Here is a 55,128-nt window from a genome sequence, read left to right as displayed (position 1 = left end):
TGGTATTCAAACAGATGATTCATGGCGTCAGAACCGGACAGACGCACGGGGATTAGGGCGGATGGATCGTTGATTTGTGGGATGGCTGGGCTGTGGATGGAGAGGGTGCGGGTGGGATGCGGCATGGGAGGTTCCTGTAATAGCGAAGACGTGAATAGTTAAAATAACATAAGATTATTTTTTTATAAATATAAAAAAATATGTAATTAACCATCAAAACTTCTTCACTCTGATAAATGTCGCCGAACGCTACCCAAAAAAAATTTGGTACTTAATTGCACCGGATCGTTTATTTATCGCAATCTATTCTAATTTATTGCACAACCTCATCCTCAACAATCACCTCCTGCTCGCCCGTTTCTTTCGGCACGATCCAAAGCGACATCACCACCACTGGGATCGCTGAAACCAATACCCACAAGAAGAAATGTTGATAGCCAATCTTGACTTGAATGTCGCCGCTGATGGTTTTGAATACGCTGTAACCCAAGGCCATAAAACCGGTGCCGAAGGCGTAATGGGCGGTGCGGTATTTGCCTACTGAGACGACTTGCATCATGAATAAAATTACGCCCACGAAGCCGAAACCGAAGCCGAAATTTTCTACTACGATGGCGGCGCCAATCACGGCAAAATTGGTCGGCATCGCGGCGCTTAGGAAGTAAAACGCTAAGTTAGGCAAATTCATTCCTAATACCAAAAACAGCATCGCGCGGCGCAAGCCCAACCATGCGGCAAAATAGCCACCAACCACGCTTCCACCGATAAAGGCAATGGTTCCGACTGCGCCGTACAATGCGCCGGTTTCTGCGGTGGTTAATCCCAATCCGCCCGCTTCGCGCGCGTCACGCAAGAATAATTGCGCGATGGTGGAGACTTGCGCGTCACCAGCGCGGAATAAGAAGATGAATAAAATCATCATCCAAATGCCGGGCTTTTTGAAAAAATCAACGATCACATCTTTTAAGGTCATGAACGCACCGGACAAGGAGTTATCGGTACGCACTGCATTGCGCGCCGTTGGCAATGACCACGAATGGTAAGCCGCTAACAAAATCATGAGCGCGCCCAATACGCCAAAGATAATCGTCCATGCTTGCGCGGGTGCCATTTGCACTTCGAGGTAACCGGCCAAAATCACCAGCGGACCAACGGCAACGAATTTGGCGGTGTTATAAAAGCCGCCCTGCCAGCCGGCATAAATCGTTCGTTGATGGCCGGTTAAGCTCGAAATATATAAACCATCAGCGGCAATATCGTGCGTAGCGGACGCGAGCGCGACGACACCTAGCAGCGCAATGCTGATTAGAAAATAGCCAGGCAAATGCAAACTCGCGGCTAACATTAACAAGGCCGCGCCGCCGATTAATTGAAACAGCAGCACCATCGATTTTTTGCTCGGAGCGGCTTCCAGCAACGGGCTCCAAAGCGGCTTAAACACCCACGCAAAGGTGAGCAAACCGGTCCAACGGGCGATTTGATCGTTCGGCACGCCCATGCTTTTGTACATTAAGCCAGCCATCATGCCGACCAGATAATTCGGCAAACCTTCGGCGAAATACAGCGTGGGTACCCATGTCATTGGATGGCGGCGGGCGGTGGCGTCGTGTTTTGTTTCTTGGCTATCTTGCTGATCCATGCGATGGCTTTCTGACGTGGTCTCGTTATACGCCGCTCATTTTTCGTGCTTGAGAAAATGGGCGCGTTTCGTTTTTATTGAGTCGTTCATCAGCACGGGACAACCGTTTTGCAGGAAAACTTGGCTACCAATGCCGCGACAACTGGTTTTAGATAAATAGAACCACTAAGATACCAATTATTCTTTTTTGTTGCTACAAGAAATTACCTTGCTACGTCATTTAGCGACAAATTTTCTTAAAAACAGAGAATAACCACTCTGATTGTTATGCAAAAAATAATGCCGTGCATCCTTAAAAATGCACGGCATTAAGTTCAGTACGAAGCTAGACGCAACTTAGACTAAACCAAGATCGCGTCCTTTGACTCCGGCAAACACGTAATCGAGTTGCTTTGGCGATAAACCGTAAATCCGCGCAAACAGACCGCCCAACGTAGCACGGTATTCATTGAGCACGGGGAAATCGCGATTTTGGAACAAGGTTTTTTGTTCCACCGCGACTTGCTCACCCACGACTTGGCCGCCGTGGATGCCGCCGCCCAAAATCCAATATACCGAGCCGTGACCGTGATCGGTGCCGCGGTTGCCGTTTTCACGGAAAGTGCGACCGAATTCGCTCACGACCACGACAGTGGTGTTATTCCATGCGTCGCCCATTTCATCGGCAAAAGCGGCTAAGCCTTTGCCGAGTTCACTGAATTTGGTGGCGAGCTGACCGTTGGCGTTTCCTTGGTTGACGTGCGTATCCCAACCGCCGACATCGACAAAACCGAGCGCATATTTGGTTTGCATTAATTTACCGATGCGACGCGCTTCTAAACCAAAACCTTTGGTGCTAATCGCATTGCGGTTGGCTTCGTTCATTTCACGCGATTTGTCTTCGGCTTGCATCGCGTTCATCTGGTTGTTGACTTCATCGCGCGTGGCAAAGCCTTCATCGACTTGCTTTGCCAGTGGCTTACCTTGATACATGCTGGCAATGAGCTGACTTTGGCGACTATCTACTGCAGGTTTGCCGACGTTTTTAACGGCAGTATTTGGAATTTGCAAACTGCCTTGCATGATGATGGGCAGTTGATCGGTAAACGACATAGCGGCGATATTGCGGCTGTCTTTATTCAACACCGTTGCTAGGCGATTGAGAAAGCCATTGCCCAAATCACGGTGCCCTTGCAGCGGTTGGCCGAGTTCGATGCTGTCTTGCGTTTCAAAATGGCTTCGGCTCAAATCGTCAGTGCCAGCAAACGGAATAAAAGCGGCTTGCCCTTTGGTGTAGAGAGGATAAATCGAATCACGTAAAGCTGGATGCAAACCCCAATCGGTCGATAAACCGATCACCGAATTCGCATCGTTGCCAGAGCGCGCTAATCCGATGTTTGGCCGCACTTCGCTGTAAAACGAACTCGACGTTGGCACCAACAAACTGGCTGCATCGTAGCCACCGCGCAAAAATACGAACAACAAACGCGGTTGCGTTTGCAGCGTCGCATCCGACGCCGCAAATAAGCGACCGCTAATGAGCGGCAAAGAACTCGCTGCCATGGCTTGTAAAAATTGACGTCGTTTCATATCTCGTCCTTGCTGACTAAGAGAATAAGGTGGGTTATCGATTCATCATCTCGGGCGAAGCTAACAGCAGCGTATTCCACTCTTGCGGGCTGTTGGCTTGGTCCAAAGTTTTTAAGGTATTGGCGCTGAGACTTTTTTGCCAATAGTCGAAGTACAAGGCATTGCTTAATTTGGGGAATCCGGCTACTTCGTTGCCGCTATCTGACTTAAACAAACCCGCGCTGCCGTTGCCGATGGTTTTGGCAATTTCAAAGCGTGTGGTCATTTGGCCGGGGCTATCCCACGCGCTCGAGCTTAATGAGTAACCGTCTGGAGTCAATTTGCCATAACGCGGTTGGCCTAAGCGCGAGAGCCAATTAATGACCGGGCCGGTATTCAAAATCGCTCTGTCGTCGTAGGCCAAGCGCAACGATGAGAACACATAATGCTGCGGATCTTTGAATTGATGACCGAGTGATTTGGCAAATTCGTCCGAATTAAACATGGTCAACAAGATCGCTTTAATGTCGCCATTCGTCGCCAAATAGGTCTGCGCCATGCTGTCCACCAAAGCGGTTGATGGCGTGTCGCTGACAAAGAACATCGCCAATTTTTTGCTCACAAAATGCGCGGTCGATGGGTGCGTCGCCAAAATATCTAGGGCTTCGTTTAGTTCACCCAAACCGCGGCCTTTTATGGTGTGGCCTAAAAATACCTTGGTACCGTAGTCGTGCCGACGCGGATTAAATTCAAACAAACCACGGCGCACATATTGGTCTTGAAATTGACCTAATTTAGGCGGCCCGTCGTTCTTCATATTAAAGCCAACGCCGGTCAAAATTCGCGCTAATTCTTGCACATCGCGCTGGGTATAGCCGCCATCAACGCCCATGCTGTGCAATTCCATGATCTCGCGCGCATAGTTTTCGTTGGGGTGATTGATCGCATTTTGCTCGTTATCCAAATAGCGCAACATCGCTGGGTGATGCGACGTGGCGTCGAGTAATTCGCGGAAGTGGCCCAGCGCATGCGGACGAATGGCTTTGTCTTCATAGTCGCCCAACATGGCTCGGATATTGGCCTTACCTTGGAATACATTGAAGTGGTTAAACCAGAACCAGCACATTTGTTCTTGCAATTGCTGCGGCGAGTAGATGGCGCGCAAAATGGCGCGACTTTGCGATTCTTTATCGAGGCGGTTAAGTTGCTCCCGGTAGGCTTTGCGGGATTCTTCTTTGGCGTTAGCGTCATCATTGGCTTGACGCATTTGCTCTAATTCCATGGCAATCGTGACCATGTCTTTTTGACTAATTTGCATCGCCGCGATTTGATCTTGGATTGCTTTCGGCATGCCAGGACCCGTCATTGGAGCCAGTTGCAGTTGCTGCTGGACATACGCCGCGGGGCCGATTGCTTTCAAAACCTGCGCGCTGCTTGGATTAATCCCCCAACTTAAACGCTGCATTAACAATTCGGGCTGCGCGATAACGCTTGGATTCACCAAAGCAGAGGTCGATGAATAGCCGTTTTGCGTGCTAGTCGGAGCAGCTGGCGCGGGCTTGTTTGCGGTTGGTGCAGTGCTGCAGGCGACTAAACTAGTTAATAAAATCCCGCTGCATAGCAGCAGCGCCAACTGCGTTGGCTTATATATTGGATGGCTCATAAGTTGAGGAAACGGCATGATTTCTTTCACATAGGCGAGCGTTAATTATGTAGTGGCGACCTTTGCAGGCGCCCTGTTTATGTTGTGCGGCAGCTCATTTTGAAATGCCCATCGGCCCTATTCAAGACTGAGCAGTGCTGTACTAACGTCTCGAATTCAGACCCGTTGACAGATAAAACAAATGTCAAAAACTCTTACTTTTAACCGTATTTTGTTACGTGCGATTGACACGATCAGGGCGCAATCACTTTCATAAAATGTCATGTGACTGCGCATTAATCATACTTTATGGACGTAATTTTTCTTACTAAAATCCTCTCCACATCACCATTCATCACGGAGAGCAACATGAACCTAACAGATCAACAACACTTGGCTTCGGTCCGCACTGACGCTGAATGGTTGGACGCGCATTGGATGCCTTACACCGGTAACCGCGACTTCAAAGCCAACCCACGCATGATAGTCGGCGCCAAAGGAAATTACTATTACGACGCGCACGGCAAAAAGATACTCGATGGCTTATCTGGTTTATGGTGCTGCGGCTTGGGTCATGGTCGCACTGAAATCACAGAAGCTGTTAGCCGCCAAATGGCAACGTTAGATTATTCACCAGCGTTTCAATTCGGTCATCCCTTGTCGTTTGAACTGGCCAACCGCATTAAAGAAATCACGCCAGCCGGTTTAGATTATGTGTTCTTCACCGGCTCCGGTTCCGAATCGGCTGACACCTCGTTAAAAATGGCTCGCGCTTACTGGCGCGCCAAAGGCCAAGCAAGCAAAACATTGCTGATCGGTCGCGAAAAAGGCTATCACGGCGTCAACTTCGGCGGCATTTCTGTCGGAGGTATTGCCGCTAACCGTAAAGTGTTTGGTCAAGCTGTCGGTGCTGATCATTTGCCACACACGATGTTGGCAAAAAATGCCTTCTCGCGCGGATTGCCAGAAGACGGCGTGGAATTAGCTAACGAATTATTAAACATCATTGCCCTGCACGACGCGTCCAATATCGCGGCGGTGATTGTTGAACCATTCTCCGGTTCGGCAGGTGTAATCGTCCCACCAAAAGGCTATTTAAAACGTCTGCGCGAAATCTGCGATCAACACAATATCTTGTTGATTTTTGATGAAGTCATCACCGCTTTCGGTCGCGTTGGTGCCTACACCGCCGCAGAAAAATTCGGCGTCACCCCGGATATTTTGAACTTCGCTAAACAAATCACCAACGGCACGCAACCATTAGGCGGCGTGGTCGTGAAAAAAGAAATCTACGATTTGTTCATGCAACAAGGTGGCCCAGATTACATGCTGGAATTCCCACACGGGTATACCTATTCCGCGCACCCAGTTACCTGCGCGGTCGGTATCGCCACGCTCAAATTATTAGAGCAAGACAACGTGATGGAACGCGTCAATGAATTGGCACCGTATTTTGAAAACGCTGTGCATACCTTAAAAGGCAGCAAACACTTAACCGACATCCGCAACTGCGGTTTGGCCGCCGGTTTAACCTTTGCTGCGGTGCCGGGCGAACCAGCTAAGCGTCCATACGAAATCGCAATGCAGATGTTGAAAAAAGGTTTCTACGTGCGTTACGGCGGCGACACCATTCAACTCGCACCACCTTTCACCATCGAGAAATCCGAAATCGACAGCATCGTAAACGCGCTGGGCGAATCGATTAACGCAACGGCCTAAGTCTAAAAATTAAAAGGAATAACCATGTCATCCACTATCGTTGGTCACCTCATTCACGGTGAAATTGTCACCACCGGCAAACGCTCGCAAGCGGTGTATAACCCTGCAACCGGCGAAGCCACCAAACAAGTTATGTTGGCCGATCAATCCACAATGGAAGCCGCATTGACTTCGGCGCAAGCCGCTTTCCCTTCGTGGCGTAATACACCGGCGTTGAAACGCGCTCAGGTTATGAGCCGTTTGAAAGTATTGTTGGAGCAGAACGCCGATAAAATCTGTCGCTTAATTACTGACGAACACGGCAAAGTACTTAACGACGCGCAAGGTGAATTGCAGCGTGGGATTGAAAACGTCGAATACGCCAGCTACGCGCCAGAATTGCTTAAAGGCGAACACAGTAAAAACGTCGGTCCATCGATCGATAGCTGGAGCGAATTCCAACCAATCGGTATCACTGCTGGTATCACGCCATTTAACTTCCCCGCCATGGTTCCACTGTGGATGTGGCCTATGGCGGTGGCGTGCGGTAACTGCTTTATTTTGAAACCATCGGAGCGCGATCCATCATCGACTTTGTTGATCGCACAATTAGCCTTAGAAGCTGGCTTACCAAAAGGCGTGTTGAATGTGGTCAATGGCGACAAAGAAGCAGTTGACGCCTTGCTGACCGACCCACGTGTTGCGGCTATTAGTTTTGTTGGCTCAACCCCGATTGCTGAATACATTTACAGCACCGGCTGCGCTAACGGCAAACGCGTACAAGCATTAGGCGGCGCAAAAAATCATTCCATCGTGATGCCTGACGCTGATATCGGCAACGCTGTATCGGCATTGATGGGCGCAGCATATGGTTCGTGCGGTGAACGTTGCATGGCGATTCCTTTGGTTGTTGCCGTGGGTGACGCAACCGCCGATGCCTTGATCGCTGGTTTGAAAACCGAAATCGCCAAGATGAAAGTTGGTCCAGGTACTGACGTTTCTAACGACATGGGCCCATTAGTCACCAAGCCGCATTTCGACAAAGTTTCTGAATACGTCGCCATCGGTGTAGCCGAAGGCGCGGATTTAATCGTCGATGGTCGCGGTATCAAAGTCGCCGGTCATGAACAAGGATATTTCTTGGGCGCCTGTTTGTTCGATAACGTCAAACCCGGCATGCGTATATATCAAGAAGAAATTTTTGGCCCGGTCTTAGGCGTGGTGCGTGTGGCAACGTTGCAAGATGCGATGGATTTAATCAACGCGCATGAATACGGCAATGGCACTTGCATCTTCACCCGCGATGGCGAAGCTGCACGTTATTTCAGTGACCATATTCAAGTCGGCATGGTAGGTATCAACGTGGCCTTGCCAGTGCCAGTGGCCTACCACTCATTCGGCGGCTGGAAGCGTTCCTTGTTTGGTGATCTGCACGCCTACGGCCCGGATGCTGTGCGCTTCTACACCAAGCGCAAAACCATTACCCAACGCTGGCCAAGTGCTGGCGTGCGTGAAGGCGCAACGTTTAGCTTCCCGACGAATAAGTAATTGCAGTTTGTGGGTGTAGGGCAAAAACAGGCTTGGTGACAAGCCTGTTTTTTTTATGTCTCTTGAGCGGCAATGAATCGTTTAACTAAAGATCCAATAATTTACGGGCCATGATTGACGTTCGTTATTGCACATCAATTCTCTATTACCGCAGCGGTATTGTTAATCTAGTTCGAAGTGACAAGTCAGATTAGAACGATGAACAGGCTGTAGGCTGACTGCTAGCATTGAGTAGTTTGCACCCCTTACTGCCGGAAGATTTTTCCGAACCAGACATGCATTTAATTTAGGTGGGCTGGAATTTAATCCAAGCCTACCGCGCTGTTTTTGTGACTATCGTCAAGCAAAGACATCACGCAAATGGGCACTGTATCGCGCAATATGTTCGTCAGTATTCGGATCCTTAATGACGTCATTACATAGGAAAGTCGGCAGGCTTGTCATCCCCAAAAATTGATTGGCTTTATGAAAAGGAAAATACACCGCATCGATGCCTTTTCCTTCAAAAAATTGATCTGGTTCGTCGAACGCTTCTTTAGGCGCGTTCCATGTTAATGACAACATGTATTGTTTACCCTGCAGCAAACCACCAGAGCCGTATTTTTTTGATGCATCCGACCGACTTCGTCCGTCATTGGCATAAAGGCGCCCATGACCGTAGGTAAAAACCTCGTCTAAGTATTTCTTCAACGTCCACGGCGCGCCCATCCACCACGCCGGCATTTGATAAATAATGACGTCCGCCCAGAGATAATTCTCTACTTCCATTTCCAAGTCGTAACCATCCTCTAAAACCGTCTCACGCACTTGGTAACCCAAGCCAATTAGGTTTTCGACGGCCAAATTGTGCAGAGTTTCGTTTAAGCGACCTTCTGAATGGGCGAACTTTTTCTTGCTGTTGATGAGTAAAATTTTTTGCATAACGCTTGCCAAGTAAATAAATGAACAATAAATCTAATTAAATTAATAACTAGTCTCTGCATGTTGAGCGTATTCGACCAATTTCAATTTGTTTTTTGTAATTCGATAATTTAAATAGCAAACATCACACAAATATCCGCAATTTCAGTCAAGACAAGTGCAACTCGACTGGCTATAGTTTGGGCTGTTCAACTGGGAGCAAAAGCGATGTCAAAAGCGGGAGAGTATGCGGCTAAATTTAATCGGGTATTCGATTACATCGATCAAAATTTGCATGGCGATTTGTCGTTGGACAGCTTGAGCCAAGTCGCGCATTTTTCTAAATTTCACTTCTCGCGTCAGTTTTCTGGCTACACCGGAGTAAGCGTTTTTGGGTATGTGCAATTAATGCGGCTCAAACGTGCGTCATACCGTTTGGCGTTTAATCAGGCCGACAAAATTATTGATATTGCGTTGGATGCGGGTTTTGAAAATCCAGAATCGTTTTCACGTGCATTTAAAAATACCTTCGGACAAACCCCCACAGAATTCCGCCTGCAGCCAGCTTGGCAGCCGTGGAATGAGCAATATCAATTTCCCAAAAGAGAAAGGAACACAAGCATGGACGTTAGGATTATCCAGTTTGAAGAAACCAAGATCGCCTCATTCCAGCATCGCGGAGCACCCGATTTAGTCAACGATTCGGTCGCCCAATTTATCGCATGGCGCAAGCAAAGTGGACTCTCACCGATCAAGCAAAGCAGCACTTTCGGCATCGTGCACGATAATCCTGATACGACCGAACCGGACAAATTCCGCTTTGATATTTGCGGCTCTGTTCATGAGCCGATACCTGACAATGTCCACGGAGTGATTAACGGCACTATCCCAGCGGGGCGTTGCGCGGTCGTTCGACATAAGGGTTCGCATGATCGAATTGGGGAAAGTATCTACCCCATGTATCGCGATTGGCTGCCTAGCAGCGGCGAAAGCTTACGTGACTTTCCGCTGTTTTTTCATTATTTGAATTTGCTGCCAGAGACGCCGGAGCTTGAATTAGAGACGGATATTTATTTGCCGTTGAGGTAGAGGAAGTTCGTCAACTGTTGCAATGGTTTTTGGTTTCAACTTAAGCCACCGATCTTTGGGGATTTCAAACAACTCAACAACGACGATCTCAGCAGCAATCTAATTCGCACCAATAAAAGTGATTTTAGTTTTGACTTCCCCCCTTCTGCCGCTGCCGCTTAACAAGGTGAAAAATGGATCCGAAAAAACGCGCTGTTTGAGGTGTAACAAGGAATGCGATCAGCATGCTCATCGCTTGCGCAACGGTGTTCGCATGTAGGCGAATACTCCCTCCCTTTAGGGATACGGGGACACGGGGGCTGTGCCCGACAATCGATGAGGCCTTAATCCAACAAACCCTCTTACTCCTCGACATCCAACGCCAAGGTCTCCTTAATCTCCTCCATCACCACATAACTCTTAGACTGCGCCGCTCCGGGTAGCTGCAACAAAATATCCCCCAACAATTTGCGATATTCCGTCATCTCATGAATCCGCGCCTTGATGATGTAGTCGAAATCCCCCGACACCAAGTGGCATTCCAGCACTTGCGGGATACGTAGCACTTCGCGGCGGAATTGATCGAACATTTCGCCCGACTTATTACTGAGCGTGATTTGCACAAACATCAACAAGGACGCGCCCAACGCGTTCGGATTAAGCCGCGCATAATAGCCGCTGATAATTCCGTCGCGCTCCATGCGTTTTACTCGCTCAATGCACGGGGTAATGGACAAGCCAACTTGCTCGCCTAAATCCTTCATCGACAGGCGTCCGTCCTTTTGCAGCAGGGTCAAGATGCGGCGATCTAGTTTATCCAGAGCGCGCACTGTATTTTTTTGAATTCGCATGAATTTCGCCTAAAAATTCGATTATTTTCAATAACTAAAACTAGCTTTCAAGCACTAATATAGCGGAAATTAGCTGTAAATTCTATCCTGGGGGCAATATGCGTGTAGTTATTCTTGGTAGCGGAGTCATTGGTGTAACCAGTGCTTATTATTTGGCGTTGGCGGGGCATGAAGTGACGGTGTTAGATCGTCAAGCTGGCCCGGCGCTAGAGACTAGTTTTGGTAACGCGGGGCAGATTTCTCCCGGCTATGCGGCACCTTGGGCAGCGCCCGGCGTTCCGCTTAAAGCACTCAAATGGATGTTGCAAGAACACGCGCCGCTGTCGATTTCGCCCGACGGAACCTTGTTCCAATTGCAGTGGATGTGGCAAATGCTAATCAATTGCAGCACAGCGCGTTATGCGGTCAACAAGCAGCGCATGGTGCATTTGGCCGAATACAGTCGCGACTGTTTTAAAGATTTGCGCGCCGCGACCAATATCCAATACGAAGGGCGTCAACAAGGTACCTTGCAATTATTCCGCAACGACGAGCAATACGATTCGGCGCAAAAAGATATCGCCGTATTAAAGCAAGCGGGCGTGCCGTATGAATTGTTGTCCACCGATGAATTAGCCGCCGTAGAGCCCGCCTTGGCAGCAGTTAAACATAAACTCAAAGGCGGCTTGCGTTTGCCAAATGACGAAACCGGCGACTGCCAATTGTTCACCACCACGTTGGCTGCAATGGCCGAAAAATTAGGCGTTCAATTTCGCTATGGCGTCAGCATTGATGCGTTGACGATGGAAGGCGGCAAAATCGCGGGCGTTAAATCCGGCAACCAAACCATTAGCGCGGATGCGTATGTCGTTGCGCTCGGCTCCTACACTACTAATTTCCTGCGCGGCATTTTGGATATTCCCGTGTATCCGGTCAAAGGTTACTCGATCACCGTGCCTATCGTGGATGCCGCCAAAGCACCGGTTTCGACTATTTTGGACGAGACCTATAAGATCGCAATCACCCGTTTTGACGATCGGATTCGCGTCGGCGGTATGGCGGAATTAGTTGGTTTTAACACCAACTTAAAAGCTAAACGCCAAGAAACGTTGGAAATGGTATTGAATGATTTATTCCCCGGCGCCGGCGACTTAGAACACGACAGTTTCTGGACTGGCTTACGTCCAATGACACCCGACGGCACACCTTTGGTCGGCGCGACCAAAGTGCCGAATTTGTTTTTGAATACCGGCCACGGCACCTTGGGTTGGACCATGTCCTGCGGTTCAGGCAGCGTGTTAGCCGATATTATTTCTGGCAAAACGCCGGCCATTGATGCGAGCGAATTGAACTTAACGCGCTATGCTTAATTAGGCTTTTCTGCCTAAATCAAGGTAAAAAAATCCCTTGCTGTTTGTCGCAGCAAGGGATTTTTTATGCCAAAAAGAGTTATTTATTTTCAAGCTCGCTCTTAGTACCAATACTGATAAACCGCCCCGGTCCGCCGAGCTGAATATTAAACACAATCGCCAGCCCGCGTAGGCAAAACGCCGCTAAACAAGCGATCGTCTCGGCTGCTGATTCTGGCAAGAACATTTGAACCAGTAAAACATAAATCAACGAACCAAATAGCGCCACCGTGGCATACATTTCGCCACACAAAATCATCGGCTGATTCTGCGTCAATAAATCCCGAATTACGCCACCGCCCGTGGCAGTCACCATACCCATAATCACCGCAATAATTAACGGCGAACCCTGCTGCAAAGCGATGTGCGCACCAACCACACTAAAGGCCGCCAGCCCTAGCGCATCAGACCAAACCATCGCCTTATTGGGAATGGTTTCGTAATGCACAAAGATGTAGGTCGCCAAGGCGGCAAACATGCACAGTACCAACTCGGTCGGATCGTGCGTCCAAGCAATCGGACGCCCCAGTAATAAATCACGCACCGTTCCGCCACCGATTCCGGTCACGGAGCCGATTAAAACAAATCCGATAATATCCAGCCGATAACGCGCGGCACTCAGTGCGCCGCTGATGGAGAAAACGATGTCGCCGAAATAGACGACGTAGAGGATGTTTTTGCTTAAGGGAGCGATGGGGATGAAAGTCGAGGAAAGCATAATTGGGGGTTTTAGTTAGTTCTGTTTATTTGGCGGTTGAGAATTTTATCTGCGCTTTGGATTGATACACAAATCATTAGGCTGTTGTTTTTAATTAGCGCTTAACTTGTCAGCGAACAGGGGCCGGGCTGCGGCCGACCCATTAAACCTAACTACACTACATCGGCAATGCCGAATCAACCCGCCAATCAACCATCGACTACTGCTACACGTTGGCCGACCATTTCGCCAGCCAAAAAATCAAATAACCTTCAACTCAATCTTCCCCAAACCCTCAATCCCCGCCACCACCATATCGCCCCGAACCACCGCCCCAACTCCCTCGGGCGTGCCGGTCATAATAATATCTCCCGGCTTCAGGGTAAAAAACGTCGATAAATGGCAAATAATCTCGTTCACCGACCAAGTCATCTGGTCGATATTGCTATGCTGCTTTTGCTGCCCGTTCACGCTTAAGGTCAATGCTGCTTTGGTCAACAAGCCAATCTCAGAAACCGGATAAACCGTCCCGACTGGCGCGGAATAATCGAAGGCTTTACCGATTTCCCAAGGCCGACCTTTATCCTTCATCTGGCCCTGCAAATCACGCCTTGTCATGTCCAAACCAACTGCAAAGCCATAGACGTATTCGTGCGCTTGTTCTGACGAGATTTGGTGACCGGTTTTGCCGATCGCGACCACTAATTCAATCTCGTGATGATAATTGGACGTTAAGCTTGGGTAGGGCAAATCGGCGACCTTTCCCGGCAACACTGGTATCACCGCATCGGCTGGCTTGCAAAAGAAAAATGGCGATTCGCGGCTTGGGTCGGAGCCCATTTCACGGGCGTGCGCAGCGTAATTGCGGCCAACGCAGTACACCCGACGCACGGCAAACTGGTCGTCGCTGCCGTGAACTGGTAACAGTGTAGGAGCTTCTGGGGGAAAAACGGTGCTCATGAGGTTTCCTTTTGATCTGGCAAATAAAGTCACGCACAACAAGAAAGATAGGTTTTCGGCATTTTATGCCAAGCCAAATAAAAGCACTTAGTTAATTTACTAACCGCTGTTAGGTTTCTTTCAACGCGCGGCGATAACTAATCGCCTCGGCAATGTGCTTACGTTGAATTTGTTCAACTTGGGCGAGGTCGGCGATACTGCGCGCCACCTTTAGAACGCGATGGTAGGATCTGGCCGACCAATTAAGTCGATTCATGGCTTGCTGTAAAAGCTGCTTGCCGCCTTCATCGGGATCACAAAACTGCTCGATCTCATTGGTGTTGAGCATATTGTTGGATTTACCTTGGCGCGCAAACTGCAAGGCGTAGGCTTGCTCGACCCTGGCTTGAATGGCGGCGCTTTCTTCGCCATCGGCTTGCTTCATTAAATCCGCATGCGGTAACGATCCGACTTGAATCTGCATATCGATTCGGTCGAGCAAAGGGCCAGAAATCTTGCCTTGGTAACGTGCCACGCTGTCAGGGCTGCAATGGCATTTGCCATTTTCGTGGCCTAAATAACCGCAAGGGCAGGGATTCATGGCCGCGATTAATTGGAATTGGGCTGGGAAATCGGCTTGGCGCGCCGCTCTTGAAATCGTGATTTTTCCGGATTCCAATGGTTCACGCAGCACTTCTAATACGCGCCGATCAAATTCAGGCAGTTCGTCTAGAAAAAGGACACCGCGATGCGCGAGCGAAATCTCACCCGGACGCGGAGTTCCGCCACCGCCCACCAAGGCCACCGCCGACGCGGTGTGATGAGGATTGCGAAAAGGTCTGACCTTCCAAGCATCCAATGAAAACCCTTTCGTCAGCGATTGCACCGCCGCAGCTTCCAATGCTTCGTCATCACTCATGCTGGGCAAAATTCCGGGGAAACGGCTGGCCAACATTGATTTACCAGTTCCTGGAGGGCCGATCAATAAAACCGAATGCAAGCCGCAGGCGGCTACTTCTAAGGCGCGCTTGGCCTGCAATTGGCCTTTGACTTCGGCAAAGTTGGGGTACTTGGGTGGGCGTAATTGATGCGTCGGACGATGACGAGCGAGCCGCGCTTCGGTGTTGTTCGCCGCAAAATGCGCGGCGACTTCCAGCAACGAATCGGCTGGATAGATTTGCGCGTCGGGCACCAAGGCAGCTTCTTCGGCATTGGTGCTCGGTAGAATAAAGGCGACTGGTTTAGTGTTTTTTACGTTGGCAAGGCTAGCTTTACACATCGCAAACGTCATTGCCAACGCACCGCGAATCGGCCGCAATTCACCCGAGAGCGATAACTCTCCGGCAAATTCGTACTGGCCTAATTCATCCCCGGGGATTTGTTCTGATGCGGCAAGAATGCCGAGCGCAATCGGCAAATCAAAGCGCCCGGATTCCTTGGGCAAATCGGCGGGCGCTAAGTTGACGGTGATGCGTCGATTGGGGAATTCAAAACGGGCATTTTGCAAGGCTGCCCGCACGCGATCTTTGGCTTCTTTGACTTCGGCTTCGGGCAAACCGACGATGGCAAATCCGGGCAAGCCATTCGCTAGATGCACTTCCACGGTCACTTCTGGCGCGTCCATGCCGGCGAGCGCTCGGCTTTTTAATACGGCCAAACTCACCGCGTCGCCCTTTTCACCATCGAGCTCAATGCGAGCGAGCTGGCCGACGCCAAATCCCAATGGGCGCTTATTTGTTGAACAATGTGCTGCATCGTGGGCTACCTTTTACCTTGTTCGTATTCGAAGGTAAGGGTTGACCATGAGGTCAGCATTGAATTCCGTGGCTGGACGAATAGTTATGAACGAAAAAATATGAATGGCGCGGGTTCAGTGGAGGAGCTAACTATTTTCTCGCAATTGAACTGTTCTACTCCTGCGCCCGTAAATCGGCTTATTCGCTTTTTAAGCTGGCTTCTAACGCAGCCACGCGGGCTTCCAAGGCTTCTAGCTTGGCGCGGGTTTTGGCTAACACTTGCGCTTGGATATCAAACTCTTCGCGCGTGACCAAATCGAGCTTGGCAAATCCTTGGCTCATCATGGCTTTGACGTTTTTCTCAAGATCTTTGGCAGGAGAATTTTCTAGCGCTTCGTTAATTTTGGATTGGATATCGGTAAAAATTTGGTTCATCGTAAGCTCCTTAATAGAGGATTCGTGTTCGCTAGCGCAAATTGAACATCGCGTTTAAATTGAATTCCGCAATCTTAACGCATTGTTCGCAGTAGCACTGCAATGCCGCACAGATACGACTGCGCGTTATTCGCAGCAGAACAAAGTGGTATTACTGCAAAAGCCGATCCAAGGCTTGCCCAAGCGCTTACAAAACCTGCCAATCAAGTTGATTTAATCATTTTAAAAACAGTGATTTATCAATCCGCATGACATTTATGACCAAATCAGTCCTTCATTAAATCTTTAACACTGGTATTTCACATTTTTGCTTCAAAGCGCTGATTTTTAAATGCCTAGACAAATTATTTGCACGAAGTTAGTGCATTAATATTGTGTAAGTTGGTTTCGTGCATTGAAATGGTGCAAGAGCGGAATTTTTATGCGCTGCAACATCTTTTGCCGTATGGCATGGGTTTTGCTGTAGTTGACTCAGACTTTTTTACTTTGCACTACTAACCGGAGAAACCTATGTTGAAAAAATCAGTTCATTTTAGCGCAGCGGTACTACTGGCTGTGTTGGCTCAAAACGTTTTGGCGCAAGAAGCGGCAGAAGCCCCAAAACCTGACAATGAAGTTTCATTCAATCTAGGTGCGACAACTGACTATCGCTATCGCGGGATCAGCCAATCGAACTTGAAACCTGCCTTACAGGGCGGTGCGGATTACACCAACAATCCAACGGGTCTATATGCAGGAACATGGCTGTCCACCATCAAATGGATTACGGATGTGGGCGGTAAAGGCGACGTCGAATGGGACGTGTATGCAGGTAAGCGCGGCGAGATCGTGCCTGATTTGTCGTATGACGTCGGCGTGCTGAGCTATATCTACGCAAACAACAAACTGGGCGATATTACTGGCTTCGTTGATGCCAATACAACCGAACTGTATGGTCAACTGACATACAAGTTAGCCAACATCAAATACTCACAATCCGTGACAAATTTGTTTGGCGTACCAAACAGCAAAAACAGCGGTTACGTGGATTTGTGGACCAGCATTCCATTGACTGACAAGCTGGCATTAGGCTTGCATGCAGGTCATCAGTCGATACAAAACAATTCACAATTGTCTTATACCGATTGGAAAGTGGGCTTATCGCAAGACTTTTTCGATGTGTCGTTCACACTTGGCGTCGTTGGCACTAACGCGAGCAAAACATTGTATGTCACCCCAGACGGAAAATTTACAGGGAAAACAAGTTTGGTGCTTTCCGCATCAAAAACATTTTAAGACGGAGACGGTATGAAACTCATTACAGCAGTCATCAAACCATTTAAGTTGGACGAAGTGCGTGAAGCACTTTCGGTCATCGGTGTGCAAGGTATCACTGTCACCGAAGTCAAAGGCTTTGGTCGTCAAAAAGGACATACCGAGCTGTATCGCGGCGCAGAATACGTGGTCGATTTTTTACCGAAGACCAAGATCGAAGCGGCCGTTGATGATGCCATCGTCGATCGCGTGATCGAGGCAATTGAAAACTCAGCACGCACCGGCAAAATTGGTGATGGCAAAATTTTTGTCAGCCCATTGGAACAAGTGGTACGGATTCGTACCGGTGAAACTGGCAACGATGCACTATAAGGAAAATAAAATGACAAATCTCTATAAGTTGTTCTCTGTGCGTCTTTTCATGACGCTATGTCTGAGCCTGCTGGCTGCTCTGTGCTTGTTCGGTCAAGCCAGCGCGGACGATAAAGTCGCTCCTGCTGCAACTAGCTCTGCTCCTGCCGCAGCCGTCGTTGCGCCAGCGACTAGCTCGGCTGCCGTTGCTGCACCAGTTGCTGCTGCTTCGGCCCCTGCTGCTGCTCCAGCTGCCGCTGCCCCTGCTGCTGCAGCTCCTGCCGAAGCTGCGCCACCAACGCCAAACAAGGGCGACACCGCTTGGATGATGGTGTCCACGTTGTTGGTGATTCTGATGACGATTCCTGGCTTGGCCTTGTTCTACGGCGGCTTAGTTCGCTCGAAAAACATGTTGTCGATCTTGATTCAAGTCTTCATGATTTTTGCCTTAATCATTGTCTTGTGGTGTGTTTATGGTTACTCGTTAGCATTCACTGAAGGTAACGCGTTCATCGGCTCATTGACTGGCCCTGATAGCCGTACATTCTTGAATAATATTTTTGATCCAGTTAAAGCCAGTTTCTCGACCGCTGCTACCTTTAGCAAAGGCGTTGTTATTCCTGAGTTTGTGTATGTTGCTTTCCAAGGTACGTTTGCAGCGATCACTTGCGGTTTGATCATTGGTGCTTTCGCAGAACGCGCTAAGTTCTCTGCTGTGTTGGCCTTCATCGTGTTGTGGTTCACTTTCTCTTACCTGCCAATCGCTCATATGGTGTGGTTCTGGACTGGTCCTGATGCAATCAAAGATGCGGCAACGGCGGCGGTGGAATTGGTTAAAGGCGGCTGGTTGCAACAAAAAGGCGCGCTTGATTTTGCCGGTGGTACCGTTGTTCATATCAATGCCGCGGTCGCTGGTTTGGTTGGTGCATTCATGATCGGTCGTCGTGTTGGTTACGGCAAAGAATCGATGGCTCCACATTCCTTAACAATGACAATGATCGGGTCTTCCTTGTTATGGGTCGGCTGGTTTGGTTTCAATGCCGGTTCTGCGTTAGAAGCTGGCGACATCGCTGCCTTAGCCTTCATCAATACCTTGTTAGCGACTGCTGCAGCGGCTGTTTCTTGGGTTGGTGGCGAGTGGATTACTAAAGGCAAACCATCGATGTTGGGTGGCGCATCTGGTGCGGTAGCTGGTTTGGTTGCGATTACTCCAGCATGCGGCTTTGTTGGTCCAATGGGTGCTTTGATCATCGGTTTGTTGGCTGGCGTAGTGTGCTTGTGGGGTGTCAATGGTCTGAAACGCTTAATCGGCGCAGACGATTCCTTAGACGTGTTTGGTGTGCATGGTGTCGGTGGTATCTTGGGTGCGTTGTTGACTGGTGTGTTTGCTTCACCAGCACTGGGCGGCCAAGGCATCATGGACTATGTCATTAACAAAACATCGACTGATCCATACAGCATCATTTCGCAAGTTACGATTCAAGGCGAAGCTGTGTTGACAACGATTGTTTGGTCTGGCGTGGTTTCGTTAGTCGCCTTTAAATTAGTGGATTTGGTTATCGGCTTACGTGTTCCTGAAGAAGAAGAACGCGAAGGTTTGGATATCTCTAGCCACGGTGAACAGGCTTATCACAATTAATTTGAAGTAGTTTTATGTAGTGTGTTTGATGGGGTGTAGTTTTTTAGCGCTTCCTTCGGGAAGCGCTTTTTTTATTGCCGGAAAGATAAATTTACAGGTATTATTTTCACGTTTTGAATTCTGATGGCGAGGCCAAAAAATGAAACGTAAATTCCAACAGCTAGCACGTAAAAATGGCCAAGAGGCAACCATCAAAGCCCGACGAGTGGCGGTCATATTGAGTTTGAAACCGACCAGTGAATATGGTCAGCGTTGGCTGATGGCGGAGGCCTTGCGGGTATCCAAAGTGGTTGAATACCACCTGCGCCAAGCCAATTTAATTGGACAATTAATTGAACGGATGGACGAAGAAATTAAGCTTAAAAATAACTATCCAGATCGCACCTTTGTTGTTTAAACGCCGATGCGATTGCAAATCCTTGTTAAATTACGATGCGCCATCCGCGTAGCGCCATGATCTTTAGAATCACCGCAAATACCGACGTGAAGCCAATCGAAAACATCATCGACGCAAATTCTGGGCTCACCGATGTAGCAAATAATGGCGCGACACCGCGTTGATAAATCACTTCGAACAAGCCCGTCCCGTACAAAATACAAATCCCAATCCACGAACCCGCATACGCAGCAATCGCGTTAATACCAAAGCTTCTACCAATGGCCGGCCAATTTTTTTGGTCAATCAAATAGTGCATGAGGCACAGTGCCAAGATACCAAACCCGCCCGTCCACAACACGAACGAAGACGTCCACAGTTGTTTATTGAGCGGCATATCTAACGACCACAATCCACCCAACGCAATCGCCACAACGCCCGCGATAAGCAACTGGCGTAACTGACCTCGACGCAGCCATTCACCAGCACGCACGCCCAATAACACGGTGGCTATCGATGGCAAGGTACTCAGTATTCCTTCGGGATCGTGCGCGAGTTTGGTGGCGGGATCAAATTGATAAGCAAGCTTGCCGAGCAGAGCGGTATCGACTTTGTCAGCTAAATTGAGCTCCGGCACATACACTCCGCGCAGCAAGGCCCAATAGCCGATCAATATCGCGGCGATTATTCCCCACTGAATACGCGCACTCTGAAACGTTAAATGCACCAACCCCACGACTGAAAAGCAAATCCCAATTCGCTGCAATACGCCAAATAAGCGAAAAGCTCGACCATCGATGAGCAACATCGCGATCACATGCAAGGCAATGCCCAGCAAAATTATGCGCCCACCGCGCAACACGACCGATTTTTTCGCCTTAGCTAAATCAATCACCGCACCGGGCTTTGGCGCCGTGATCGAACTCAGCGCTAAGCTGAGCGAAACGCCGACGATCAATAGAAAAAACGGGAAGATGAAATCGGCTGGATGGCATCCATTCCATTCAGCATGCTCCAACCAAGGATAAACGTGATCCCAGTCGCCCGCGTTATTTACCAATAACATCGCCGCGACAGTCAAACCGCGCAGAGCATCTATAGAAGAGTATCGAGCCATAGTTTTGGATGTGGAAAAAGGTTGGTATTTTTTTGTTCAAGCCAGTCGCTAAGACAGGCCAAAATCCAGCGTTAGCGAATGTGACTAACAAGAATTGAATTTAATAAAAAGCCAGCGTCATTTCACTGACGCTGGCAAAACACACTACGCATGAACTGGTATGGTTGACCAGGCTTGCTGATCAACGGCGAATTCGCTTTAGCTACGCTTAGTTAAGCCGAGTTAGCCTTAGTTAGTCTTAGTTAGTCTTAGTCACTTTACTCAAATGACGTGGCTTATCTGGATTCAAGCCACGCGCTAACGACAACTTTGCCGCCATCACGTAGAACGCCTGAATCGCAACGATAGGATCCAAATCCGGCGTAGCCGCGACAGGAATAGTCAAATTACGTTCGCTAATATCAGCAGGCGCCGCCAACAATACCCGCGCACCGCGACCACGCATTTCTTCAGCTAATTTAATCAAACCGGCTTGCGTTGGGCCACGCGTTGCAAAGATCATTAATGGGTAACCATCATCGATCAAGGCCATTGGGCCATGTTTGATTTCCGCACCGCTAAACGCTTCTGCTTGGATGGCTGAGGTTTCTTTAAACTTTAACGCTGATTCCAGCGCGATCGGGAAACTGATACCGCGACCGACCACCATGATGTTATTCGCCGGCGTTAACACGTCGATCGCTTCAGACCAATCAATGTCAGTGGCGGCGGCCAGTGAAGCAGGTAAATCTGCCAATGCAGCCAAAAATTCGGGATCGTTTTGCCAATGGCCGGCGAGCTGTGCAGCAGCGACTAAACTCGTTATAAAACTCTTGGTCGCCGCAACACTTAATTCGGCACCCGCATGCAAGGGCATGCACCATTGAGCGCTGGTTGCTAACGGTGAATTGGCATCGTTGACCAAAGCCACGGTAGTCGCACCACCTTCGCGGAAATAACGAATCGGCTCAATTACGTCCGGGCTTTGGCCGGATTGTGAAATCGCAATTGCCAAGGCATTTTTTGCTTGTAACGGTGCATTGAGCAATGTCACCAACGACATCGGCAATGAGGCAACAATTTTACCTAACCGCGACATGATCAAATACGCCGCATAAGCAGCGGCATGATCAGAACTACCGCGCGCAATCGTCAGCACGGAAGTCGGTGGATTGGAGCGCAGTGCATTACCTAATTCGGCAAAGCGGGCACCTTCTTGCGTTAATTGTTTGGCGACAAATTCAGCGGAAGAACAGGCTTCCTTATGCATTAACGAGGTCAATTTTTTCTCCTTCAACATAGACGGCTATTAAATTTAGATCGCGGTCCAACACCACGAAATCGGCATACGCTTGCGCTTGCAAACGTCCACGTTCTGTTACACCTAAATAGTCGGCCGCAAAGGTAGAAACTCGTTTTGATGCGTCGGCCAAATCGAGGCCGATACTGACTAAATTACGTAAAGCTTGATCCATGGTTAATGTGCTGCCCGCCAATGTTCCATCGGCTAACCGCACCCCACCTTGGCATTTATGAACTTGTTGCCGCCCCAGCATATATTGGCCATCAGGCATGCCAGAAGCCGCGGTCGAATCGGTCACGCAATATAGGTGCGGAATAGCGCGCATAGCAGCTTTAATCGCACCTGGATGCACATGCAACAAATCAGGAATAATTTCGGAATAATTGGCGTGCGCCAAGGCTGCACCAACCATGCCCGGCGCACGATGATCCAAGCGCGTCATGGCATTAAATAAATGGGTAAATCCGGCCGCGCCGTTTTCGAGCGCAGCAACGCCTTCTTCGTAGGTACCGAGCGTGTGACCCAATTGCACCTTCATGCCAATTGCGGTGAGTTGCTTTACCAACTCTAAATGACCTTCGATTTCTGGCGCTACGGTAATGAGTTTAATCGGCGCAATCGCGTCCAATTTTTGTACATCGCTTAGCGTCGCTTTTTGAGCGTAATCCGGTTGCGCGCCTAGCTTGCCGGGATTGATGTACGGGCCTTCTAAATGCACACCCAAAATCCGCGCCATGCCGGGTTGATGCTGCGTAATCGCACGGTTTATGCCTTGCAAGGCCTGCTCTAAATCGGATAACGGCGCTGTCATAGTGGTGGCGAGCAAACTGGTGGTGCCGTGCTGGGCATGCATGCGCGCAATGACTTGGGTTGCGTCGCCCGCTTCCATGGTGTCTTTGCCACCCGCGCCATGCACATGCAAATCGATGAAGCCGGGCAGAATATAATGCTGCGTATTCGATGCCGGATCAACCGATGCGCCCTCAATCGCATTGATGCGTTGATTGAACGTCACCGCGCCCAACACCCAGCCCTGCGGTGTCAAAATATTGCCGCTTAATTGGGATGCGATTTGATCGGCCTTGGTGACTAACGTGGCGTGTTGCACGGCTTGATTTTTTCCACTCATCTAAACAACTCCGCCACAAAGTCATAGTAATCACTGCGGCAATACGAATGCGTGAGTTCGATTGCGGTGCCGTTAGCGTGATAGCCAACGCGGGTAATAAACAGCATCGCGGCACCTTGCTTAATGCCGGCTAATTTGGCTTGCTCGGCGGTAGCATTTACAGCGCGAATATGTTGCAGTGCGCGTGTCGGCGCAGCGCCATTGGCGTCCAGATAGTTGTACAAACTATCGGTGACTAATTTTGGGTTCGGTAAATATTGCGAAGGAATCGTGCTGCTTTCAATCGCCATCACTACATTGTCTGCCGTGCGCAACCGTTTCAGACGCGATACCACCGTATTGGGTGACAAACCTAAAGACAAAATTTCTTCCGGTGCCGCGACACCGGTTTCACGCGACAACCATTGCGAACCCGGCAAAAAACCGCGTTGGCGTAATTCTTCACTGAAGTTCGTCAGGCGCGATAAAGGTTGTTCTAACTTTGGTGTGATGAAAGTGCCTGAACCTTGTTTGCGTGTAAGCAGTCCGCGCTCGCATAACATGTCTATCGCTTTACGCGCTGTTACGCGTGAAATCGACAATTGATCCGACAACGTGCGTTCGGACGGCAAGGCTTCGTCTGGCTGCCAAATACCGCCATGAATAGCAGTCGCTAATTTATTGGCTAATTGCAGATAAAGCGGTGTCGCGCTGTCGCTGTCTGGCTTGAAATCAGTTAACGGACTTAACATGTGTGCCTTCTTTAATTTTTTTTATCAGCAACAATGCACCTGATGCCGAATCTCCATGAGGGGGAACCACCCGACTTAATAAGTCTGCCGGCAGATATTTTTCCAATGGTTTTGCTAAGCCACCGCATAACGCAATCGGTAATGAATTGGTCTTATCCAACGCGAGCGCAATTTTAGCAATTTCCCGCCCGGCTTCCTGCATAATTTGCTCGACCACCGCATTTTTTTCTTGATTGGCAAACTTAATCACGATAGGCGCTAACTGCGCGTAACTGCCTTGATTGGCGTTGGCGAGCCAGTTAAACACCGCGTCTTTATGCCCTCCGCAATGTTCAATCACCGCCGCCGAAAACGCGCTGGCCTCTGCCCTGCCGTCAATTACTTGCTGAATATGGTTGATAGCACGCATGCCAATCCAAGCGCCACCGGCTTCATCGCCACAAGGAAAACCCCAGCCGCCGACCTCAAGGTGATTACCATCGGGCAGTAATGCTTCACCCACGCTACCGGTTCCAATGGCTACGATTCCGCCCGGCTTGCCCTGATGCGCACCCATGACGGTGGTATAGGCATCGGTGGCTAGTTGAAACAAACCAAAGCCAGGGTTTTTATCGGCAAACTGCGCCGCCCATTGCTTGTTATGCACACCCGCCAAACCCAAGCCAATACCAACGTTGGACAAATCTGGGCGCACTAAATGGACGCTAGCAAACGCATCGTTAATCGCATTGAGAATGGAAACCCACGCAGCATCCGCACCATTAATCAAGCCTGATGGACCGGCGATTCCGCGCGCAAATTCAACTCCATTGGCATCCGCCACAGCCACCCGCGTACCCGTTCCACCGCCATCAACACCGATTAAATGCGTAATTTGATTTGTCATACAAAGTCGTTTTGTCGCCGCTGAAATTGCCACCGATTTAACGTTACCGCTTCGGTGGAATTAGCTTGATTATAGTGTCCCTAAGTTGCCCCTAAGGATCACTTTATTCGCTTCACAAGTGGCTGTCAATAGGTATTTAAGTGGTATTGCAACTATTTTTACGCGATGCAGTAAAACCACTAAAAATAAGTTGGTTTTTATAGCAATTTACCGCTTTATTCATACCGATTTTTGATTGATTTTTACAAACCCGAAATCGGCTTCCTCATTTATGCGATGTGCACATAAACCAAGGTATAGAAAGTCGGAGGAGCAAGCGCCTAAGTCGCTCGCTGCGCAGTGATTTTTTTGGTCTTAAAAAAGTAAAATTAATTGGCCCAGCGGCGCACGAACAAGGATCGCTGCATCGCATTTTTTCACCAATTAATTGTGTCTAGCTCAAGAAGGCTTTTCAGGTTTTTAGATCGACTCTAGTGTTAAAATAAATCCGCAATTTTTCTCTTAAAGCGAAGAACAATTTATAAAAAATTTCGCTCAAAAAGCCGGTATTTCTCAGGGCTTTTTGCAAACCAATTTTTTGTCCGGTGAATAAAAATGAAAGTTAACAACATCGTCATCATTGGTGGTGGTACCGCAGGCTGGTTGGCAGCAAATCATTTGGCTGTTGAACTGCGTGCCGAAACCGACATCACTATTACCGTCATTGAATCGCCTGAAATTGGCATCATTGGCGTGGGCGAAGGAACTGTTCCGCATATTAAAAAGTCGCTAATGAAATTCGGCATTTCTGAAGCTGAATTGCTTGCCACTTGCGACGCTACCTTTAAAAAAGGAATTAAATTTAGTAATTGGATGAATCCATCCGCAGCCAATCCGAGTAACAGCTATTACCACCCGTTCACTTCGCCTTTCCCGGGTGGCGTCGATGTGACAGCGCGTTATTTGAGCAATCCACAACACATGAACTTCGCCGAAGTAACCGAAGTTGCAGCCTTGGCGGATGCGATGAAAGCGCCCAAAAAAGTTTCATCCGCACCGTATGAAGGCGTCGTCAATTATGCCTACCATTTCAACGCGGTAAAGTTCGGAAAACTATTATCTAAAAATGCACGCGAACGTCTAAACGTAAAACATCTGTCCGCCACCATCGTTGATGCAAAATTGAATGAGCAAGGTGAGATTGCGTATTTGATTACCAAAGAAGGCGAGCACTTGCATTACGATTTTTATGTTGATTGCTCAGGATTTCATTCGCTGCTGTTGGGTAAATTGCTCAACGTACCCTTTGTCAATAAATCGAATCAATTGCTCACCGACAGCGCACTGGCGGTGCAATTGCCGACTGACGATAAAGTCGACATTGCGCCCTACACATTGGCGACCGCGCATTCGGCGGGATGGATTTGGGATATTCCGCTCACCACTCGGCGCGGCATCGGTTTCGTGTATTCCAGCGCGCACATGAGCGAAGAGGCGGCAGTGGAAAATATGAGCCGCTATTTACAGCTCGATGTCGATCAATTTTCACCACGTAAGATTCCGATGCGTATGGGTTACCGAGAAAAATTCTGGTGCAAAAATGTGGTGGCGTTGGGCTTGGCACAAGGCTTTGTTGAGCCACTCGAAGCGACCTCGATTTTTGTCACCGATTTCACCGCCGAATTATTTGCGCGCAATTTTTGCGTTGAACGTGAATCGATGTCGATTGCCGCCAATTACTGCAATAAAGTGGCCAACTATGCGTGGGAACGGGTGATTGATTTTGTGCAGATGCATTACTGCATTTCTGACCGACGCGATTCGGAATTTTGGCGCATCAATACCGAAGAAACACCGCGCTCGGATGTGTTGGCGGAACGGTTCGAAATGTGGCGCTATCATCCGCCCAAACAGACCGATTTTTTTAGCCGCTTTGATTTGTTTAACGTCGATAACTTTTTGTTTGTGCTGTACGGAATGAAGTACGCCACCAAGCCGAAAAATATGACGGATTACGAACAGCAGTTCTTTCATCGGGAAATCGCTGAGGTGCGGTTGCGGGAAGAAAAATTGCTGAAAGAATTGCTCGGTCACCGCGATTGGTTAGAGCGATTTAACGCAGCGTATCAACTCTCATTAGGATGATATGAGCCAACCCGTAGCCTTTGCCATTCGGATGCCGCCCGATATTGGCTCGATCCAAATTGGCAATCACCACGCAATCGTGGTGGATAATTTTTTGGAAAATCCGCAAGCCTTGGTTGCCGACGCCGTTGCACTGCAAAATCAATTTACGCCTTATCCAAAATTTGAGGATAAAAAAGGCTATCCGGGAATTCGCGCCGAAGCGCCTGCGACGTATTCCAGCGTCTTGGCCGGCTTAGTTGAGCCGCTGATTAAAGCCAATTTTAATGTGCCTCAACATGTGGACTTCCGCAAAAGCATTTGCGCTTATTCACTCACGACGATGCAGCCGGAGGAATTAGGCCCGTTGCAGCGAATTCCGCATTTTGATTCCAGCACGCCGCATCATTTTGCGGTGCTGCTGTATCTTTGTGATGAAAGTCATGGCGGAACGGGTTTTTATCGGCACAACGCCACCGGTTTTCAACAAATCACGGCAGACAATCGAGAGCATTATTTGGATGTGTCCTACCAAGAGATTAACGCCCAACTACCAAAGCAGCGTTATTTTGATAAGTCCGATGAGCGGTACACGTTCTTGGGAATGATTCCAGCGAAATTTAATCGCTTGGTGATTTATCATGGCAGTTTGTTGCATTCGGCTTGCGTGAATCCGGCGATTAGTTTGACCGATAATCCGAGCAAAGGTCGGCTAACACTAAATTCATTTTTTGATTTTAACGAACCTGATTAAACCTGATTAATCACGTTAAAAGAAGCGTCGTTTTGTAAGCTAGTTAGCACAAAAAAACCCAGCCTAGGCTGGGTTTTTTGTCATTGCTAAGTCAGATTAGAACTTGGCGCTGAGTGTTACTTTGTAAGTTGCTTCACCTAAGTAAGACCATGCTGGGTAGCCTAATTTCTGCGCTGGGCTAGACAGTTTGGCGTCAACTGGTGCTACACCGTATTCCACATCGTTGGCTTTGGTCAGGTTAGTCGCTTCAAACACCAAACGAACTTTTGGAGTGATGTTCCAACCAGCACTTGCATCTAACTGGCCATAACCTTGTTGCATACGATTACCGTAGTAACCAGTTTCACGCACCATGTACTCTGAACGGTAGTTATAAGCTAAACGCGCAAAGTATTGGGAGTTTTGCCAGTAGGTTACTAAGTTGGCGTTATTTTTCGACGACTGAGTAAACAAGTTGAGTTCATCCGCATAGCTCGATTTTGGCGCAACAGCATTGATCAACGTGTAGTTCGCTGAAACACCGAAGCCATTGTCAAACGAGTGGCTAGCTTGCAATTCCAAACCATCGATACGACCACCACCTGCATTCACGTACTGATTAACAGTCCAGCTATCTTTACCGCTGTCTGGGCTGACTACACCAATCGATTGGTTGATTGCTGTATTGGTCGTGATGAAGTTGTTGATGTTTTTATGGTAGTAAGTTGCTGCTAACAAGTTACCTTTGCCATAGTAATATTCCAAGCCCAAATCGAACTGGCTAGCCATTTGAGGCTTCAGACCAACGCTGCCTTTGGTGAAAATTTCATTGCCAGCGATCGTGTCTTGGTAACCAGCTTCGTTATACAAGAACATGTTGTCGAAGTTTGGACGAGTAATTGCTTGCGATGCAGTAAAGCGAGCAATGGTGTTCTTGTCGATGTCGTAGGCAACGTTCAAACTTGGCAATACGTAGTGATAGGTTGCTGAGTTCGAAATTTTCTTGGTGTTCCAACCTGCATTCGCGCCGATATCACCTGCAATATTGGTGCCGTCGAAAGCGTAGGCGGTACCGGTTGCGTTTGTACCGACGTAGCGCAGACCAAAGTTACCGTGGTATTTTTCGTGTGCAAAATCGAACATACCGTACAAGGCTGTGTTGTCCTCTTCCAGCTTACCGTAGCCAGAACGCTCTTCTGCCCAACCAGTAATATTGGCATTGGTGTTAGCCAACATCGCGCCAACGTTTGGTTTTGGTACTGACCAGCCCGGTGTGCCCAAAGCGATCGTGCCGCTGTACAGCGACGAAGTTGGCACTGTTACTGGGTTAGTTGCGAATGTGCTCGCGAAAACGCCTTGGTAGGAATCTTTCGAGAAGGTGTGTTGCGAGTAGCGCACACCGGTTTTGAATGATGTCAAACCATACGAATCCAGATCCATGGTCAAATCAACTTGGAAGGCATTTTCTTTGTCTTCGTTAGGACCTTTTGATGTTGCCCAAGCACCTTGTGGAGCTTCCATTGCTGGCAAGTTCGCCAATGAAACGCTTTGGTTAGTCGATGGGTTTACCAATAAGGTGTGACCAGTCGCATTGATTGTACCTGTCCATACTGGCAAGCTCGATGCCACGTTAGGATATGGATTAGTAGCGCTCAGTGCTGGCCAACCGTTGAAGTAGGAATAGTTAGTCGTTTCAGTCGTACCACCGTCCGATTTCGTCGTATTGATTACGCCGTCTAAACGGAAACCATTGCCTTTGTAATGCGAGTTAAATGTGAGCGTGTCGGAATTCATTTCCGCGCCACGAGCCCACGTTTGCAAGAATGGTGCGCTGTACGAGCTAGCTGGCAAGCCAGTTGGTGTGTTACTTGTGGTACAAACGCCTGCCGCATTTTTCGATGTGCAGAAGCTATCGCTTTGGAACAGATATTGGTTAGTGTTGGAGTTGTCTGCATGTTGAACCAAACGCAGGTAGTTCAAATCCATGTCCAATTCACGGGTTGGCTTGGCTTGCAAATCGATATTAAACGCTGAAGTTTTACGATCTTGCACAAAAGTACTTGGCTCAACGTCGTTAGACCACGTTGTGTCAGATTCCAAACCACGGCGGATATAAGTACCGTGATCCACTGCACCAGCGACTAAAACGCCGAATGTGTGTGCATCGTTTTTCCAGCTATATAAACCTGAAATACTTTTATCTGGGTCGGTACTGATGCTGCCTTTACCCACGCCAGCTGACAGGAAGCCGCTGTTGGCATCCATGTCCAATGGCTTTCTCGACTTAACAATAACTGTTCCGCCGATACCGCCTTCAGTCAAATCTGCTTGGGAAGATTTATATACATCGATACCGCCGATTAATGAAGAAGGCAGCAAAGAATAGTTGAATGAACGATCGACTGATTTTTGATCGTACCAACCCGTTGACGCAATCGTTTGACCATTCAATGTTGTGTAGGTCATTTGTGGATCGGAGCCACGTACCGAAACGGCTGAACCTTGGCCGAATTGACGACCAACGGATACGCCAGGAATACGGCCCAATGTTTCACCCACATCAGTGTCCGGCAATTTACCGATATCTTCGGCCGATACGGCGTCAACTACCGCGTCAGAATTACGCTTGATATTGACTGCACTTTGCATCGAAGCACGAATACCAGTTACAACCACTTGCGACGCTTGATCTGGTTGTGTTGTCTGATCTACTTGTTGCGCTTGAGCGGCAATGCTCAAGGTCAACATGGCGACTGCCGATGCTATTGGTGTTAGATTTTTTTTCATTTGATCCCCATCCATGATGGTCTTGAACTATGTCAGACCTGTTTTTTGATTTTTAGACTCTAGCCACGTTAACTTACCGACTATCAAGTTACCTGTGCCAAAGCCTACCTGTACCACCTCATCAAAAATGAATTTGATGTCCACCCCCCTAAAGCAAATCATTCCTTCTCGTTCAAACGTTTCCGTTAAAAAAGTTAAATGACTGATGGCAACTTTAAATATGACAAAAGTGGTTGTCAAGCGGTATCTACGTGGTATTACTTACTGTTTTACTGGTATCTTTTTTAAAAAGCACGATTTTTGTTAAGCTATTGATTTAAAACATAAAGTACGATTTTTTCTTGCGGTTTTTGCGCAACTGGTCTTGTTGGTGTTTTTTCATCACCACAAAGACTTACGCCAGAATTACAACACTTTGTCTTAAGTGGTACTTTCGGGGCTGGTGAGCAGGCATAAAATAGCCCCATCTGGGGCTTTTAAAATCAATGCTTTATCGTATTTTTGTTGGCAAAACATGGTTAGATGACGGTAATAAAGTGGCATTGGCCGCTGCTGAGTTATTTTTTACGTTCAACGAGTTCAATCTCAAACAAACTAGGCCAATGTTTTCCGGTAACAAAGAGACGGCGGGTTTTGCTGTCATAAGCAATACCATTTAGCACATCGTCGACACCAAACCACTTGGTATCGATAATACCAGTTAGATCGATAATGCCCACGATTTGGCCGCTACTGGGGTTGATTCTAACGATCTGATTTAAGCCCCAAACGTTGGCGTAAATTTCGCCTTCTACCCATTCCAATTCGTTTAGACGATCGACATCGCGGCCATCTAGGGTGACATGAATACGCCGAATTTCTTGCAACGTTTTGGGATTTAATACGCGGATGTTGGCCGTTCCGTCGCTCATGTAAAGGTTTTCTTTGTCGTTAGTCAGCGCCCAACCTTCGCCGGAGTAGGAAAACGATTTTTTTTGCTTAAACGTGGTCGCGTCATAGACGAAGCCGATTTTATTCTGCCAGGTCAGCGCAAAAAGTTCGTTGCCGAAAATGGTGATGCCTTCGCCGAAATATTCTGGCGCAACGTCGATTTTCTTAAGTACTTTCCCGGTCTTCAACTCCAGCTTACTAATCGTCGATTTACCCTTCAAACCAGTACTTTCGTATAGAAATCCGTCTTTGATCAACAAGCCTTCGGTAAAAGCATTGACGTCGTGCGGATAGACGTTTTTGATGGTGTAGCCATAGACTTGAACCGCTGCGCTAGCAGGCTGCGCAGCAACCAAAAGTAGCACGATGGCTGCTAGCCAAATTGTGTTTTTGCCGTTCAACATTGTTCGAAGAAATTTCAATTAATACCTCGCTGAATAATCATCACATCGTGCTACTGCCGCCCGCGCTCATGCGCCGACGCGCCAAGACAGTGGATCGTAGCTTAAGCCCATGTCAGGCACAACCCAATTTACCTTTCTATACTTTTCTCCCGTTCAGGCGGCGGACATTAAAAGCCGGGCAATTTTGCCACCGTCCTCGTAATACCACCGCCTATTTGCTTGATTGCAGAACTGTTAAATACCCTACTCAATCAATCACTTAAAAGTTAACTTTTTCGCCACTGCAACTTCGTTGCGCATGCGTCTAATACCAGTTTGATACCGGTTGACATCGCTTCCTGACGCCCATAAAGTTAATTTTAAATCAATATAAATTGGAAATTTTTGTAGGCTTTTTAATTGATTTAAGCGAGCAATTCAATGCGCCAGCATCGCTTTGCACACCAGAGTTAACGTAGAAGGAGACACGCAATGACCTATAAACCAACCCCGATCGCCGCTGGCATCAGCGCCATGTTTGCGCTCACGCTGTGCGCGCCGACGCAGGCCCAACAAGCGCCGCCAGCCTCCACCCCGTCAGAACCTGTCGAGCAAATTATCGTAACGGGAGTGCGCGCTTCCATGCAAAAGTCACTCAACCAAAAGCGCGAAAACGAAGCCTTGGTCGAGATCATCACCGCCGAAGATATCGGCAAAATGCCCGATAAAAACGTGGCCGACTCGCTTTCCCGCGTCTCGGGAGTCACCACCACCAGCGCTGGTTCGTCCGAGGGATCGTTCGGTGAAAATGAGCACGTACAGATGCGCGGGTTGTCGTCACAATTCACACTCACTACCTTGAACGGACACAGCGTCTCAAGCGGCGACTGGTTCGGCCCCAACATCGCGGCGGGCGGTCGCAGCGTGAGCTACACCTTGTTGCCATCGGACTTAGTTGGACAAATTACGGTGTACAAATCGGCACAGGCAGATTTGATTGAAGGTGGTGCAGCAGGAACGGTGGATATTGATACTCGCAAGCCATTATCGTTTCCGCAAAAACTGACCTTCTCAGCAACGGTTGAGGGCGCATATGGCTCCGCGTCCAAAAAAACCGATCCGAGTGTCAGCGCCTTGGTTAACTGGAAAAATGACAGCAACACTTTCGGGCTTTTGGCGCAAATCTTTTCGCAGGAACGCAGCCTACGCCGCGCAGGTTCCGAGGGTATTTGGTGGGATACCGTGCCGGCCAATCAGCCCAATGCGTCGCTCGATGGAGCGAAGGCCAGTTATTTAAGCGGCGCGGTGTTGTTCGAACAAAAGCGTAAGCGCCAAGGTGGTTATTTAGAAGCGCAATGGAAACCGCAAAACAACATTACGTTAGATTTATCGGGCTTTAGTTCGGTCATGGATGCGCAGAACTTTAATACCAACTTTATGGCCAGCACGATTAACGGCTTCAACGGGCCCGGCTGGAACCAGAATCCAGCCAATCCAATTACGGTTAATAAAGTGGGCAACACAATTACCTCGATTTTTTTTGGCCCTAATTCGTTCGGCGGCAACAACGCAGGCGCTTACTCGGTTATTGAGGATGTCGCAATTCGCCCCGACGCGCGCACCGATTCACGTTTTATTAATTTGGATGCGAAATGGGTGGTCAATAAAGACCTTACCTTAAGCAGCAAACTCGGCCGCACGCTCGGCAGCGGAAAAACCACTGACGTTGGCTTCGAAGTCGCCAGCGCGTGGAACCAAGGCGCGGGATACACCCAAGATTCCAACGGCATCTTGGTTCTTAACGTTCCGGGCGGCGATAAATTTGTGCCGGGCGGTTATGGAATTGGTGGCTGGGGCAGTTACAACCGTTCAGACGATTCGGAAAATTATGGCCAAGTCGATGGCACATTAAAGCTGGCCTTTGAGGCTGTTCCATCCATCCAATTTGGAACCCGCTTTGCCCGCCATGAACGCAATTTAAGTGTCACGCAACTATCGCTTGCACCGGGCTCGAGCGACGAAACACAGATTCCGGTCTCGGCAATCCAAAATTACGACTCCGATTGGTATGGAAAACTGCCCACCAATCCGACGCCTGGATTTAGACCCTTTAAGATCAGCAATGCCTATGTCATGTCTTGGCTAGCGCAACACGGCAGCTTTGATAAGCGCTCGGTGCAATCGAGTTTTAACATCAAAGAAAACACCGCGGCGGCCTATGTCATGGCCAACTTACTGCCGCAGGAAAGCGTCTCGGGTAACGTCGGCGTGCGGGTAGTTCGCACTAGCGAAGACATCGTCGCGTTCTTACCCGGCGGCTTGCCGGAATACGATAATAGCTTTGTCGATGTGTTACCCAGCCTTAACTTACGCTTCGATTTAACGCCGCGCTTAGTCGGTCGGCTGGCCTTGAATCGCGGCATGTCACGCCCCGACTTTGGGCAATTGGCGGGCGTGACATTAGAAGACTTGCAACGAACCGGCGTGGGCAGCAATCCTTATCTCAAACCGATCCGCAGCAATAATATCGACGGTTCGTTGGAATGGTATTTCGCGCCAAAGTCGATGTTGTCAGCTGGTTTGTATTACAGCAAATTGCAGGGCGTGATTTCGTACACCCATCAAAACATGCCGTTTGAAAACCAAGCGCAAGGCAATGCGATCATGCCGTACAGCATGTCGATGCCAGTCAATGCCGATGGCAATATCAAGGGCGTCAATTTGGCCTACGAACAAGGCTTTGAGTCAGGCTTTGGTGTGCTCGCTAATTACACCTACGCCAACGGTAAGCAAACGTCTGTGCTGGCTAATGGCACTTGCAATGGCTCAGCGACGCAAGATTGTTCCTTGTACGGCACGTCCAAGGATTCCTATAACCTGGGCGCGTACTACGAAAACGACCGCTTTAGCGCACGGCTTTCTTGGACGTATCGCACGACCTATAAACTAGGCAATCGCGGCGGCAATGATTACTTCCAAAACGGAAATGGCTCACTCAATTTTTCGGCTAACTACAATCTAAACAGCAATGTCGCCCTAACGTTTTCGGCACAAAACTTAAACGATCCACTGCTCAAAACCTACGTCACCGATACCAGCCAAGTTACCGGCGTATATAAAAACGGGATGATGATTTATGCGGGCGCGCGGGTTAAGTTTTAGCTAGGTGAAGCAATCGGGCATTGCTGGGCTTGGCGCTTAGCGATGCCTTAAATCGTTACGACTGAATTGAAATAAGGCGTCGGATTTCCATTGGCGGCTAACAATCTTAAATGCTCCGACATTGCCTAACCGATCAAGAAGCGGTCAAACGGATCGCGATGCAGATCGCGCAAAAGCTCGACCAGCGCCGCATGTGTCGCGCCAACAGCTAGCTCCTTGAAGCCATTCGGCTCAATCTCGGCACTCAATGCATTAATGTCCACGTCCAAGCTTTTCATACCGCATACGAACGAGCTTGGCAGTCGGCTTCACCGCTTCGGTGATAGTGATTTCTTCGACTGCTACGGCGGAATCGACTCAGCGGGAAAATCAAATTGCTAGATGATTTGCGGGGCACAACATTATCGGCCGCGCAGCGTCTTTGTTGATATTTTTACAGTTGTTTAATCTGGTTGACAGCCATCTCTAAGCGCTTCCTTCTAATTTAAACAGTCAACTCAATCGCCTAGGGTCGCGTTCTAGGAGTACGTAGATTGACTACGCAACTTAAACCAAACGAGGAAATACCATGAACAAGCTGATCACCACTTTCGTTGCTGCCACCTTAGTAATGGGTGCAGCTTTTGCTCAAACTCCAGCAACATCGACTACACCTGCAACGCCAAAACCAGCGGCGGCACCGGTAGCGATGTCGGCACCGACAACTAGCACAACCAACGCAGCAACAGCGGCAAAACCAGTCGCTCCGGTTGCAGCAGTAACACCGACTAAAGTCGATAAATCGACTAAGGTTGCCAGCAAGCCTGTAGCCTCCAAAACTACGACTAAAGCTGAGCTTAAACCTGAACCAAAAGCGGCTGCTAAAACGACACCGAACTCAGCAATGAATTCGACTAGCAAAGCGCCAAGCAACGTAGCAGCGGTTAAGCCTGTGAGCAAAACAGTTGTGGCACCGGTAGCGAAAGCACCTAGCGTCCCAGCTAAAAAAGTAGCAAGCCACACGACTAAAGCGACTCAAACAGTTGCCATGCAAAAGGTCACTGCGAAAGCAACTAGCAAAGTAGATGCCAAGCCTGCTGTAACAAAAACTTCGGCTGTTAAGTAATCAAAACGTAAGCCGACGTTGACATAAAAAATGGCGCAATGAGATCAATACTCATTGCGCCATTTTTCTATTGCGCTACAGAAGATCAATTCAAAAAAATTGCAGTGATCGTTACTGTTAGCTGCTTAATTACTTCGCGCGCTTCAACGCTTTTAATAAACCTTTGGTCGAGCTGTCGTAATCTTCTTTGACCGCTTCCGGCTGCAAGCTAATTAATTGCTGCGCTAAGGACTTGCCTAACTCCACGCCCCATTGATCGAACGCATTGATATCCCAAATTACCGATTGCACGAAGACTTTGTGCTCGTACAACGCGATCAACGCGCCTAAGGATTTAGGGCTAAGTTCATCGAGCAAGATTGTCGAGCTTGGGCGATTGCCTTCAAAGACGCGGTGCGGCAACAATGTTTCCGACACATCCGGCAATTCAGCGCGCACTTGGCTGATGTCTTTACCCAACGCCATCGCTTTCGATTGCGCAAAACAATTGGCTAACAACGCTTGATTATGTCCCGGCAAACCGGCATCGTCTTCCGCCACAACGATAAAGTCGGTCGGAATAATCGTCGCTCCTTGATGCAGCAATTGGAAGTACGCATGTTGACCGTTGGTACCTGCTTCGCCGAATAAAATTGGTGAAGTCGCGTAGTCAACCCGTTGGCCTTCGCGTGTCACGGACTTACCATTACTTTCCATTTCGAGCTGCTGCAAATACGCTGGCAAACGCGCCATACGTTGGTGATACGGCGCGATCGATAAAGCTTGCAAACCGAGGAAGTTAATATTCCACACCCCAAGCAATGCCATTAACACCGGCAGATTTTTTTCTAGCGGCGCTTGCTGGAAATGCAAATCCATCTCGTGTGCGCCCGCCAGCATTTCTTCAAAGTGATCGGCGCCAACATATAACGCAATCGACAAACCAATCGCACTCCACACCGAATAACGACCACCGGCCCAGTTCCAAAATGGGAAGACGTTTTCAGGTGCGATACCGAATTTGGCTGCCGCGTCGACGTTGGTACTCAAGGCGACAAAATGTTGACGGATTTGATCGTCCGGGCAGCCGTGTGAGAGCATCCATTCACGCGCTGTTTTGGCGTTGGTCAAAGTTTCCATGGTGCTGAACGTTTTAGACGCCACCACAAACAAGGTGGTTTCTGGTTCGGCATTTTTTAACGCGTCGGTTAAGTGCCGACCATCGACGTTCGAGACAAAATGCAGCAGTAGATTTTTTTGCGACCACGGCGCTAAGGCGATACAGGCCATTTGTGGGCCAAGATCAGAACCACCAATCCCGATATTAACAATCGTGCGAATTGGTTTGCCGGTGTAACCAAGCCAACGACCTTCGCGCACAGCGTCGCTAAAGGTACGCATTTGCTGTAATACTTGGTGCACGCTTGCGGCGATGTTTTCACCGTTATGAATAAATTGCTCGCCTTTTGGTAAGCGCAACACCGTGTGCAATACCGCGCGATTTTCGGTGTGATTAATGGCTTCTCCGGCAAACATCGCGTCGCGCCGCTCTTCCACCTTTTGTTGACGCGCTAAGGCTAATAAATTGAGCTTGGCGGTGGTGTCTAAACGTTGTTTTGAATAGTCCAACAAAATGCCACACGCCGAGGCAGAGAAATGGTCAAAGCGTTTAGGATCGGCTTTGAATAATTCTTTGATGCTGGGTGTGTTGGTGGCGCGTTGTTGCAGTAAGCACCACAGCGACGAATGTGAAACGGAGGTAGTCATTATCTTTTCCAATGTAATCTGAATTACCAAGACTTCTAATCGTGTTACTAACGTTGGTCTCTACAACGTTTATTTACGCGCACCGGCTTGCGCGGCAGCGGCGGCCAATTGACCAATCGCAGCCCAATCTTTGGCATCAATTAATGATGCTGGACACATCCATGAACCGCCTACGCACAATACGTTAGCTTGGGTTAACAATTGCGGAGTGGATTCTACGGTCACGCCGCCGGTTAAGCAGAATTTGACGTCAGGGAAAGGGCCGCCTAAGGCTTTAGCCATTTTGGTGCTGCCAACGATGTCGGATGGGAATAATTTGACGATGTTAAAGCCGTGTTCCAACGCCAGCATCAAGTCACTCGCGCCACCCACACCGGGGAAATACGGCAAACCAGAATTGGCGGCGGCTTTTGCTAAGACTGGCGTGATACCTGGGCTGATACCGAATGCCGCGCCGGTGTCGATTACTTGATGCAATTGCTGTTCGGTCAAAATCGTGCCGGCACCAACGCACACGGTTGGGCAAGCTTTAACGACTTCAGCCAAGACCTTCATCGCATTCGGCGTGCGCAGGGTAATTTCGACGGCGGTCAAACCGTTTTCGGCCAAGGTTGCAACGGTGCGAATGGCGTTCTGCGCATCGTCCGCGACCAAGATTGGCAAGACGCGAATTTGATTTAACTGCGCAACGATTTGATTCATTTTTGTGCTGATATTCATGATTGTCTCTTTCTACTTTCTACTCAAATTACAAGGATGTTGAGGTCGCCGCTGCGGGCATTTAATCGATAAATAAAGTCGATGCACCGCGCTCTGGCGCTGTCACAAAACGACGCTGATTGATGAATAATTCGCGCCCAAAATCGACTGTTCCATCAACGCCCGAAGGACGCAATACACGCGGTGCGCGGGCAGCGAATTCGGCTTCCGGCACCAATACATTTAACACGCCGGTATGCACGTCTAACTCGACTAAATCGCCATCTTGCACCCGCGCTAACGGGCCACCGTTGGCGGCTTCTGGGCTGATGTGTAAGGCGGCCGGCACTTTGCCGGACGCGCCGGACATACGACCATCGGTGACCAACGCGACTTTAAATCCAGCCGACATCAAGCTACCCAAGACCGGTGTGAAATGATGGAGTTCCGGCATGCCGTTGGCTTGTGGGCCTTGGAAAATCACCACGGCCACAAAATCCATATTCAGTTGACCCGCTTTGAAAGCCTTGACCAACGCGTCTTGCGATTCAAATACTTTTGCTGGTGCGCGGATAGTCCACGCGTCCGCAGGAACCGCCGATGCTTTCACCATGGCACGACCTAAATTACCGTTTAATAAGCGCAGTCCGCCGGTTGGAGCAAATGGCTCTGCCACCGAACGCACAACGTCTTTATTGGTGGATTCCACTGGTAGCTCCAACCATTCGATCTTGTCGCCATCGTGATCTTGAACTAGCGAAGGCTGGCGCGTGTGTCCAGCTAAACCTTGATCGCCATAGACGGTTTTCACATCCGCATGCATCAAGCCCGCGTTGATTAATTCGCGCATTACAAATACTGGTCCGCCAGCATCTTCAAACTCGTTGACGTCGGCAGTACCGTTTGGATAAACCCGCGACAACAACGGAATGACCGCCGAGAGTTCATCAAAATCCTGCCAGTCAATCAAAATCCCCGCTGCGCGTGCGACCGCAATCCAGTGGATGGTGTGATTGGTCGAGCCGCCCGTTGCCAGCAGCGCGATGATGGCGTTGACGATGGCTTTTTCATTGACGACATGACCAATCGGCGTGTAGTTATTGCCTTGCTCGGTGAGGCTAATCACGCGCTCAACTGCGGCATCCGTTAAAGCGTGGCGCAAAGGTGAGCTTGGATGGATGAAGGACGCGCCGGGCAAATGCAAACCCATTGCTTCTAACAACATTTGGTTGCTGTTGGCAGTGCCGTAGAAAGTACAAGTACCGGCGCTATGGTAGGCGGCGCTTTCGGCGGCCAATAATTCTTCTTGGGTGGCTTTGCCTTGAGCGTAGCGTTCACGCACCGCGGCTTTTTCTTTATTCGACAAACCCGAACCCATTGGGCCAGCAGGAATAAAAATCGTTGGCAAATGACCAAAGGCCAACGCACCGATTAACAAACCCGGCACGATTTTGTCGCAAATACCTAAGCACAGCGTCGCATCGAACGCATCGTGCGACAAGGCGACTGCGGTTGCTTGGGCAATCACGTCGCGTGAGAACAGCGACAATTCCATGCCCGGGCGACCTTGGGTCACGCCATCGCACATGGCGGGTACGCCGCCAGCCACTTGGGCTGTTGCACCAAAACGCAAAGCGGTTTCTTTAATTTGGTCAGGATAGGTCGCGTAAGGTTGATGCGCCGACAACATATCGTTGTAGGCCGTTACGATACCGATATTGGGCTTTTGAGCTTGGTTGAGCCAAATTTTGGTCTTAGGCTCAGCGGCCGCATTGGCGTGCGCTTGGTTAGCGCAAGACAGTTGACCGCGTCGAGTAGGACGACCGCGGAACTGCTCAATGCGCGCTAAATAAGCGGCGCGTAGATCTTTGCTGCGTTCTGTTATACGCTGAGTTACTTGCGCAATGACAGGATGAATTGGGGTAGGTGTGGACGTGGTAGTTGTCATGGTCATTTAGCTTGCCGAGGTCAGAATAGGTTTACGGTAGCACATAAATATGTAATAAACTTTCATTTATGCCGTTTTTTACAAAAATATTTCGATTTATCTGTAATTATTCTGTAATGAAACTACATTTTTGACGACTTTCTGTCATAATGAATAATAGAAGCAGGCAGGGATTTGTACCAGCAGACCTTTTTTAACCTAAACCGATTAGGACCTAACATGACCACATTCGTACTGTTTGGCGGCACGGGCGATTTAGCCAAACGTAAAATTATTCCGGCACTGTACAGCGCATTTTTGAATGGTCGGCTGGATAAAAACTTTGCTTTTTATGGTGCCGCACGCGAACAAATTGGCGATGATGAATTCCGCAAGCGCGTCTCCGCTGCCATTGCGCAATACAGCAAAGCCGATGTGCTCAACACACCGGAAAAACTCGACGCTTTTTTAGCGATGACGTTTTACACAAAAATTGATGCGCGGGTTGATGCCGATTTTGCTCAATTAAAGAGTAGTATCGCCAGCCCCGATACGCAATCGACTTTATTCTATTTGGCCACGGGCCCTGATTTGTTTGTGCCGATTGTCAAGCAATTGTCCGAGCATCAATTGGTCGGCAAATTAGCGCGTGTGGTGGTAGAAAAGCCGCTCGGTCGCGACGCTACGTCGGCGCGCGAAATCAACCAAGCGCTGCGGGTATATTTGCAAGAAAACCAAATCTACCGTATCGATCATTACCTCGGCAAAGAGATGGTGCAAAACTTATTGGCGCTGCGCTTTGCCAATCTGTTCTTGGAACCACTGTGGAATCGCACGTGGATTAAAGATGTGCAAATTTCGATCTCTGAACAAGTCGGCGTTGAATCGCGCGGCGATTTTTACGATCACACCGGCGCCTTGCGTGACATGGTGCAAAATCATTTGTTGCAATTGTTGTCGATCGTGGCGATGGAGCCACCCGTCAATTCCGCGCCCGATTCAATCCGCGATGAAAAAGTAAAAGTCCTGCACGCGCTGCATAAATTCACGCCCGACGAAGTCGCCAAGAAAACCGTGCGCGGCCAATATCGCGCTGGCGCGGTGGACGGACAAGCGGTCATCGGTTACCAAAACGAACCGGGCGTACCAGCGCATTCCCGCACTGAAACCTTTGTTGCTATTCGCGCCGAAATCGATAACTGGCGTTGGGCTGGCGTGCCGTTTTATTTGCGCACCGGCAAGCGCATGGCGTCCCGCAGCGCGGAAATCACGATCAATTTCAAACAAATTCCGTATTCGATTTTCGGTGGCAATCAACGCAATTTGCGCTCGAATCGCTTGGTGATTTCGTTGCAACCAGAAGAAAGCGTCGAATTATTTTTGAAAGCCAAAGAACCGGGCGAAGGTATTCGCTTGTCCGACGTGATGTTGAATTTGGATTTTGCCGAAGCCTCGACTTCGCGCCGCGTTGAAGCTTACGAGCGTTTGTTATTAGATGCGATGCACGGCGACTTAACCTTGTTTGTGCGTGACGACGAATTGAGCGCCGCTTGGGATTATGTTGATCCAATCATGACTACATGGCAAAACGACGCCGAAGGCTTGAAATCGTATATCGCTGGAAGCTGGGGCCCTGCTGCATCGAGCTATTTATTGGCGCAACACGGTTCGAGCTGGGGCGAAGAGTTCGTCGAAGGCTAATTAGCCACTTACTGAATTACTTTATTGATGGGGATGTTTGATGCTGCATTTTAACGAGTTCGCCGATTTTTCATCATTAAGCCAGAAATTAGCTACTCAATGGCTGGAGTTAGTCAATGCGACGCCGGCCAATTCACCGTCCAGTTTCGCCTTGGCGGGTGGCACGACGCCTGCGCCGGTGTATCGCACATTTGACGCCCTATTCGCCGCTGCCCCATCGCGCCGTATTCAACTGCTTGCCACCGATGAACGTTGGGTAGAGGACGCCGATCCGCAAAGTAACGAAGGCTTGTTTCGTCGTTGCTTTGAACATTCCAGCGGGCATTGGGATTTGGTGTCACTTAAAAACACTGAGCCAACGCCGGTTAGCGCGGTGTCAGATATCAACCAACGATTAACCGCCCAATGTCCTGCCAAATTTAGCGCCATCTTATTGGGCATGGGCGCTGACGGCCATGTTGCTTCGCTGTTTCCCAATGCGCCGCAATTGTTAGTCAACGACGCCAGCACCGCATGTGTACCTGCAGTTAATCCGCAAACCTTGCAAGAACGTATGTCCTTGTCTTTTGCTCGTTTGTTGCAAACCGAACGTATCTGGTTAGTCATTACCGGAGCCGAAAAGCGCGCTGTATTTGATCAAGCGATCAAGCAGCCTTCGGCGACTAGTCCGATATCCGCTTTCTTAGCCGCAGCACGCTGCGATGTGGAGGTATTTTGGTGCCCATAGAAGCCATCGCCAATCCTGAAAAAGGATTGCTCGGTCGCATACGAATTGCGACCACCCAACTCAGTCGCGCCGAACGGCAAGTAGCAGAATTCTTGCTACAAAAGCCGCATGACGTCGTGTCGATGCCGATTCGCGTGCTGGCGCAAGCTTGCCAAGTGAGCGAACCGACGGTGGTGCGCTTTTCGTTGTCGATGGGTTTTGATGGTTTTAAGGCATTTAAACTGGCTTTCGCAAAAAGCTTGGCTACCGGCATTCCTTACTTGCACTTGGACGTCAATCAAGCCGATCCGGTGCGCGATGTGCTGCCTAAGGTTTTTGATCGCACGATTGCGGCGTTGATGGAGGCGCGTAATTCGGCCAATACCGCGGCGTTTGAAGCGGCGGTGCAACTCTTGGCGCGGGCCAAGCGGATCGAATGTTATGGCCTGGGCTATTCCGGCGCGTTGGCGGTCGATGCGCAGTTGAAATTTTTCCGATTTGGGATTCCCACCACGGTTTTTTGTGACGCTCACTTGCAGGCGCAATCAGCCACTTTGCTCAACAAAGATTGCGTGGTCGTGGCCTTTTCCCGCACTGGCCGCACGCGCGACATGCTACGCAATGTGCAATTGGCGAAAAACACTGGCGCCAAAGTCTTGGTACTTTGTGCCTCTAACGGCCCATTAGCGCAATTGGCCGATGTGCATTTATCGATAGACGTGGAAGAAGATCCTGATATATACACGCCAATGACATCCCGTTTGGCACATTTAACGTATATTGATGCATTGGCGGTAGCGGTGACCTTGGTGCGCGGGCCGGAGGCGATAACGATGCTTGAACGCGCAAAAGCCAGCATCAGCGAATTACGTTTGGGCGCGTGATTTTTGCAATTAAAACGCACCAAAGTCAGCAGCCTCCGCCGAAACCTCAAAATACCCTAAATAGGGCATAGCAAGAACAGCTCTATTGCGATACGCTCAGTTGATATTAATTTGATGCAACTTTATGAGCCTTACGCCCGAGCAAGCCGAAATAATCGCCGAACAAATTTTGAACGAGGCAAGCCCAGACCGAACTTCGGGCATAACTGTGCCACGCTTTAGCCGATTCGCCGGCCTATTGTTCGGTATCCTTCCGTGGGCTTGGATACTGCGCCATATTTTTGCCGCTCCCCGAGATTGGTGGATTTATTTGTTATTCGGGACCGTGGTTGCGTCGATGTTTGTGATGGCTGTCTATCAATTTTTTACGCCGCTACTGCGGATAAATAAAACAGATTGTATTTATTACTCTTATTGGCCTTGGGGTAAGAAAATTATCCGCGTCGAGGACGTCGAACATGTATTCCTAACTACTACTTTAATTATTCGCGCGACAAGCGTGGAACTGATGATTCAAACAAATGAGCGTCTGGTAAAAGTCTATATTTCCCGATACATGAGGCACCCAACTCTACCAACCTTGCATAAAAACTTAGCAGCGCGTTTTGGCGACCGATACAGGTCAGATTTAGGGATATTAGGGTTTCAAAACTCAGATAGCTAATCAAGGTTACTCCTACAGATTTTGCTGCCTGGCAAAATCCACCAAATTTTGAAACGCGGCGCGAAAGTAAATTTCATAACTATGTTGTTCTACATAGCCCAAATGCGGCGTCGCTAAGACATTCGGAAAGCCCAATAATGGCTCACCTTGAGTCAATGGTTCGGTGTCGAATACATCCACGGCAATAGGCTGACCGCGCGCGGCCGCTTCCAGCAATGCACCCTGCTCCACCAACTCGGCGCGGCTGGTATTGACGAATAATGCAGTTGGCTTCAAACGAGCCAGATCGTCCTTCAACACCACATTGCGCGTTGCTTCATTCAAGCGTAAGTGCATACTAACCACGTCAACTTCGCTAAAAAACTGCTCTTTCGATTGCGCTGCCAAATAGCCCATTTGGACGGCCCGTTGTCGACTCGCCTCACTACCCCAAACCAGTACACGCATACCAAACGCTTGCCCGTATCCCGCCACCATCTGACCAATTTTGCCCAAACCCCAAATACCCAAAGTTTTACCTTTTAGGCTAAACCCTAACGTGTTGCGGACAGGATCAAGACTGCTGACTTGCCACAAACCTTGACGCAAATAGGTGGAATATTGAGGAACCTTGCGCATCGCTGCCATGATCAAGGCCCAGGTCAATTCGGCCGGTGCGGTCGGGTCGCCGATGCCTTCTAAAACAGCAATGCCCAGTTCGCCGGCGGCCTGCATATCAATGTGGCCGGAAACTTTGCCGGTCTGGGAAATCACCTTGAGATTCGGTAATTTTTGCAGCAAAGCCCCCGGGAAAGCGGTGCGCTCTCGAATCAGCACCAAGGCATCAAAAGGAGCCAAACGGATCGCCAACTGCCCAAGACCGCGCGCGCTGGAGCTAAAAACCTTGACTTCATGTTGCTGCAACAACTCATAGCAAGATAAATTTTTCACCACATCTTGCACATCATCGAGAATCGCTATTTTCATCATATTTCGATATAAAAATACTATTTTTTGACTAAATTTATTGGCTGAATTTAACTCGCAGGAGTAGAATGCCCCTTCACACAAGCATTTTTACCCCAATTTTGATTGGTCGTTGAGCTGATTGGATTCATCAAACTCATCCAAGTATAACTGACCAATCTACAGACAAAATTGCTGCTTTCTGTCGTTAGTGCCCCCAGCGATTCAATTACCAGTTAATTCAATCCGCCCATCCTATCAGTACACGGGAGAGCCAACTACACAGTAATTTGTCTGCATCAAGACCGCGGCCCCGATTGACGCGACTTGAACGAAGCGAATTTTATTAGCATTGGAGATTCATCGTGACTCAAGCACTTACCGCAGCACAGTTGGTTTCAGCCCCCCCGTACGTCAAGCAGCAAAAATTAATTAATTGGGTGGCAGAAATCGCCGCTCTGACCAAGCCAGCCAAAATCGTTTGGTGTGATGGTTCGCAAGAAGAATACGACGCACTGTGCGCACAAATGGTCGCCGCCGGCACCATGAAAAAACTCAATCAAGAAAAGCGCCCGAATAGCTTTTTAGCATGTTCCGATCCGTCAGACGTAGCGCGGGTAGAAGATCGCACCTACATCTGTTCCGCCAAAAAGGAAGACGCCGGTCCGACCAATAATTGGATGGAACCATCCGAAATGCGCGCGACTTTATCGGGCCTATTCGATGGCTGCATGAAGGGCCGCACGATGTACGTGGTACCGTTTTCCATGGGCCCGATTGGCTCACCGATCGCTCACATCGGCGTCGAATTATCGGACTCGCCTTACGTTGCGGTAAATATGCGCGTGATGACTCGCATGGGCAAAGCGGTATTTGATGTTTTGGGCACAGACGGTGAATTCGTTCCTTGCGTGCACACCGTTGGCGCGCCATTAGCTGAAGGTCAAAAAGACGTCGCTTGGCCTTGCAATGCCACTAAATACATCGTGCACTATCCTGAAACGCGCGAAATCTGGTCTTTCGGTTCCGGCTACGGCGGAAATGCTTTGCTGGGCAAAAAATGCTTCGCGCTGCGCATCGCCTCCAACATGGGCCGCGACCAAGGTTGGTTGGCTGAGCACATGTTGATCTTGGGCGTCGAGTCGCCAGCCGGCAAAAAGCATTACGTTGCGGCGGCATTCCCATCGGCTTGCGGCAAAACCAACTTTGCTATGCTGATTCCACCAGCCTCGTTAAACGGCTGGAAGGTCACCACCATCGGTGACGATATCGCGTGGATTAAGCCGGGCAAAGACGGTCGTTTGTATGCAATCAACCCAGAAGCGGGTTATTTCGGCGTCGCACCGGGCACCAACACCCAGACCAATTACAACTGCATGGCTTCGTTAAATTCGAACACGATTTTCACCAACGTCGCATTAACTGACGATGGCGACGTGTGGTGGGAAGGTTTGTCCAAACAAGCGCCAGATCATTTAATCGACTGGCAAGGCAAGGATTGGACGCCTGAAATCGCCCGCGAAACAGGCCGCAAAGCAGCGCACCCGAACGCCCGTTTCACCGTACCAGCAACGCAAAATCCGGTGATTGATTCGGCTTGGGACGACCCAGCGGGCGTGCCAATTTCCGCTTTCATTTTCGGCGGCCGTCGCTCGACCACCGTTCCATTAGTGACCGAAGCGCGCAACTGGGTTGAAGGCGTGTATATGGCCGCCACGATGGGTTCCGAAACCACCGCGGCCGCGGTCGGCCAACAAGGTGTCGTGCGCCGCGATCCATTTGCGATGCTGCCTTTCATCGGCTACAACATGAGTGACTATTTTCAGCATTGGTTAGATATTGGTAAAAAGATCGAAAGCTCGTCAGCGACTTTGCCAAAAATTTACTGCGTCAATTGGTTCCGTACCAACGCGGAAGGCAAGTTTGTTTGGCCCGGCTATAGCGACAATATGCGCGTCTTGAAGTGGATGATTGAGCGTGTCGAGGATAAGGCCGAAGGCGTTGAAAACATCTTTGGCACAACGCCAAAATTCAACGATTTAAGCTGGGATGGTCTGGAATTCACTCAACAGCAATTCGATACAATTACCTCCATCGACAAATCCGCTTGGTTAGATGAATTGAAATTGCACGCAGAGCTATTTGAAAAGCTGGACTACCATTTACCGACCGAGCTTAAAGCGACCAAAGCACATTTGGAAAAGCGTTTAGAGGCTTAAAAGCAGCGGACCAAATCTACCGTTACCGGTAGAATCGGCGCGTTCTTCCTACGATGAGCGCGCCGTTTTTATATCTTCATTCTTTTTCGGCTCCGCTCAGCAAGTCATCTTTCCTTTCGCCATTTGGCAGCACTTACTGAAACGCCGCATAGATCATTACTTGTTTTTAGTATCGATTTCCTCACCCGCCCGAATATTCTTTCCAATTGGTTTTAATCAAAAAACTGCCCAGTTTGGGCTACTTTTGAAAGCTCCCTGTGCACAGCAAGAGGTCGAAGCGCTGGAAGTTAGTGCCTAATTAGGGGGCAATATTTCAATCAGAGGGTACTTTTAACAAAAATATATTTATTATTTAACATGCCGGAAAGTAAACAGTTTATAATAACAATTCGGCACACTCGCCGGAGTTAGTCAAAATTGATGTTATTTATACAATTACTTAGTCAGGAATTTCCCCATGAAATTTGCAGCAATCATCCTCGCAGTCGCACCAATATGTTCATTCGCAGCCAGCAGCAATACCATTAACTTCCAAGGCAACGTCTCATCCCAAACATGCTCGGTGACCATTAACGGCAACGCAGCAACACCAGTCGTTCTATTGCCTACCGTTTCCAGTGCAGTGCTTAATGCGGCTGGCGACAAAGCTGGCCTAACAAAATTTACCGTTGGCTTGACTGGCTGCACCGCCCCCGGCAGTAATGCTCAACCGGTAGGCACCGTCTTTGTCGGTAACCAAGTAACCGCCAGCGGAAATTTGGGTAACACGGGCACCGCAAAAAACGTCAGCCTACAATTGGTTGACCCAGCCGATCCAAGCGCGCCACTTAAAGTCGACGGCACTACCGCCACTTCAGGCTTATCCATCGCAGCCGGTCAAACGAGCGCAACACATGACTTCGCCGTGCAATATTTTGCTGAGGCGATTGGTGTAACACCGGGTTCCGTTCTGGGCAGCGTGCAATACGCGATTGACTATCAATAAGGCAACCTGAGATTTGCTCCTGGGGTTTTCAGGAGCAAATTCGAATGTGCAATTAACTTACCATGCACGGTCGATTAGTTTCAATTCATCCTCGTAGGACTTTGCCATTCAACGAGGCGCATAAGGGCATTCGTTGAAAGCCAGTCTGGCATGGAGGAAAAGTCCACAAAGCCAGTAAGTTCCGCTACATACCATTCCGCAGCCAAAACACAACTACAAACAGCGCGATTGACAACGAGTAGGAACGCGGTCAAGCAAAGCCAATTTATTCAAATGACCCGCTCAATCAAATAGGCAGTTCAAGTTATGTTTAATCGTATTTGGAAAAAAATCGTAGCAGCGATCTCGATGTTAGCGCTTCAGACTTCGTTAGCGTCAGCCAGCGTGACCATGGTAAATACCCGCGTTATTTATCCAAGCAGCGCACGTGAAGTGAGCTTTGATCTTAGCAACCAAGACAACAATCCAAACGTGATTCAATTATGGGTCGATAGCAGCGACATGACTTCCACCCCGGATAATGCCGATGCGCCTTTTGTGGTTTCGCCTCCGATGTTTCGGATGGAACCCAAGGTCAATCAAACGGTACGGATCACTTTCACTGGTGCCGATCTGCCGCAAGACCGTGAATCGGTTTTTTATTTGAATATGGTTCAAATTCCTCCCGTTGATGCGGCCAACGCGGACCAAAATCAAATGCTGGTAATGCTGCGTAACAGGGTCAAATTGTTCTATCGCCCAAGCACAATCAAAGGCAAAGTCGAAAATGTCGCCGATCAACTTCGTTTTCATATCAAGCAGGTCGGCGCCGAGTGGCGCATTAGCGCTGAGAATTCCTCCGGCTATTTCATCTCGCTTATCAGTGGCAAAGTGAGCAGCGGCGCTCAAGAGTCTCTATTCGCGCCATCGATGATTGCGCCTTCATCCAGCGCTGATTGGGAACTTAAAAACTTCAAATTCGATGCACAACAGCCAGCGCGAGTTAAATTTAGTTTTATCAACGACTACGGCGGTGTCAGTGATGGGGAAAGCACAATCTTACCTGCAACTCTGCCGGCAGTGAGGTAGACGTTAAACCATGAGCGTGGATCAAATTACAGCGTTTGGATTTCATGGACATCCCAAACCACAATTTTTTTTCGAGGCACAACGTCGCACTCACTTTTTGGCGATTTCAGCCAACACCGCCGCTCTAATACTGGCGGCTCCGGCACACGCTACATCAAGTTCGATTGAGTCAACTCCACTACCGCCTGTGCAAATGGCCGCCTACCAGTTCAACAACAAACTCTTAGTTGGTAAGCCAATTAGCTCCTCTAGCATGGACCGCTTCAATCAACCGAATTTAGTCGATCCTGGCCGATATTTGGTCGACGTATTTATTAATGGAAATTTTCATTCTAGAACAACGATTGAATTTATTGCGTCGCAAAACAATGCCGTATTCGCCTGTCTCGATGATCCTTTTTTAAAGTCACTCGGTGTGCAAGCGTCTCATATTTCACCGCAGACAGACTCATCGTGCGCGCCAGTGGAACAGCGTGTGCAAGGTGCGACGGCAGTTTTTGATCTGCCTAAACTCAGGCTAGATATATCCGTGCCGCAAGCATTTATGAGCAAATCGCCTGTGGGTTCGGTTAAAGTCGCGGAGCTAGATGCGGGCGAATCCATGGCTTTCTTCAATTATGACGGTAATTATTATCGTTCCAGTGCGTACGGCGTTAGCAGCGATTATTCGTACTTAGGCTTGAACTCTGGAATTAATTTAGGCCTGTGGCGGTTGCGCCAACAAGGTAATTACAATTATCAGACTAACGCCGGAAACAGCGCAGGTCACTGGAATACAATTCGCTCCTACGCCCAGCGCGCTTTGCCGGATATAAATAGCGAACTAACGCTTGGGGATAATTACACCAACAGTAATTTATTCAGCAGCATTGGGTTTCGCGGGGTTTCGCTCAGTACGGACGAGCGGATATTACCGAATTCCCAACTTGGTTACGCACCGGTCGTGCGCGGCGTTGCGTTGACTCATGCTCGAATTACCATTCGCCAAGCTGGCCACATCATTTATCAAACCACGGTAGCGCCTGGCCCGTTTGTGATTGATGACTTGAATGCCACCAGTTTTCAGGGCGATCTGAATGTCGAAGTTGATGAAGCGGATGGCAGGGTAGCGCGCTTTACGGTTCCATTTTCGGCGGTACCCGATTTATTGCGCGAAGGCGCTTCGCGCTATAGCATTTCGGTTGGCGAAGTCAGGCAAATTGTTGACGTCAACGCCGGTTTTTTAGACGCCACGTACCAACGTGGATTATCGAATTCGCTCACGGCCAACGTGGGTGTGCGGTTGGCTTCGGACTACCAATCCTATCTAGCTGGTGCGGTGGTTGGAACCAAGTTGGGCGCACTTGGCATTAACGGCATCTTTTCCCAAAGTCGCGATATCGATAATGAACGCATCAGGGGCTGGCGCGCGGCAACTACCTACAGTTATACCTATCAACCGACTTCTACTTCACTTTCTTTGGCGAGTTATCGCTATTCGACGAAAGGCTATCGCGATTTACTCGATGCATTGGGTGCCCGCAGTGCTAATCGTAATGGTCAAACTTGGACGTCTTCAACGTTCCAACAACGTAATCAATTTAGTGCCAACATCAATCAAAATTTAGGTCGGTTTGGGCAACTTTATCTGTCAGGCTCGGTGAGCGATTATTACGACGGCAAAGATAAAGACACGCAGTTTCAATTGGGATACAGCAACAGCTATCAATCGATTAGTTATAACTTGTCCGTTTCTAGACAGCAGGTAGGAGCATTCCAAAACGCTATCGTCAGCAATTTCCCCACCAACACGGGTCAGCAAGTCAACCAAACAACCGCCTCGTCAAACACAAATTTGTTCATGTTTTCGGTGTCCTTCCCGCTTACTCTGGGCGGGAACACAGCGTCGATGTCGAGTTCTGTGTCCAACCAAACCAACAGCGGCAGCAATGTCCAAACGAGTATTGCAGGTATTGCGGATGCGGCACAAACACTGAGTTACGGAATCAACGTCGCGCACCAAGAATCGCAAGGGCAATCGAGCGCTGGGATCAACGTTCAAAAGCAACTTCCTTCCGTCACCTTGGGCGGCAGTTATTCTTTGGGGCAGCACTTTTGGCAGACTGGCATTAATGCACGCGGTGCGTTGGTAGCACATTCAGGCGGCCTAACATTGGGGCCGTATCTCGGCGATACATTCGGCGTAATTGAAGCCAAAGGTGCGGAAGGTGCGGAAGTACGAAACGGCGGGGGCGCGCGGATTGATAGTAAGGGCTACGCGCTCATTCCCTATTTGGTCCCGTATCGCTACAACGATATTAGCCTCGACAGTAAGGGCATTAATGACAACGCCGAAATCGAGGGGAGTCAATACCGATCAGCCCCCTACGCTGGCGCCTCGGTGAAAATCAAATTTTCAACCAGATTAGGGCGGGCAGTATTAATCGCGGCCAAACTACCGGATGGATCAATGTTGCCGCTAGGGTCGAATGTCTACAACGGCGAAAAAGTGGTAGTCGGTATGGTCGGCCAAGGCGGCAAAATTTATGCTCGGGCTGCCAATGAGCAGGGAAACCTGACCGTCGCGTGGGGCAACGCGGAGGATCAACGATGCGTGATTAGCTACGATCTGAGCACTCTTCCTGTGGATGACCAACCGCTATTTAAATTCAAGGCCGTTTGCGTTCCCAGCGTAGAGGGCGATCTCAATAAGAGCTAAAAGGTCAGAGGTACGTCTAAGCTAGTCCAGCGTTACCGGCAGTAGTCAAAATTGTGGTGGCTATGCCGACTAGCTCTAAGCTCACTCACGCTTTAAGGTGGTTCCTATAGCTCGCACAGAACCAAAAGCTTCTATTCAACAAATTTGGAATGAACTGTTCCAGAAAACTTAACGGATACATTTTCTCAAGGAGAATCTATGACGGTTACGGAAAAGATTCGCGCAGAATGCAGAGCGGCATTGCGCATCAAATTGTGGCTTAAATTAATCATCGCCCTTGGCGTAACTACCTTACCTTTTCAAGTCTCTGCGAAATGCACCCGAATCAGCTATGCGGCGGGTATTTCCTACCCATCAAACAATGATCTATATGTTGACCCAGCCTATGGCACTCACGATATTTGGGTTTCTCCCGGCGAAGGTGACGGCGGCGGCGCGGACTCTTTACCCGGTTCGATTAACGTCAACAATAGCCTAGTTCAACCAGACGGCACGCTATTGGCAAGTGGTATCGCTCCAGTAAAGAACTTAGGAACTCAAATCTACAGTTCGCCCGAGCAAGTTTTATTCCGCTGCGATGCGGCTGATGCTGGTCAATTGTTTGAGTACTACACCACTAATGGCCCATTTCCGCTGACTGGCAAATACGAAGATGGGGCCAGTTTCGGCATTCCAGGAGCTTACCGAACTCGCTATCAAGGAGTACTTAGCCGCGTGACGAATCTTAAGACCGGCAGATATTTTGCTCGGAATTGGCAAGCGCGGCCACTAACGAATTTAACGCGCGATTCTCAAGGAAAAATACTTGTAAAGGTGAAAGACTTTAGCGACGTTCGCATCGAATTAATTCGGGCTAGCAATGAGACGATGGCAGCGTCAGAAGGATATGGCGGCGACAACCGCCCCGCACTAGCGGGCACTGGCATTGGTGGCGGATTCGGCTTCCCCTACGGAATTGCCTACACCGCCTTTAACGGTCCGGGGGTGGGTTCGGGGAAAACGTATGTTGGCGCTGATTCAAATGCGGTTTACCCCGATTTTCAAAAAGGCACATATGTCGGGGCGGTTCGCTTTTATCAATCTCTATACATTAATCGGTCTGCCACGTGCGCTGTGACTACGGTCACTCCCGTGGTGGTGTTTCCGGGTATCACGGTGCAAGAGCTTAACCAAGGCGTTCAGCGGCAACAGCCATTCAATATTCAGTTCAACTGCCAAACTGCGGCTCCGGCCAATACTGGCGTGAGCGCTTTATCTAGCGGCACGGGGCGCGGTCAGACTGCGATGGGTCTGCTCATACAACCAGAAAACTATGCCGCCGCCCAACTTGTTGGTCTAAATACGTCCGGCACCGGCGTGAGCTATTTACTCTCCGATGGCTACTTGGGAAGTTCTACCGTTGCAAGAGGTGTCGGTGTAGTCGTATCGCGCGTTAATGGGACGCCACTTAACTTCCTAGGTAACGAGGGCATGACGTTGGGCGGTGAGGCAGACGGTTGGTATCCGGTTCTCTCTGAGGCGAATACGCTGGAAAGTGGCAATGGAACGACTACCTATATTAGTCGATTGCGGGCAACGCTTAAAAAAATTCCAGGGGAAACTCCAACCGCTGGCAAATTTAACGCGAATGTGCAGGTGATTATTCGTGTTCAATAAATATGCCGCGTGGGCTTGCGCTATAGCTTTATGCATCGGACCTCAACCGATCTGTCAGGCTGGGGTTACTGCTTCGACGACTAGGGTGATTTTCCCATCCGAAGCGAAGGAGCAATCCTTGGAGCTGGTCAACTTAAATGCCTATCCCGTTTTGGTTCAAACCTGGATCGATGACGGAAATATCAAAGGTACACCCGAGGAATCAGATGCACCAATTTTTACTGTACCACCAATTTTTCGAATGGAACCCAAGGAACGGTCGTTTCTGCGTTTAATCAATTCTGGCGCTACGTTGCCTAACGATCGAGAATCGTTGTTTTGGCTTAATTTAGTGGAAGTGCCGCCGCAAGATTCGGCCTCAGCAAATAAAAACGATCAACTCACAATCACCCTGCGCACCCAGCTAAAAGTATTCGTCCGTCCTGCAGGTTTAGCGATTCCAGCAAACGCTTTGCTTAATGAGTTGGTTTTCAAGATTGATTCAAACGCCAACTCTTCGACACTAATCATCGAGAACCCAACACCTTACTTCGCTACCATTAGTGCAATCGAAATCCAGCGGGATCAGGCTAGCCAATCGTATTCAACAGATATGATCAAACCATTTGGGCGCGATTCGGTTCCGCTCCAAGGGATATCGAAAAATACTAACGAGCAGATACAACTTAGGTTTTTCTTAGTTGATGACAGTGGACAATCGGTGAGTGGCCATCGCGTTCTCTCAGCACGTTAGCAATTCCATGTACATGCAACGCCATATCTCACAATCCAAAGTAGCACTCAACGTGAGCCACGTAAGGTTTATTTAGAAAGGTTTAACGCATTATGAATAACGTCATTTGTATCGCAAAATTTGCAGCGCAGCCAAATAAACTTCCCGAATTAGAATCAAGGCTTCAAGAATTGGTAAGGCTTTCTCGACTGGAAGCAGGCTGCATCGACTACGATCTCTGTTATGCGCAGGATGGCGCCTTCGATTTCTTCATTGTGGAAAGATACAAAACGAAGGAGGATTTTGAAATTCACTCGAACAAAGACTATCTCGTTCGTAAGCGTCCAGCGCTACCACCTATGAACGGCAATTAATTTCATGCACTCTCCAGACCTGATCAAATTGGAGAGCAAAGCATGTCGAGATTCAAATCTTTAATAAGCAAAGCAGATTGGCTGCAA

General features: G+C 49.1%; 44 protein-coding genes. 23 read left to right on the top strand and 21 right to left on the bottom strand.

The genetic code is table 11. From position 1 onward, the window contains the following. Positions 1 to 313: 313 nt before the first annotated feature. The 3 genes from E2I14_RS18110 to E2I14_RS18100 all read right to left on the bottom strand — a co-directional run bounded on the left by E2I14_RS18110 (position 314) and on the right by E2I14_RS18100 (position 4,868). Positions 314 to 1,639: an MFS transporter gene (locus tag E2I14_RS18110; RefSeq protein WP_133331153.1), complete on the bottom strand. Its 1,326-nt coding sequence runs from the start codon at positions 1,637 to 1,639 to the stop codon at positions 314 to 316. Between the two features lie 336 nt (positions 1,640 to 1,975). Next, on the bottom strand, positions 1,976 to 3,208 hold the full coding sequence (locus E2I14_RS18105; RefSeq protein ID WP_133331151.1) for a DUF1501 domain-containing protein: 1,233 nt from the start codon (positions 3,206 to 3,208) through the stop codon (positions 1,976 to 1,978). 34 nt (positions 3,209 to 3,242) lie between these two features. Further along, positions 3,243 to 4,868 carry a DUF1800 domain-containing protein gene (locus tag E2I14_RS18100; protein ID WP_227544799.1) on the bottom strand — a complete coding sequence of 542 codons (1,626 nt, stop codon included), beginning with the start codon at positions 4,866 to 4,868 and terminating at the stop codon, positions 3,243 to 3,245. A 330-nt stretch (positions 4,869 to 5,198) separates the two neighbouring features. On the opposite strand from E2I14_RS18100, the gene E2I14_RS18095 reads away from it, so the two are divergent. Beyond that, a complete protein-coding gene (locus E2I14_RS18095) occupies positions 5,199 to 6,548 on the top strand; it encodes an aspartate aminotransferase family protein (protein ID WP_133331147.1) in 1,350 nt (449 codons plus the stop codon). A gap of 24 nt (positions 6,549 to 6,572) precedes the next feature. Continuing rightward, positions 6,573 to 8,075 (top strand): CoA-acylating methylmalonate-semialdehyde dehydrogenase, encoded by a 1,503-nt coding sequence (locus tag E2I14_RS18090; RefSeq protein WP_133331145.1) that lies wholly within the window; start codon positions 6,573 to 6,575, stop codon positions 8,073 to 8,075. Between the two features lie 339 nt (positions 8,076 to 8,414). On the opposite strand, the gene E2I14_RS18085 is transcribed toward E2I14_RS18090, so the two are convergent. Then, positions 8,415 to 8,996, bottom strand: a complete 582-nt coding sequence (locus E2I14_RS18085; protein WP_133331143.1) for an NAD(P)H-dependent oxidoreductase — start codon at positions 8,994 to 8,996, stop codon at positions 8,415 to 8,417. 207 nt (positions 8,997 to 9,203) lie between these two features. Here E2I14_RS18085 and E2I14_RS18080 point away from each other — a divergent pair, with 207 nt between their 5' ends. Continuing rightward, positions 9,204 to 10,064, top strand: coding sequence for an AraC family transcriptional regulator (locus E2I14_RS18080; RefSeq protein WP_133331141.1), 861 nt, complete (start codon positions 9,204 to 9,206; stop codon positions 10,062 to 10,064). Between the two features lie 341 nt (positions 10,065 to 10,405). On the opposite strand, the gene E2I14_RS18075 is transcribed toward E2I14_RS18080, so the two are convergent. After that, positions 10,406 to 10,894, bottom strand: a complete 489-nt coding sequence (locus E2I14_RS18075) for an Lrp/AsnC ligand binding domain-containing protein (protein WP_133331139.1) — start codon at positions 10,892 to 10,894, stop codon at positions 10,406 to 10,408. 98 nt (positions 10,895 to 10,992) lie between these two features. Between E2I14_RS18075 and E2I14_RS18070 the strand changes: the two genes are divergently transcribed. Beyond that, entirely contained in the window at positions 10,993 to 12,243 is a 1,251-nt protein-coding gene (locus E2I14_RS18070; protein ID WP_133331137.1) for a D-amino acid dehydrogenase, read from the top strand. 79 nt (positions 12,244 to 12,322) lie between these two features. Here the strand turns inward: E2I14_RS18070 and E2I14_RS18065 are convergent, their stop codons facing one another. From E2I14_RS18065 to E2I14_RS18050, 4 genes are all read right to left on the bottom strand, one after another. Beyond that, the gene (locus E2I14_RS18065) at positions 12,323 to 13,000 is read right to left on the bottom strand and encodes a trimeric intracellular cation channel family protein (protein WP_133331135.1); all 678 of its coding nucleotides are present in this window, start codon (positions 12,998 to 13,000) and stop codon (positions 12,323 to 12,325) included. A gap of 240 nt (positions 13,001 to 13,240) precedes the next feature. Then, positions 13,241 to 13,939 carry a fumarylacetoacetate hydrolase family protein gene (locus tag E2I14_RS18060; protein WP_133331133.1) on the bottom strand — a complete coding sequence of 233 codons (699 nt, stop codon included), beginning with the start codon at positions 13,937 to 13,939 and terminating at the stop codon, positions 13,241 to 13,243. A 109-nt stretch (positions 13,940 to 14,048) separates the two neighbouring features. Continuing rightward, the gene (locus tag E2I14_RS18055; RefSeq protein ID WP_133331168.1) at positions 14,049 to 15,581 is read right to left on the bottom strand and encodes a YifB family Mg chelatase-like AAA ATPase; all 1,533 of its coding nucleotides are present in this window, start codon (positions 15,579 to 15,581) and stop codon (positions 14,049 to 14,051) included. 271 nt (positions 15,582 to 15,852) lie between these two features. Further along, positions 15,853 to 16,089, bottom strand: a complete 237-nt coding sequence (locus E2I14_RS18050; RefSeq protein ID WP_133331131.1) for an accessory factor UbiK family protein — start codon at positions 16,087 to 16,089, stop codon at positions 15,853 to 15,855. Between the two features lie 510 nt (positions 16,090 to 16,599). Between E2I14_RS18050 and E2I14_RS18045 the strand changes: the two genes are divergently transcribed. The 4 genes from E2I14_RS18045 (at position 16,600) to E2I14_RS18030 (ending at position 19,730) form a co-directional block, all read left to right on the top strand. Further along, complete coding sequence (locus E2I14_RS18045; protein WP_133331129.1) at positions 16,600 to 17,364, top strand: TorF family putative porin; 765 nt, start codon at positions 16,600 to 16,602, stop codon at positions 17,362 to 17,364. A gap of 12 nt (positions 17,365 to 17,376) precedes the next feature. Continuing rightward, positions 17,377 to 17,715, top strand: a complete 339-nt coding sequence (locus E2I14_RS18040; RefSeq protein ID WP_133331127.1) for a P-II family nitrogen regulator — start codon at positions 17,377 to 17,379, stop codon at positions 17,713 to 17,715. Positions 17,716 to 17,725: 10 nt separating this feature from the next. Continuing rightward, a complete protein-coding gene (locus tag E2I14_RS18035; protein ID WP_406675724.1) occupies positions 17,726 to 19,333 on the top strand; it encodes an ammonium transporter in 1,608 nt (535 codons plus the stop codon). A 139-nt stretch (positions 19,334 to 19,472) separates the two neighbouring features. Continuing rightward, positions 19,473 to 19,730 (top strand): hypothetical protein, encoded by a 258-nt coding sequence (locus E2I14_RS18030; protein WP_133331125.1) that lies wholly within the window; start codon positions 19,473 to 19,475, stop codon positions 19,728 to 19,730. A gap of 25 nt (positions 19,731 to 19,755) precedes the next feature. Here E2I14_RS18030 and E2I14_RS18025 read toward each other — a convergent pair whose 3' ends face one another. The 5 genes from E2I14_RS18025 to E2I14_RS18005 form a co-directional block, all read right to left on the bottom strand. Continuing rightward, positions 19,756 to 20,826, bottom strand: coding sequence for an acyltransferase family protein (locus E2I14_RS18025; RefSeq protein ID WP_133331123.1), 1,071 nt, complete (start codon positions 20,824 to 20,826; stop codon positions 19,756 to 19,758). Positions 20,827 to 21,064: 238 nt separating this feature from the next. Next, a complete protein-coding gene (locus E2I14_RS18020) occupies positions 21,065 to 22,087 on the bottom strand; it encodes an SIS domain-containing protein (RefSeq protein ID WP_227544797.1) in 1,023 nt (340 codons plus the stop codon). Next, entirely contained in the window at positions 22,068 to 23,237 is a 1,170-nt protein-coding gene (gene nagA / locus E2I14_RS18015) for an N-acetylglucosamine-6-phosphate deacetylase (RefSeq protein ID WP_406675723.1), read from the bottom strand. Before nagA ends, E2I14_RS18020 begins: the two co-directional genes overlap by 20 nt. Then, positions 23,234 to 23,968, bottom strand: a complete 735-nt coding sequence (locus E2I14_RS18010; protein WP_133331121.1) for a GntR family transcriptional regulator — start codon at positions 23,966 to 23,968, stop codon at positions 23,234 to 23,236. The genes nagA and E2I14_RS18010 overlap by 4 nt, the downstream gene beginning before the upstream one ends. Further along, a complete protein-coding gene (locus E2I14_RS18005; protein WP_133331119.1) occupies positions 23,949 to 24,854 on the bottom strand; it encodes a BadF/BadG/BcrA/BcrD ATPase family protein in 906 nt (301 codons plus the stop codon). The genes E2I14_RS18010 and E2I14_RS18005 overlap by 20 nt, the downstream gene beginning before the upstream one ends. 594 nt (positions 24,855 to 25,448) lie before the next feature. Between E2I14_RS18005 and E2I14_RS18000 the strand changes: the two genes are divergently transcribed. Continuing rightward, positions 25,449 to 26,978 carry a tryptophan halogenase family protein gene (locus E2I14_RS18000; RefSeq protein WP_133331117.1) on the top strand — a complete coding sequence of 510 codons (1,530 nt, stop codon included), beginning with the start codon at positions 25,449 to 25,451 and terminating at the stop codon, positions 26,976 to 26,978. Position 26,979: 1 nt separating this feature from the next. Then, a complete protein-coding gene (locus E2I14_RS17995) occupies positions 26,980 to 27,711 on the top strand; it encodes a DUF6445 family protein (protein ID WP_206105677.1) in 732 nt (243 codons plus the stop codon). A gap of 96 nt (positions 27,712 to 27,807) precedes the next feature. On the opposite strand, the gene E2I14_RS17990 is transcribed toward E2I14_RS17995, so the two are convergent. Both E2I14_RS17990 and E2I14_RS17985 read right to left on the bottom strand, forming a co-directional pair. Next, positions 27,808 to 30,477, bottom strand: a complete 2,670-nt coding sequence (locus E2I14_RS17990; RefSeq protein WP_206105676.1) for a TonB-dependent receptor — start codon at positions 30,475 to 30,477, stop codon at positions 27,808 to 27,810. Positions 30,478 to 31,034: 557 nt separating this feature from the next. Further along, the gene (locus E2I14_RS17985) at positions 31,035 to 31,829 is read right to left on the bottom strand and encodes a glutaminyl-peptide cyclotransferase (RefSeq protein ID WP_227544795.1); all 795 of its coding nucleotides are present in this window, start codon (positions 31,827 to 31,829) and stop codon (positions 31,035 to 31,037) included. Between the two features lie 453 nt (positions 31,830 to 32,282). On the opposite strand from E2I14_RS17985, the gene E2I14_RS17980 reads away from it, so the two are divergent. Continuing rightward, positions 32,283 to 34,952: a TonB-dependent receptor gene (locus E2I14_RS17980; protein WP_133331113.1), complete on the top strand. Its 2,670-nt coding sequence runs from the start codon at positions 32,283 to 32,285 to the stop codon at positions 34,950 to 34,952. Between the two features lie 125 nt (positions 34,953 to 35,077). Here the strand turns inward: E2I14_RS17980 and E2I14_RS19390 are convergent, their stop codons facing one another. Beyond that, positions 35,078 to 35,230 carry a type II toxin-antitoxin system VapC family toxin gene (locus E2I14_RS19390; RefSeq protein WP_165967892.1) on the bottom strand — a complete coding sequence of 51 codons (153 nt, stop codon included), beginning with the start codon at positions 35,228 to 35,230 and terminating at the stop codon, positions 35,078 to 35,080. A gap of 290 nt (positions 35,231 to 35,520) precedes the next feature. Between E2I14_RS19390 and E2I14_RS17975 the strand changes: the two genes are divergently transcribed. Continuing rightward, positions 35,521 to 36,057, top strand: a complete 537-nt coding sequence (locus E2I14_RS17975; RefSeq protein ID WP_133331111.1) for a hypothetical protein — start codon at positions 35,521 to 35,523, stop codon at positions 36,055 to 36,057. Positions 36,058 to 36,186: 129 nt separating this feature from the next. Here E2I14_RS17975 and pgi read toward each other — a convergent pair whose 3' ends face one another. From pgi to edd, 3 genes are all read right to left on the bottom strand, one after another. Continuing rightward, positions 36,187 to 37,803: a glucose-6-phosphate isomerase gene (pgi, locus tag E2I14_RS17970; protein WP_133331109.1), complete on the bottom strand. Its 1,617-nt coding sequence runs from the start codon at positions 37,801 to 37,803 to the stop codon at positions 36,187 to 36,189. 69 nt (positions 37,804 to 37,872) lie between these two features. Next, complete coding sequence (eda, locus tag E2I14_RS17965; protein WP_133331107.1) at positions 37,873 to 38,523, bottom strand: bifunctional 4-hydroxy-2-oxoglutarate aldolase/2-dehydro-3-deoxy-phosphogluconate aldolase; 651 nt, start codon at positions 38,521 to 38,523, stop codon at positions 37,873 to 37,875. A gap of 61 nt (positions 38,524 to 38,584) precedes the next feature. After that, positions 38,585 to 40,456: a phosphogluconate dehydratase gene (gene edd, locus E2I14_RS17960; protein WP_227544793.1), complete on the bottom strand. Its 1,872-nt coding sequence runs from the start codon at positions 40,454 to 40,456 to the stop codon at positions 38,585 to 38,587. A 213-nt stretch (positions 40,457 to 40,669) separates the two neighbouring features. Between edd and zwf the strand changes: the two genes are divergently transcribed. The 4 genes from zwf to E2I14_RS17940 all read left to right on the top strand — a co-directional run bounded on the left by zwf (position 40,670) and on the right by E2I14_RS17940 (position 44,384). After that, entirely contained in the window at positions 40,670 to 42,130 is a 1,461-nt protein-coding gene (gene zwf, locus E2I14_RS17955; protein WP_133331105.1) for a glucose-6-phosphate dehydrogenase, read from the top strand. 40 nt (positions 42,131 to 42,170) lie between these two features. After that, on the top strand, positions 42,171 to 42,857 hold the full coding sequence (locus E2I14_RS17950; protein ID WP_133331103.1) for a 6-phosphogluconolactonase: 687 nt from the start codon (positions 42,171 to 42,173) through the stop codon (positions 42,855 to 42,857). After that, positions 42,848 to 43,720 carry a MurR/RpiR family transcriptional regulator gene (locus E2I14_RS17945; RefSeq protein ID WP_133331101.1) on the top strand — a complete coding sequence of 291 codons (873 nt, stop codon included), beginning with the start codon at positions 42,848 to 42,850 and terminating at the stop codon, positions 43,718 to 43,720. The genes E2I14_RS17950 and E2I14_RS17945 overlap by 10 nt, the downstream gene beginning before the upstream one ends. 124 nt (positions 43,721 to 43,844) lie before the next feature. After that, on the top strand, positions 43,845 to 44,384 hold the full coding sequence (locus E2I14_RS17940) for a hypothetical protein (protein WP_133331099.1): 540 nt from the start codon (positions 43,845 to 43,847) through the stop codon (positions 44,382 to 44,384). Between the two features lie 12 nt (positions 44,385 to 44,396). Here the strand turns inward: E2I14_RS17940 and E2I14_RS17935 are convergent, their stop codons facing one another. After that, positions 44,397 to 45,350, bottom strand: a complete 954-nt coding sequence (locus E2I14_RS17935) for a D-2-hydroxyacid dehydrogenase family protein (protein ID WP_133331097.1) — start codon at positions 45,348 to 45,350, stop codon at positions 44,397 to 44,399. A gap of 344 nt (positions 45,351 to 45,694) precedes the next feature. Between E2I14_RS17935 and E2I14_RS17930 the strand changes: the two genes are divergently transcribed. The 7 genes from E2I14_RS17930 (at position 45,695) to E2I14_RS17900 (ending at position 55,041) form a co-directional block, all read left to right on the top strand. Further along, positions 45,695 to 47,548 (top strand): phosphoenolpyruvate carboxykinase (GTP), encoded by a 1,854-nt coding sequence (locus E2I14_RS17930; RefSeq protein ID WP_227544791.1) that lies wholly within the window; start codon positions 45,695 to 45,697, stop codon positions 47,546 to 47,548. A gap of 457 nt (positions 47,549 to 48,005) precedes the next feature. Then, a complete protein-coding gene (locus E2I14_RS17925; RefSeq protein WP_133331093.1) occupies positions 48,006 to 48,533 on the top strand; it encodes a fimbrial protein in 528 nt (175 codons plus the stop codon). Positions 48,534 to 48,839: 306 nt separating this feature from the next. After that, positions 48,840 to 49,601 (top strand): fimbrial biogenesis chaperone, encoded by a 762-nt coding sequence (locus E2I14_RS17920; protein WP_133331091.1) that lies wholly within the window; start codon positions 48,840 to 48,842, stop codon positions 49,599 to 49,601. A gap of 10 nt (positions 49,602 to 49,611) precedes the next feature. Continuing rightward, the gene (locus tag E2I14_RS17915; RefSeq protein ID WP_133331089.1) at positions 49,612 to 52,299 is read left to right on the top strand and encodes a fimbria/pilus outer membrane usher protein; all 2,688 of its coding nucleotides are present in this window, start codon (positions 49,612 to 49,614) and stop codon (positions 52,297 to 52,299) included. 198 nt (positions 52,300 to 52,497) lie between these two features. Further along, positions 52,498 to 53,955 (top strand): fimbrial protein, encoded by a 1,458-nt coding sequence (locus E2I14_RS17910; protein ID WP_133331087.1) that lies wholly within the window; start codon positions 52,498 to 52,500, stop codon positions 53,953 to 53,955. Beyond that, positions 53,945 to 54,688, top strand: coding sequence for a fimbrial biogenesis chaperone (locus tag E2I14_RS17905; RefSeq protein ID WP_133331085.1), 744 nt, complete (start codon positions 53,945 to 53,947; stop codon positions 54,686 to 54,688). The genes E2I14_RS17910 and E2I14_RS17905 overlap by 11 nt, the downstream gene beginning before the upstream one ends. Positions 54,689 to 54,780: 92 nt before the next feature. Beyond that, on the top strand, positions 54,781 to 55,041 hold the full coding sequence (locus E2I14_RS17900; RefSeq protein ID WP_133331083.1) for a putative quinol monooxygenase: 261 nt from the start codon (positions 54,781 to 54,783) through the stop codon (positions 55,039 to 55,041). The last annotated feature ends 87 nt before the right edge of the window (positions 55,042 to 55,128 follow it).

It is taken from the genome of Sapientia aquatica, from assembly GCF_004358105.1.
In the GTDB taxonomy this organism is placed as follows: Bacteria; Pseudomonadota; Gammaproteobacteria; order Burkholderiales; family Burkholderiaceae_D; genus Solimicrobium; species Solimicrobium aquaticum.
The sequence above is the reverse complement of the archived record's forward strand: the minus strand, read 5'-3'. Positions and strand labels throughout refer to the sequence as shown.

Coding starts and splice junctions, on each gene's coding strand:
- E2I14_RS17935 (WP_133331097.1), bottom strand. CDS start 45,350: ATGAAAATAGCGATTCTCGATGATGTGCAAGATGTGGTGAAAAATTTA.
- E2I14_RS18050 (WP_133331131.1), bottom strand. CDS start 16,089: ATGAACCAAATTTTTACCGATATCCAATCCAAAATTAACGAAGCGCTA.
- E2I14_RS19390 (WP_165967892.1), bottom strand. CDS start 35,230: ATGAAAAGCTTGGACGTGGACATTAATGCATTGAGTGCCGAGATTGAG.
- E2I14_RS18030 (WP_133331125.1), top strand. CDS start 19,473: ATGAAACGTAAATTCCAACAGCTAGCACGTAAAAATGGCCAAGAGGCA.
- E2I14_RS17940 (WP_133331099.1), top strand. CDS start 43,845: ATGAGCCTTACGCCCGAGCAAGCCGAAATAATCGCCGAACAAATTTTG.
- E2I14_RS17990 (WP_206105676.1), bottom strand. CDS start 30,477: ATGAAAAAAAATCTAACACCAATAGCATCGGCAGTCGCCATGTTGACC.
- E2I14_RS18075 (WP_133331139.1), bottom strand. CDS start 10,894: ATGCGAATTCAAAAAAATACAGTGCGCGCTCTGGATAAACTAGATCGC.
- E2I14_RS17975 (WP_133331111.1), top strand. CDS start 35,521: ATGAACAAGCTGATCACCACTTTCGTTGCTGCCACCTTAGTAATGGGT.
- E2I14_RS18000 (WP_133331117.1), top strand. CDS start 25,449: ATGAAAGTTAACAACATCGTCATCATTGGTGGTGGTACCGCAGGCTGG.
- E2I14_RS18045 (WP_133331129.1), top strand. CDS start 16,600: ATGTTGAAAAAATCAGTTCATTTTAGCGCAGCGGTACTACTGGCTGTG.
- E2I14_RS18005 (WP_133331119.1), bottom strand. CDS start 24,854: ATGACAAATCAAATTACGCATTTAATCGGTGTTGATGGCGGTGGAACG.
- eda (WP_133331107.1), bottom strand. CDS start 38,523: ATGAATATCAGCACAAAAATGAATCAAATCGTTGCGCAGTTAAATCAA.
- E2I14_RS17910 (WP_133331087.1), top strand. CDS start 52,498: ATGACGGTTACGGAAAAGATTCGCGCAGAATGCAGAGCGGCATTGCGC.
- E2I14_RS17925 (WP_133331093.1), top strand. CDS start 48,006: ATGAAATTTGCAGCAATCATCCTCGCAGTCGCACCAATATGTTCATTC.
- E2I14_RS18035 (WP_406675724.1), top strand. CDS start 17,726: ATGACAAATCTCTATAAGTTGTTCTCTGTGCGTCTTTTCATGACGCTA.
- E2I14_RS18090 (WP_133331145.1), top strand. CDS start 6,573: ATGTCATCCACTATCGTTGGTCACCTCATTCACGGTGAAATTGTCACC.
- E2I14_RS18010 (WP_133331121.1), bottom strand. CDS start 23,968: ATGTTAAGTCCGTTAACTGATTTCAAGCCAGACAGCGACAGCGCGACA.
- E2I14_RS17950 (WP_133331103.1), top strand. CDS start 42,171: ATGCTGCATTTTAACGAGTTCGCCGATTTTTCATCATTAAGCCAGAAA.
- E2I14_RS18025 (WP_133331123.1), bottom strand. CDS start 20,826: ATGGCTCGATACTCTTCTATAGATGCTCTGCGCGGTTTGACTGTCGCG.
- edd (WP_227544793.1), bottom strand. CDS start 40,456: ATGACCATGACAACTACCACGTCCACACCTACCCCAATTCATCCTGTC.
- E2I14_RS17920 (WP_133331091.1), top strand. CDS start 48,840: ATGTTTAATCGTATTTGGAAAAAAATCGTAGCAGCGATCTCGATGTTA.
- nagA (WP_406675723.1), bottom strand. CDS start 23,237: ATGAGTGGAAAAAATCAAGCCGTGCAACACGCCACGTTAGTCACCAAG.
- E2I14_RS17995 (WP_206105677.1), top strand. CDS start 26,980: ATGAGCCAACCCGTAGCCTTTGCCATTCGGATGCCGCCCGATATTGGC.
- E2I14_RS17980 (WP_133331113.1), top strand. CDS start 32,283: ATGACCTATAAACCAACCCCGATCGCCGCTGGCATCAGCGCCATGTTT.
- E2I14_RS17900 (WP_133331083.1), top strand. CDS start 54,781: ATGAATAACGTCATTTGTATCGCAAAATTTGCAGCGCAGCCAAATAAA.
- E2I14_RS18095 (WP_133331147.1), top strand. CDS start 5,199: ATGAACCTAACAGATCAACAACACTTGGCTTCGGTCCGCACTGACGCT.
- pgi (WP_133331109.1), bottom strand. CDS start 37,803: ATGACTACCTCCGTTTCACATTCGTCGCTGTGGTGCTTACTGCAACAA.
- E2I14_RS18110 (WP_133331153.1), bottom strand. CDS start 1,639: ATGGATCAGCAAGATAGCCAAGAAACAAAACACGACGCCACCGCCCGC.
- E2I14_RS18080 (WP_133331141.1), top strand. CDS start 9,204: ATGTCAAAAGCGGGAGAGTATGCGGCTAAATTTAATCGGGTATTCGAT.
- E2I14_RS18065 (WP_133331135.1), bottom strand. CDS start 13,000: ATGCTTTCCTCGACTTTCATCCCCATCGCTCCCTTAAGCAAAAACATC.
- E2I14_RS18105 (WP_133331151.1), bottom strand. CDS start 3,208: ATGAAACGACGTCAATTTTTACAAGCCATGGCAGCGAGTTCTTTGCCG.
- E2I14_RS18060 (WP_133331133.1), bottom strand. CDS start 13,939: ATGAGCACCGTTTTTCCCCCAGAAGCTCCTACACTGTTACCAGTTCAC.
- E2I14_RS18040 (WP_133331127.1), top strand. CDS start 17,377: ATGAAACTCATTACAGCAGTCATCAAACCATTTAAGTTGGACGAAGTG.
- E2I14_RS18070 (WP_133331137.1), top strand. CDS start 10,993: ATGCGTGTAGTTATTCTTGGTAGCGGAGTCATTGGTGTAACCAGTGCT.
- E2I14_RS18085 (WP_133331143.1), bottom strand. CDS start 8,996: ATGCAAAAAATTTTACTCATCAACAGCAAGAAAAAGTTCGCCCATTCA.
- zwf (WP_133331105.1), top strand. CDS start 40,670: ATGACCACATTCGTACTGTTTGGCGGCACGGGCGATTTAGCCAAACGT.
- E2I14_RS17915 (WP_133331089.1), top strand. CDS start 49,612: ATGAGCGTGGATCAAATTACAGCGTTTGGATTTCATGGACATCCCAAA.
- E2I14_RS18100 (WP_227544799.1), bottom strand. CDS start 4,868: ATGCCGTTTCCTCAACTTATGAGCCATCCAATATATAAGCCAACGCAG.